The sequence below is a fragment of the Oceanobacillus luteolus genome, assembly GCF_042678205.1.
Classification (GTDB): Bacteria; Bacillota; Bacilli; order Bacillales; family Amphibacillaceae; genus Oceanobacillus; species Oceanobacillus luteolus.
Genome location: NZ_JBHUDE010000035.1, coordinates 1 through 57,671, shown reverse-complemented (window position 1 = coordinate 57,671; position 57,671 = coordinate 1). Strand labels below are relative to the sequence as shown.

Genomic DNA, 57,671 nt, shown 5'->3' with positions numbered 1-57,671 from the left:
AGGATCAGGTGTTGATTTTGACCTTTGATCCCGAGGCGATTGGCGGCTATTGGAATACGGATTACTTTCCGGAATTGATTGAAGTAGAGCGGGCACGTTTTCCGACCATTGATTATATCAGAAAATCGCTCGGAGGAAAAAGTGAGGTACAGGAAATTCCTTTACCTTTTGATTGTGTAGATGGTTTCCAAGAGGCTTTTTATGGCAGGCCGGAAGCATTTTTGAAAAAGGAAGTACGATTGTCACAGTCAGTCTGGGGAGTCTTGCCGGAAGGGATGGAGGAAAAATTAATACAGAGACTGGCAGATGATTTGAAATCAGGAGCATGGGATGAAAAACACGGACACTATAGACAGAAACCAACCTTTATAGGATCACTAAGGCTAATTATCGCAAGGCCATAGGAACCGTTTCTGAAAAAAGTAAATACCTAATAATTTGGTGTGAAAATGAATACGGGATGAATCAAATGTTTTATATCTAACAATTGATTCATCCCATATTATTTAAAGGGATTCTTCTCTCTATTCATCCTAATTGGATATCAATTAATGAAATACCATTAGCCTGTCCTAAGCCATTTATTAATGCTTGTTCAAAATCATTCTTTTGTTGGGGTCTAACTCCAGTTACTCCAAAACTTTCAGCCAACTGGACAAAGTCCGGATTCCCGAATCCCGTACCAAAACTACTGTTGAATTTCTCCTCCATCATTTGTTCCTCTAATTTTAACTTTGAGTTATTCAATACGATGACGATAAACGATAGGTTCAGCCGCTTGGCCGTCTCTAGTTCCGATATGTTCATCAAAGCTCCACCGTCCCCAGTAATACAAATCACCGGATCGTTCCGGCAAGCTAACTTGGCACCAATCGCTCCGGGCAAAGCAATTCCCATCGAAGCATAACCGTTGGAGATGATTAGCCTACCAGCCTGTTTCGATTGGTAGGTTCGGGCAATAGAGAGTTTGTGGGAACCCACATCAGAAATGACAATTGTATTTTCCGGAACAATATTTTCAATGCTCGCTAAGATATTTTCTATCGTGAGTGATTGGTTTACATTTGGATTTGAATCAATATGATAAGCCGATTTAATACGTTCTTTTAGATTACCAGCTGGCATCCATGGTTTAGACGGTATATTCCGTGCAGTAAGTTGCTGAAAAATCTCCTTCAAATCACCGACAAGTTCTTCTTTTACAGGGTAATGTTCATCCATCTCTGCAGGAAGTGTATCAATATGTAAAATAGGGTTCATCTTTGGATTCCAATTCTTTGGTGGACTTTCTACAAGATCAAATCCAACTGCAATGATCAAATCAGCCTGCTCAATTACTGGTAATGCTTCATCTTGTTTACTGAATCCGAACGTAAAATAATTTAAGGCATGATCTTTTGGTAATATCCCTTTTGCCATGAAACTGTGTATCACAGGTGCTTGCAATTTCTCCACAAAATGCAGAATGCCCTGTACAGCTTTTTGTCTGATTACTCCGTTTCCGAGCAGTACAACTGGTTTTTGACTCTGACTGATTGTTGTAAGAGCATTTTCTAAAGCTTGTGGAATTGGGATGCTTTTTGGTATGGGCAAAGCTGTTAATGGTTGATTTGGTACCATTTGTGGTGCGATATTCTCTGGTAATTCAATTAGAACAGCACCGGGCTTTTCCATTTGGGCTACTCTAAAAGCTTTACGAATGATTTTCGGTATCGTTTGAGCATCTTTAATTTGCACGCTCCACTTTGTAGCAGGTTCAAATACTTTAACGATATCGATGTACTGATGTGATTCTTCGTGTTGCTTGTCAAAGCCCGCTTGTCCTGTAATGGCGATAACGGGGGAGTGGTCTAAATTTGCACTTGCTATTCCAGTCAACAGATTAGTTGCGCCAGGTCCTAAAGTTGCCAAGCAAATCCCAGGCTTATTTGTAAGCCGTGCGTAAACATCTGCCATAAAAGCAGCACCTTGCTCATGACGGACGTTGATGAATTGTATGTTTGACTTGGACAAGGAGTCCATCAAGTCCAAGGTTTCCTTACCCATTATGCCAAATACATACTCAACCCCTTCATTTTCCAAACATTGAACTAGTAAATCTGTTGCTTTCCGCATCGTACGCACCTCTTTTTTTTTCATATTTTCTCCTTAATGTTATTTAAAATACCTTTTAGGAATAGGCGAAAAGCTATCAAGGCGAGATTTATGTTTTTACCCGAATATAGTGAAGCGAGATACGATTGGAGGCATGGCTATTAGAGGAAGAAATAAAGAAATTTGGGACGTAAGAAAGGAGTGCTCACGTGTCATGAGCACTCCAACTGTCGGCAGGTATTTTATTAATACTAATTTAGTTTCTCGAACTGTCCGAAGAATCCCCAACAAACCTCACCGTAGCCATATGTGTTCGAGCCAACTGAATAACCTCTTCAATAAATTCCTCTTGTGAAGCTTCAAATCCAGTGCTGATCCAATAAGATAGTAATCCATAGAAACCATATGCGGTGTAACGAGTGAAATAATTCATGTCTACAGGCAAATTGTTAATCGTTTCGAACTGGAATTTTTCTTGATATATTTTCAGAATCGTTTTAGGAAATCTGGTGTGCAACTCGGGAATCGTGTCCTCATAGTTTATCAGTTCAAAAAAGTCACGATGATCATAAATATAGGAAACGATATGAAAGGATTCGGCTGTTAACTGTTTCGTATTCACTTTGCGTCTGGATTGATAAGCTTTACCGACGGCATGCTCTAGTCCTTCCAGCATCGTAAAAAGCAAGTCCTCCGCCAGTTTATATTTATCTTGATAATGGGTGTAAAATGTACTTCGATTATATTTTGCAGTAGTAACAATGTCTTTGACGGTAGTGTCCTGGAAGCCCTTCTCTTTAATAAGAGAAATAAGAGCCAACTGGAAGTGTTCCTTTGTCCGATTTGTTCGTGGTGTGGAAACTGGTTCGATCATTTTACTACCTCCTGATGTGAGTAGATTAGACAAAAGTGTACAGAATGTCTATTTAATAGACATTTAGAGAAATATTGATGGTTGGATTGCCTATTTTCAGCTCGTATAATAAGGTTGTAAGCGTTGTTATAAAAGATTTAACTATATTTATTATAACAGGGGGTAATCGAATATGGGTAAATTACAAGATAAAGTAGCTGTTATTACTGGTGGGGTTTCCGGAATCGGAGCTGCAACAGCACGTCTATTTGCTTCTGAAGGCGCAAAACTAGTTTTAGTTGACTTCAATGAGGAAAAGGGCAGAGCATTTGAAGAGGAATTAAAAGCGGAAGGCATTGAAGCTGTTTTCGTTAAAGCGGACGTAACAAGTGAAGAGGATGTAAAGAATATTTATTCTACAACTCTATCAACTTTCGGTAAAGTAGATATTTTATTCAACAATGCTGGAATTGGTGCGGTGAAACCGACAGAAGAATTATCCTATGCCGAGTGGAGAAAAACAGTCGAGGTTGACCTTGATGGGGTATTCTTAGTTGCACAAGGTGCAATCCAAGAGTTCTTGAAAACAGGCGGTGGAGTAATCGTTAATACCGCTTCTATGTACGGGTTGGTAGGATCACCTGGAAGTGCTGCGTACAATGCGGCTAAAGCTGGGGTTGTGAACTTGACTCGTTCTCTAGGATTAGAGTACGCAGAGCGAAATATCCGCGTAAACGCACTTTGCCCAGGGTTTATCGAAACACCAATCCTAGGTGAAACAGACCGTGAATTCTTATCCAATGCAACACCGATGAAACGTCTAGGTAAACCAGAGGAAATGGCGAAAGCTGTACTGTTCATGGCAAGTGACGATTCCAGCTTCATGACTGGAAACGCCTTAGTCGTTGACGGTGGTTATACTGCACAATAATTGCTACATGTACAACAAAGGCAGGACCTATGAGGGTTCAGCCTTTATTTTTTCTACTTCTTAAACCTATTACCCGTATTCATATAAATCAACATAAACACAGTCAAACCAATAAATATAGCAATACCCACATACAGTAACCAATCGATACTATATACTTCACTAATTAACCAAAATACCATTATGAAAGCAAAAGCAAACATCATTTTCCCCATGAATTTGCAAAGGGCAACGGTGTCGTATTTAGCTTTTTCCTCTTCAGACATGGTATTGTAACCCGCAATTAAGAACGAACCTTTTCCATTGATTAGAAAAATACCCATTACGATGAAGAGTATAATTATAATAATCAGACCAATCATTTTTATCCCCCAGAAATAAAGTCTCTTTTTCTTATTGAAGTAGTCACTTAACCTAAGCGTACCATAGGTTTCGATAGTACCTCTAGTGATAACTTCTTATCTATGGGACTGGTTGGAATGGGATCCTTATTCTGACTGATTATCTTCATTTATTGCATAGGACAATATATCTTCTTCCTTATTCCAATCGACGAAAACTTCCACTTCGTCACCTTTGCTGTTCTTTACGACGAAGCTAGGATCGCCATTCTCACCAGCTTGATCTGCCTGCTCGTTAAACGCGCTACTGAGGTCTTCTTTAAATAAATCATTTACGAATTGTATGGCTTGTTCACGTGTTAGATTTTTCATTTGTAATTCTCCTATTTTTAACTATAGGATTTTCCAACTCATGTGTTTTCATTCATGAAAAAAGTGAATCAATTTGCATGTGCAAGCTAAAAGCAGCTATTGGAAAACTTAAAGTCTCCAAAACACCAAAATTATAGCACACCACCAAATTTCGGCAGTGTGCTTATTTTTAATATCGATATTTACTTCTATTATTTCTCGGATTCTTATCTCGTACATTGTGCAGCCATGCTTGGTCCTCATCCATCATTTTCTTGGCTGCATAGATCGTCAGGAATTGTAGGACGATAATCGGGATTCCCATGATTCCTGATAACACTTCCAGTGGAGCCAAACCGCCAATCCTCAATAATACGAGTGCAAGCAATGTGATGATTGCTGCAACGATTAAGCGTAGATGCTTGGAAGGTTCGACCTTGCTCATATTTTCCGTTCCTGCATACGAAGCAATCGTATACGTCGTTGAGTCCAGAGTTGTTATCATAAAAATCATTGCAATTACGATGAAGGCAACAAGGACGATTGTTGGTAACGGCAATGTTGTAAGGATTTCTGGAATCAATGCCATCGCGTCTTCCTGTACAATCGCAAGCGCATCAACTTGTCCTGTCACATAACGGTGAACCCCTAAGCCACCGAGAACCGCAGTCGCAATCCAAGATACGGCAAGTGGAGCAAGCATATAGGTGATAATCATCTCCCGAATGGTTCTCCCTCTGGAGACTTTTGCGGCGAATACACTGTGTAGCATGGCCCACGTGGCACTATATGCGAACCAAAATATCGTATTGCTTTCGATTCGGTTTTCCCCACCAATATTCAATGAATTGGTATGGAAAGACATATCCATATAATGAGAGAATAGAAAGCCGACCGTATCGGTAAAGAAGTTTAAGATGAAAATACCAGGTCCGATAAGAAGTACAAATATAGCAAATGCCCCGGCAAGATACATATTCAGCGTGCTTAGTCTTTTAATCCCTCTTTCGATTCCTAAATAGGCACTCATCGTAAAGAAAAACACCCAAATGATGGTAACCATCAGTGTCAGGCCAAACGTGATTTCTATATTAAATAATTCGGACAGGTTATAAGTAACAATTGGAGTTCCCAATCCTAATGTAACTGCCGCTCCTGCAAGAATACTAATTAAGAAAATAATATCCAAGATTTTACCGCCGATGCCATCGGTAAATTTATCCCCAAAGAGTACACGGAGCGCCTCGGAAATTCGCATAACAGGCCGCTTCCTAACATGTAAGATATATCCCATTGCAGGTGCTGCCATGACAAAAATCGCAAAGACTTGCACACTCCACATGAACATCCCATACGCATTTCCCCAAAGCAAGGCTTCAGGTGAACCAACTTCTACGCCAAAAGGAGGACTTACTGCCACTTCAGCCCATTCTGTCATCCCTGTCCGCATGATGGTGGAGCCTAATCCCATCGCAACTAAGATCGATGCGTATTCAAATAATGTAAAACGTGGTTTTTCCCCAGGTTCTCCAAGCACGACATTTCCATATTTAGAAAAGGATAACCAGATCCCGGCACCAACTAAAATAACAGCATACCAAATATAGCCCCATGAAAACATATCAACAATCATGGCAAAGATTCCGTTCAGTAATGCTGTGGATTCGTCCTCATAAAAGGCGAACGGAATCGAAATTGCGATAATAATTAAGATAGCAGGAAGAAAAATCTTATAATCTACTAATCGCTTTTTTCTTTTTCCTTGATATTCACTAGCCAAAAAATAACCCCCAAAAATGATATTTTCGTAAAACGAATTTGACTAATTTCTCTTTTTTAGTCATCCATATCTGTATTACCACTTTTTATGATTTTTAAGCATGTAGGTTTATGGGGAACTGAATGGAGTACGTACTTATTTTTTCATATCGCAATTTTAGACTCTACCCAATCTATCAACCTAGTAGGAAGCACCCATTCTATATTCAAAATAAGGTGTAGGACTGATTGTTTAATGGAGGCTCGATTATTATACTTATAGTCAACATGTTGGAAGCGCATACAAAGGTGGGGAGGTGGGATGTTTTTTGTAAAGTAATCAATCTCTTATGTCTATCAAACTATGAAAGGTAGCAAATTTAAGGAGGAGATTTTATTGAAGAAACATATCGTTGTTTTAGCTATAATCGCACTATTATTCTCCATGTTTCAAGTGCCAGCGGTTGCCGCAAAACCACAGAGTGATACGATTCATTCCGGATCCCCATTCGACAACAAAATTATCAAGAGATTTGATTCAAAAAGAGCGATGCAGCATATCAGTTATTTAAGTGAAGACATCGGACCAAGAGTTACAGGAACTGATCAGGAAAAGGAGGCAGCGCGCTATATCCAACAACAAATGGAACGTTATGGGTATGACGTCAGTACACAGGAGTTCGATATCGCCAATCGGATGCAGGGGCAGTTAGTTACATCTATGGACGATAATGAACTTGCTATTCGTATCGCGACTGGCTCTTCTTCCACGACTGAAGAGGGCGTATCTGGAGCTATATACCATGCTGGCTTAGGCGAACCAGGTGATTTTTCAGAAGAGGTAGTAGGGAACATTGCCCTTATTCAAAGGGGAGGTCTCTCTTTCTGGGAAAAGGTTGAACATGCTACAGAAGCTGGTGCTGCAGGGGTAATTATTTATGATAATGCCGATGGACTCGTACCTCCAACACCAAGCTTAGGTGACAACACAGCTTCTATCCCAGTAGTGGCGATTACTCAAGCAGATGGGGAAGCACTTTTAGAAGAAATTGAAGGTTCAGAGGTTACGGCTACAATCAAAATTAGTGAGATTACGAATCAGAAATCCCAAAATGTTATCGCAGTCAAAAAGCCGAAAGGAAAGCCTTCAGATAACCACGACATCGTTTATGTAACCGCACACTACGATAGTGTACCATATGCACCTGGAGCAAATGATAATGCTTCCGGAACATCTGTTGTTTTAGAATTGGCGAGAATTATGAAAGGATATCCAACTGACAAAGAAGTCCGGTTTGTTTTCTTTGGAGCGGAAGAAATTGGACTCGTTGGATCCAGATATTATGTGAGTCAGCTTTCCGACAATGAGTTGGCCAGAAGTACAGCAAACTTCAATTTAGACATGGTCGGAACGAATTGGGAAGAAGCGACAGCCATGTTTGTCAATGTGGTGGACGGTGCACCAAACCTCGTTTGGCAATCTGCTAATGACGCTGCAGAAAGATTAGGAAATGATTCACTCATTCTTTTTGAACGAGGTGCCTCTGACCACGTTGCATTTTATGAAGCAGGAATTGATGCCGCCAACTTTATTAGAAGAGAACCAGAAACGGCAGCATTAGAACCGTGGTATCATACTCCATTCGATACGATTGATAAAATCAGTCAAGATCGTATCCAAGAAGCAGGTGAACTGATTGGTTCTGCCATATATGATTTCGTACGCAAAGAAACACCTAGAGGTAAAAAGGGACAAGGTGTGAACAAGCGGGTAGGTAATTATTTATTGAATGAAGAACCTGTGAGGAATAGATAGAAAGTGTTATAAAATTAATCCCTCATGCTAAGCTGCATGAGGGATTAATTGTTTATTTTGCATTGTTTTAGCCGACCCTGAAACCATCAAAATTTAAAATACGTCAATCCTCCGACAGCGATGAGAGCAATAAAACTAACAATAAATCCTACTACTAAAAACCATAATAAAGTATTTAGAAATTTGTTCTTGTTCATTTTGCTCACCCCCATTTCATAGCTGAAACCGACATGTGCAATCCATCAATGGGCAAATTGTTGAATTCCCTTTCGGCTACAGTTCACGGAAGGCAATGACTTATATAATTGTTAGTAAAGAGAGGTGCTGAATGTACTTCTACGTCTAGTCGAATTTCAGCTTATTCTTTTCAAGTACTCTATTAAACGTGCTGTATCTACTAAAGAAAATAGGTAGAATGAAGTGGATAGGCATTTTCCCCTCTAAAAAAGCCTGGGAATAAACTGTTAAGCAGTTTCTCCAAGGCTGTTATCCTTCCGTAGTACAGCAAATGCTGTTGATTTCCTGTGGTCCAGAACCGATTGAAGTCGCAGAACCTTAGAAAATCCTTCTCTAATAAAATTTATTTCACTCTACATATAATTATACATTTAATTCAAAATAATTCAAAGAATCTGCTTGGAAATTACTCAGTTTAGTCTTGTAGAATCTTGATATGCGGGAAGGAATATGAACAAAAAATCCCTCCATGCGCAGCTTGCACGACACGAGGGATTTTTTATCTTGAGGATGGTTCTCTTTTTTTGAGTGTTTGTCAATTCTTGGAGCGTCAGACCTCCGAAGTTCTAGTAACAAACTCTTCTTGGATTTCATTCCTAAAAATTGAAATAGGTAAGACCTCCAACAGCAATGAGAGCAATAAAACCAACTATTCCTCCAACGATTAATACCCATAATAAAGAATCTAGAATCTTGTTCACTTTGCTCACCCCCATTTCATATCTAAAACCGAAATGTGAATGCAGAACGGATAAACTAGTAGAATTGATATGTATATCCCTTTGGAAAAGGGTTTTTGCATCACGCTCTTCTTTATGTAACATAAAGATCCTAGTATCGTGCTCACTCTCGGTTCCAGTTCACACGGAAGGTCAATGACTCTATTAGAATCATTTTGATAAAAAGGAAAGTCGATGTTTTGCTGAATCCAAGCTTGATCCTTCTAAATCAATCACCAACAAGGTTAAATGGAAAAAATAGCGACATCGTGTTTCCATACTCAGCATTGTTTTCCCCTCTAAAAACAGCCTAGGAATAAACTGTTAACAGTTTTTCCAAGGCTGTTATCCTTCCGTGGCTACAACAATGCTGCTTACCAATAATAACTATATTTAATAGAATTTACATATAATTATACATGGATTCCATATTAGTTCAAAGAATACGGCTCGTGTCCTCTTCGTTTACTCTCTTCTACTATTAAAATGCACACCCCGTATACTTTCTATCAATCATGTTAATAAATATTAATAACGTAATAGGTGAGGAGGGGCACAAGATGTTAGTTTTAGAGATAATCATCGGTTTAGGTTTACTTGCAGCATTTTTTCATTTCCATTACACAAAAAGGAAACATCAGCGGATAAACATGCTCATTGATCTTCATAACGAATCAAACGAAGAATGGAAGAGGACGCTCGCGATGGGGCTGTATTTAAGATTCAAAAATGAATCAGCAGAGAACCCGGTTAATTATTCTAGTATTTACCTCAAAGGTGATCCCATTTCCTTTGAATATTTCGTTGCGGATATTTTTCAAATAACTAGGGGCGGATTTACTTGGGTTTCTCCTCATAGTAATGATTACGGCGTGGATTTTGAACATACAACAGATGATGGTTTATATTTAGGCCAAGTAAAATGCTACCAAGGAGATTTGTCATTTGACCCGATTGCACTTATCCATTCGAATATGGTGAAGCGAGAAGCGGTCGGTGGTTATGTAATTACTACTGGATTTTTTACAGAAAATGCAAGAAGCTATGCACAAGGATTGAATATTGAACTGATCGATGGTGTGAAGCTTGTGGAAGAATGGTTGAAGAGCTTGGGGAAATCGGAGGAAGAAATTAAGGAATTTGATAGTTAGAATGTCTAAAGTTTCCTCCCTGTTGACATTGATTACAATAGGGAGGTTTTATATTAGTAACAAAATCTTCATCACTTAACATTCTCTTCGGAAGCCCATACATAACAACATACATTTTAAAGTGCGAGGAACTAGCGATTTTAAAGTATCTTAATCAAATGTCTATTACGGAGGTCAGAGGTCGATATAAACAAGTATAGTCATTAAGTTCTGTTTATTCACTTTATTCTTTATAATACATCGAGTATATAGTATGATTTATCTAAAAATGTGAGGGCAGGCCCAATCAGCAGCCTCTATTTCTTCCATAGGCTCTTCGTCTTTTGCCGCCTCTTCTGTATAGACAAGAATGCCATCTGTTTTGATTAAAAACTTACAATAGAGGCTCTCTCATGTCATGAATCACTTCGAATCCAATTAAAAACTTACAATAGAGGCTCTCTCATGTCATGAATCACTTCGAATCCAATTAAAAACTTACAATAGAGGCTCTCTCATGTCATGAATCACTTCGAATCCAATTAAAAACTTACAATAGAGGCTCTCTCATGTCATGAATCACTTCGAATCCAATTAAAAACTTACAATAGAGGCTCTCTCATGTCATGAATCACTTCGAATCCAATTAAAAACTTACAATAGAACCCCTCTCATGTCATGAATCCCCTTAAATTCAATATAAAACTGACAATAGAGCTGCCCTCATGTAATGAATCACTTCAATTCCAATTGAAAACTTACAATAGAACCATCTTCTTGTCACGAAACACTCCACCGCCGATTAAAATTCAACAATAGATCCATCAACTTACCAGAAATTCGCTTTCCCTCAATCACCAACACACCAATGCCACCTCTCACAAAATCTCCCTGACTATATTCCACACTTTAAGCAAACGCTAATACCATACCTAAGCCTTCATTCACTCACAGAAGGGAAGTTTCTCAAAATACCGATTATTTTCGTTTTCCCACAGTGCATTTTGCTAGTGCGTTTATACATTTGCCGTTACAATATAGTAATGATGTTTTACGACAATATTCGACATTGAGGTGATTGCTTGGCCTTTTTAAAACGTTCGGTGCTGCAAATTGTACCGACGCTATTTATATTAACGTTAATTGTTTTTGGTCTTGTTTATGTGGCCGGTGATCCGGTTTCGATGATGCTGCCTGAAAATGCGACAGCGGAAGACCGTGCTGTACTGGAAGAGGCGTTAGGATTGAACGACCCTTTCTTTGTGCAGTATTTGAATTATATTAAGGATTTAATCACGGGAGATTTCGGTAATTCACTACAATACCGGGAACCTGCCCTTCAACTTGTGATGGAGCGGCTTCCGGCGACGCTCACCCTCTCGCTGATGGCGATGGGGATTGCGATTATCATATCGATTCCACTCGGAATTTATGCTGCATTGAAACGGAATTCATTTCTTGATTTTATTATTTCAGGAGTTTCCATCCTTGGAAAGGCGATGCCGAACTATTGGATTGGGATCATGTTGATTCTATTTTTCGCAGTTATGCTTCCCATATTCCCGGTCTCAGGTGCCGAGACACCAATCCACTTTGTCTTGCCGTCCGTGACACTTGGCGTGGCACTTGCTGCGGAGATGACACGTCTTATACGTGGAAGTGTCTTGGAAGTTCTCGAACAGGAATTTGTCCAAACGGCACGGAGTAAAGGGCAAAAAGAATTCATTGTAGTTTTACGACATGTGTTTTTAAATTCGCTTATTCCCGTTGTTACGATTGTTGGGATTCAATTCCCACAATTAATTGGTGGAGCGATTGTCGTGGAAACTGTTTTCTCTTGGCCAGGTGTAGGTAGATTATTGCTTTCTTCCATTGGGGCAAGTGATATGGCGGTAGTGCAAGCAATCGTATTTGTCATCGCACTGATTACGATTGTCGCCAATTTAATAACAGATGCTGTTTATCGAATCCTCGATCCACAGATTAAATACAAGTAGTTTGGAGTGAGGTGTATTGAATACGAATAATCCATTAGCACGGATGGTTGCTAAAATACGTAATGATTCTTCGCCACTGGGGATGATTGGATTGGTCATTGTTGCCATCATCGTCCTATTGGCCATTTTTGCTCCGTGGATTGTCCCGCATAATCCATTTGCAATTGATGCAACAAAACGCCTGATTCCGCCATTTTGGGTGGAAGGTGGCTCGACGACCTATATTCTAGGAACGGACCATGTCGGGAGAGACATTTTAAGCAGGCTTATTTACGGTGGCCGTGTGTCCCTGCTCGTCGGATTGTTTGCTGTCATCATTTCAGGAGCGATTGGACTTTTACTAGGTTTACTATCAGGATATCTAGGCGGAACTTGGGTGGACCACGTAATGATGCGGGTTGTCGATGCGATTTTGGCGATTCCTACATTGCTGCTCGTTCTTGTTGCCGTCGTTGTGTTTGAACCTGGGCTGATGACGCTTATTCTTGTGATTGGTCTAACAAGCTGGCCGCAATATACACGGCTCGTCCGCGGGGAAGTGTTAAGTGTCAAAGAACGGGAATATGTCCAACTGGCACAGACGCTCGGGACATCACATACATACTTGTTATCCCGTCATATTTTGCCCAACGTCGTGTCATCCTTTATTGTCGTTGCGACCATCGGGATTGCCTCGGCTATTTTAACGGAATCGTCTCTGAGCTTTCTCGGACTCGGTGTCCAGCCACCGGATATTACATGGGGTGGCATGTTGAATGATGGTCGAAATTATATTGCGACGAGTTGGTGGATTGCCACATTCCCGGGACTTGCCATTACCATTACGGTATTAGCGATTACGTTTGTTGGGGATTGGCTCCGGGATGCACTCGATCCTAGACTAAAACGAGGAGGGGATGGAAATGACTGAACCACTATTAGCCGTGGATCATCTCCAAGTTCAATTTCCTTCACGGGATAAAAGGGAAATCACGGTAGTCGATGATGTGTCTTTCCACGTCAACAAAGGTGAAATCCTTGCCATTGTTGGGGAAAGCGGAAGTGGGAAAAGTATGACATCCCTTGCGATTATGGGACTGTTGAAAGGTGGCGGACAAGTTTCCAATGGGTCCATAACGTATCAGGGAAGGAACTTGCTCACCTTACCTAAAAAAGAACGTCGAAAAGTGAACGGCAGGGAAATGGCGATGATTTTCCAAGAACCGATGTCATCCTTGAATCCGATGCTGCGAATCAAGACACAGATTGCCGAGACGTTAAAAATTCACCACCCTGAGCTTTCCAAAAAAGCGATCCAGGAAAAAGTCGTGGATTTATTACGCCAAGTGGAGATTGCCGATGCCGAATCTGTCGCTAATCGTTTCCCCCATCAATTATCCGGGGGCATGCGGCAACGCGTCATGATTGCAATCGCCATCGCGAATGAACCGCAACTTTTAATTGCCGATGAACCAACAACTGCTTTAGATGTAACGATCCAAAAGCAAATCCTATCTTTATTGAAAGACTTGAACCGTAAAAACGGCATGGGGATTGTGTTCATTACGCATGATTTAAGTGTAGTGGCTGATATTGCGGATCGGGTCCTCGTCATGCGTAAAGGAAAAATCGTCGAGGAAGCGACTGTTTTTGAACTGTTTGACAATCCGCAACATCCGTACACGATCCGGTTATTGAAAGCCATGCCGACGCTGGATATGAAGACTGATACGAAAGATTTACTTCCAGAAGAGACTCATGAGCTGGATGAATTCGAGGATGCCCCTTTTGAACAACGAAGTGAAACCCATTTTGTACGTAGGAAGGAGGCTGCCCGGGATGAAAGCTGAAGAGAAACTGTTGGAAGTAAGTAATTTGAAAAAACATTACGCCAACCAGAAGAATGGTCCGGTTGTAAAAGCTGTAGACGGTGTGAATTTCCATGTGAATCGGGGAGAAACACTCGGTATCGTCGGTGAATCCGGTTCGGGAAAATCAACAGTTGCGAAAATGATTATGCAACTGGAAAAACCGACGAAAGGGGACATCCTTTTTCACGGTAAACCGATAACTAGCTTATCCCGTCCGGAGAAAAGGAAGCTGCAAATTATTTTCCAAGATCCTTATGGCTCACTCAACCCAAGGATGAGAGCAAAAGATATCGTCACCGAACCGCTCTTCATTCATGAAAAAATGCCGAAAAGGGAACGATACGAAAAGGCGCTCGACCTTCTAGAGGAAGTCGGACTTGGGAAAGAGCATCTCAACCGTTATCCTCATCAGTTCAGTGGAGGACAAAGGCAACGACTTAGTATTGCCCGGGCAATAGCATTAAAACCAGACCTAATTGTCTGTGATGAAGCTGTTTCCGCATTGGACGTATCGACGCAGGCGCAAATTTTACATTTACTTGATACGTTACAGAAGACATATGGGATTGCCTATATTTTCATCGCGCATGGATTGCCGGCTGTCCGGCTCATCAGCGACCGGATTGCCATCATGTATAAAGGGAAGATTGTCGAAACCGGTAGTCGTGATGAAATATTTGAAAACCCACAACATGATTACACGAAAACATTACTTAACGCAGTTCCACCATCTCATCCAAAATTTAGGGAAGAGATGAAATAATTGAAGGAGGAAATGACAACATGAAAAAGTTTAAAGCACTCAGCATGATGCTCATCATTACGATGTTGCTTGCCGCTTGTGGTTTTACTGATCCAGATGAAGAACCTAAAAATACAGAAGGAAGCGAAACAACAGATGGCTACTCTTTACTGACCATTGCCAATCCTGCAGATATTACGACGCTTGACCCGCAAAACAATAATGTCATCACAACGTCAGCAGTCCTTGTGAATATCTACAATAAATTGGTGAAGCGTGATGCTTCAGGGGAAATCGTTCCAGACCTTGCGACAGCTTGGGAACAAATTGATGATACAACTTGGGAGTTTACGTTGACAGAAGGAGTAACCTTCCATAATGGCGATGATTTCACTGCAGAAGATGTGAAATTTTCATTAGAACGGGTTGCGAATGACAACACATTACAGCAATACTCTGTATTCAATAAAATTGCCGAAGTGAAAGTGGTGGACGATCATACGGTACATATCGTTACAGAAGAAGCTGATCCACAATTATTAAGCAGACTATCAACCGTTGCAGCAAGCATTTTCCCTGCTGCTCATTTTGAAGAAGTGGGGGCGGAAGAATTTTTCCAACATCCTGTAGGAACAGGAGCTTATCAATTCTCTGATTGGAAAAAAGATAATTATGTAGAGCTGACGAGATTTGAAGATTATTTCGAAGGTGAGCCAAATTGGGAAAAAGTTCACTTCACCGTCGTTCCAGAAGACTCAACGAGAGTGGCGGAGCTATTGACGAATGAAGTGGATATTGCCTTTAATATTCCAACAGCAGATATTGATAGAATCAATGACAATGACGGAACGCACGTGAAATTAGAACCGATTCAACGTGTGATTCAGCTTTGGTTATCAACGGAAGAGGATGCACCTACTGCGGACCCACGAGTTCGTGAAGCGATTGATCTTGCCATCGATAACCAAGTGATCATTGATGAAATTTTATTAGGTGCAGCTACACCGACAAGAACGCATGTTACTCCAGGAAACTTCGGTGCCAATGAGTCCCTTTATGATACGTATGAGTACGACCCAGAGCGTGCCAAGGAATTATTGGCAGAAGCTGGATATGAAGACGGAATTACAGTTGATATCTCAGTAAACAACTATTACACAGAAATGGCTGAAGTCGTTGGTGGAATGCTTCAGGAAGTTGGAATTACTGCTAACCTAGAGCTATTGGAGCAAAGCCAATTTGCAAAACGTTTATTCGCTGAAGATTTAGCGGAAGGTGTTTTCGTCGGTTGGGGTAATGATATGTTTGACGGAAGTGTCCTCGAGCTATTTAGAGAAGACAACGTGACGAGTTATGCAAATGAAGAAGTGGATGAATTACTGAATGAAGCAGCCTATAATATGAATGAAGAAGAGCGTAGCGAACAGTACCAGCAAGTACAAGAAATCTTAGCGGAAGACAGAGGCGTTGTTTATCTGTTCCAATTGGAAGGACGCTATGGTGTGAGTGACCGGATTGATTATACACCAAGACTGGATGAATTGTACGTAGTGGATGAAATTACATTAAATGAATAGGGGGGAGAAATAATGGCAGCATCACTGACATTAATGGAAGCATATATGGTTGAAACCTTGCTTGCCGCTGGCATGACAGAGTCGGAATTAGTTCATGCGATCAAAACTGCTGACATCGATGCCATTTTGGAGAAAGATGATAGCTTCGATTATCTGAAGTTTGTCCACGAAGTAAAAGATGATCCAGAACGTATCGAACAAGCTATCCTTTCCGGCTATAGCATCAAATTTATGTCTGTTTACGGAATCGAACGTATCTTGAATATTAAATTCAATCTGGAATCAGGGAAAGATTATACATTAGAAGAACATCGATTTTTAGGAATCGAATTGAGTTCAGATGGATTTGCTTCTTTTGAAAACATGCTTTCTCCGAACTGGGTAATCACGAATAAAAAAGAAAATGATTCCAACATCACATTTGATATTGTCCATAAGACACAGTCTTAGACGCCAATAATCCCTCAGCGTAGTATTAGCTGAGGGATTATTTTTTTACTCACTAACCTTAACTTCAATCGGTTCAGAAACTAAGTTCCAATCTTCATCCAACATATGGAAGGTATGCATAGCAAAAACATCCGCTGTCCCTGGTGCGACTGCTGTGATGACATTTTCAGCGACATCGACATAACTTTGACCATCGTACACATAAAGTGAAGTTTCTGCGTTTTCTTTATGTTTTGTGCGATAGTTGACGAAGGTTTTCGCATTAATAGTTGCTGATTTTCCTACTTTTAGATTACGTTTTTTAATTGGTGTTTCAATATACGTTGGCCCATCCGTCAACCATTGGGTATAGTCTGTAATTGGTCCGATTAAGCCGCTTTTCAGTAAGTTTTTAAATGGCTCTTGATCACGGAATGTCCAGTGCATATTAATTAATCCGCGTTGTCTCATATAGGTGATCGATTCTTCGGAAAGGCTGCCATAGCTTGCGTTCAAACGAGCGCCAATGCTGGTTGCATAGTTTAACATTTGTTCAGCATCTTTAATCCGTTGTTCCGGTGAACCAGGCACCGATGCGGAATAAAGGAAACCGACACTGATATGTGGGGAGATTTCCCTGAATTTCTTAACGCTTTCGATATTAAAGCTCTGCAGGACGACTTTTTCTTCTACGCCGACTTCCATAATTTCTTGAAGTACTTGCTCTTCAATATCTGTTGCCTTTAGCTCAACGAGCAACACTACATCTTTATCCTTGAAGCCTTCCAGAAACTCACGAAACGTAGGAACTTTTTCACCGGCAAATTCTTCACCAAAATAGCTCCCGGCATCCAACTCGCGAATTTCTTCCAACGTTAAGTCCGCAACAGCCCCCGTGCCATCTGTTGTCCGATCGACTGTTGCATCATGCATGATAACGATATGTCCATCTTTTGTTTGTTGAATATCGGTTTCAATCAAATCTGCACCTAGTTCATAGGATAGATGGTAGCCTGCCATCGTATTTTCCGGTGCAAGTGAAGGGACGCCTCGGTGAGCGACGACGATTGGACGCTGGATGATCGTGTTTTCAGGGTACTCTCCAAATACTTCCACTGCTTCTTGTGGGTGATTGGTGACAATTCCATCGACCCCGGCATGGATTAAAGCATGAGCGTCATCGCTAATTCCCCAAACAGATATCGCCCGGTTATGGAAATAATAAACCGTATCAATCGAAACATGTCGCTCAGGTAAAACGACCGTGAAGGAGCGACTAATATTAGCATCCTCAACCAACTTTTTCATATCGTGTTTATTGAAATGATTTTTCTCATATAAGATGGCTCCTCGAGCTGTTGGGTACGCAGCTTTAATTTTTTCTAAAACATCAATTTGAGGAGATAAAATATGAACATCCCTTGTTGATGTGGACTCTAAAACTTCAATTACCCCGTCCGTTGCCTGCATATCATTCACTTGAATAATCGGGATGACTTCTCCTCTTATAGCGAGCAACCTATCCGCTAAAGTAGTATCCCCAACCATAACCTCGCCATCTTCATTTACTTCGACAGGAAGGATGACGGATGACACTCCTTCATACGCAGCGATATCATCAAATACTTCACTTGAAATGACCGTTGGTGCATTTACCATATTCGTTTCAGGTTCCACCGGCAAAAAGGCGTTGGAATCTTCAAGTGGTGGCAGGTCTTCTGTTCTTGTAGTGACTTTAACATTATCAAAAGCTACCGTTGCACCAGATACTTGGAATCCAAGATCTCCTTCCAAATACTGATCTGCCATATCCGTATCGATGACGAGCTGTCCATTGACAAATTGTTGGACACGTTCGCCTTTAGCGATGATTTTCATCCGATACGTTTCATCGTATCCAAAATCCTCAGGATAAAATGTCTTCATTGGAACGTTCCAACTGTTCGATTCCGTACGAATGGCGAATTCTAAGCCATTTAATGCAGATGTTCCTTTTCTGGCGGCAAATTGATAATATGGGTAGTCCTCATTTTGGATGCGAAACATTAAAGAAGCCCAGCGTGCATCATTTACTGCTGATTGGAACGTCACATCCGCTTCAAATACGAAATCTCCTATTCCATCTGCAACCGAAAAGATGACACGAGAGGGGGAGGAGATATCCGTTGATGTGAGTTCTAATGCTCCGTCCTTTACCGTTGCAGTACCTTCGATGACTTCAAAACCGTCTGGTAACACATCTGCTTCAAAGTCTTCTTCCAGTAATACATTTTCACTCGCTGAGATAGTCTGCTGACCTAGGAAGCTAGCACATAGAAAGGTGATTGCGAGAATTGGTAGAAACAATAATTTCTTCTTGTCCATGTTTATTCCTCCTTCAGATTAGTTTGTCTATGCTAAATCTATAGAGGTCCGGTTCTTCGTTTTTTTTGATCCCTCCTTTAATAGAAAAAATAATAAAAAAAGACACCAAAGTGTTCCCTGAATAAATCAGGGGTCCTTTAAGGCATCTTCTCTTAGACTCCTACCAAAATATTGATAAATTTACCATTATTATGATATGAAAATGCGGAATCGTCTATAGGAAGAATAGCTTATTATGAATAAATGGATAGGAACAATGCCCGAATTTTCTATCTAAACTATATTATTTAATAATTTAGTATTTACAATCAACCAATAATTTGCTAATATGGAAATCAATCGAATATTTCTCAGAGAGCGGAAGAGAAGAGATGAAATCGTACTCCTTTGGAGGAGTATATTTTTCAATCTCTTCTTTTATCATTTCTGAAGAATGTTCGTAAGTTCAAAGGGGGATTAAAATGAAAAGGTTTACAACTTTACTATTTTTGTTTGTTTTAGCCTTTGGAATGCTTGTTGCTTGTGCGGAGGATACGGATGGACAAGCTGGAAGTGGCGATGATTCTTCCGGAGGTGCAATTACGTTATATTCACCTGAAACACCTGATTTAACGAAAGAGCTCGCAGAAAAATATGAGGAATTGTATGGAGAGAAAGTGAATGTCCACTATGCAGGAACAAACGTATTAGTAAACCAGATGATGGCAGAAAAAGAAAATCCACAAGCGGATGTGTGGTATGGCGGTGGCGGTATTCTTCCATTTGAATCTGCAGTTGATAGAGGTATCATCACTCAGTATATTCCAGAGAGTGCAAAGGATTGGGAAGTTGTCGAAAACGGGATCAAGATGAAGCATGAAGATGGATATTATGTCGGTACAGAATTATTCGTGCTTGGATTTTCATACAATACAGAACTTGTTTCGGAAGAAGAAGCACCGAAAACATGGGAAGACTTACTCGATCCAAAATGGGAAGGAAAGATTCAGTTTCCTAACCCGGCAGCATCAGGTACGGCTACTTTGATGGTACTTAGTTATATGATGCAGCACGGCGAAGAAGAGGGTTGGGAGTATTTCAAACAGCTGGCTTCTCATGCAAATTCCGTTCCTGACTCAGGTTCTGCCCCGACAAAAGCAGTAGCGATGGGGGAAGCTCATATCGCTGTTGGGTTTGATTTTATGGCATATGAGCTCCAAGCAAACGGTGAAACAGTAGATTTCATCGTACCTGATAAAACTCCTATTCTTGTAAATCCAGCTACTCTAGTAGAAGGAGGCCCGAATCCTGAGGGAGGCAAGAAGTTCATGGACTTTTTATTGGAAGAGGAAGCACAGCAAATTTTAGCAGATTGGTACCATATTCCAATCAACCCAGAAGTAGAGTCGAAAACACCATTAAATGTGGAGAATTTAAAAGATAATGCAGTCGACTTGGATATTGACTGGGTGAATGAAAACTATGATCGTATCCGTAATGAATGGAACAGTAAAACTAATTAAAGGAAGTTGATAAGTATGGGATCAGTTGTTGTTGAACAACTTAGGAAGGAATTTTCAGGAGTTACAGTACTTCAAGATATAAATTTGGACATAAAAGAGGGCGAATTCTTTGCCCTCCTCGGTCCATCAGGATGTGGAAAAACAACAACGATGAGATGTATCGCAGGTTTTGAAGCGCCAACGAAAGGATCCATCAAGATTGGTGGGAAAGATATAGCCAACTTGGCTCCCAATGAGCGTAACTGTGGAATGGTTTTTCAAAGTTATGCCCTTTTTCCTCATATGAATGTGTTTGACAATGTTGCGTATAGCCTAAATATAAAGGAACTGAAGAAAAATAATCTGTTTAAAAAGATTGGCGTCTACACTCGGATGCTCAACAGCAAAATCGTAAAATATCCAAAGCATATTACGGAAAAGGTAATGGACATCTTGGAATACGTGGAATTAACGGATCATGCCAATAAGCTTACGAGTGAACTTTCCGGTGGTCAGCAACAGCGGGTTGCTCTTGCCAGGGCACTTGTGATGGAGCCTGAAGTGTTGTTGATGGATGAACCATTGTCCAATCTAGATTTAAAGCTTCGGCATACGATGCGTAATACAATCCGGCGCATTCAGCAGGATTTGAAAATCACTACGATATTCGTTACTCATGACCAGGAAGAAGCGATGAGCATGGCCGATCGAATCGCTGTCATGAAGGATGGGAAGATCTTGCAGATAGGAACACCTACAGATCTCTATAGTAAACCGAACACACCATTCATTGCTGACTTTGTCGGTACATCCAACATCCTGCCAGGTGAGGTAGTGGGGACTGAAAACGGACTTACAACCGTACAGATTGGCAATCAGCGCATCAAGTCTGCATCAACAACAGATAAAAAGCATGTAGATGTTGTCGTCAGGCCGGAAAATATACAAGTATTAAACGGTGCGACAGATCAGACAGGAAACACCTTTGAAGGGGAAATATTATTGGCCACGTATCTTGGATCGATTGTTCGTTATGATGTGAAAGTCGGAGAACATAACTTACTGGTGGATACTACATACGAGTCCGGAGACAGTATCAAAACAAATGGTTCTACGATTCGATTAAGTGTATCACCTGAAAGGGTGCTGCTCATATGAATAGAATCAAAAAACATTTTGTAGGAATTGGACTAATCAAGCTATTAATCTATGGATTTTTTCTGTTATTTTTAATCATTCCGCTATTATCTGTATTTCTAGTTGCATTTACAAATCAGCCGATCAATGTATTCGGTTCGCTTATTAGTATGGAACGGATGCAACAGACGATTGACCAGTTTAGAAATGCTTCACTAGATAACTTTAAATCTTTATTCACGTATGGTGGTTACCTTACCGGATTGATTAATAGTCTAAAGTTATCCTTTATCGTTTCATTATGGGTGCTTGTCATTTGTATTCCGATTGCTTATGGAATCGCACGGACGAAGATGCCATTTAAAAAGACGATAGGAGCCTTATGTACGATCCCACTTGTCATACCGACATTTATTTCTGCATATGCCTTTATCATTATGTTTGGGCGCTCAGGATGGGTCACCTATATTTACGAAAAATTCGGTGGCGAAGGAATGTTGCTCGATCCGTATACGATGACAGGGATCGCGATTGTACAGATTTTCTTCTTTTTCCCTTATGCACTTTGGCCAATGGTAGCAGCCTTTAAAGTGACGGGTGCTTCCTTAGAAGAGGCGTCACGGAATATGGGGGCAAAAGGCTGGCTGACGTTTATTACTGTAACATTTCCGCTTGCGTTACCAGGCATGCTCTCTACCATGCTCGTCATATTTGCTGTAAGTTTTTCCGATTTTGGGACACCGATTATTTTGGCACCGAACGATTTGAACTTAATTGTCGTGGACGCATATCGTGAAATATCCGGGTTCTTTAACTGGGGCGGAGCTGCCATCTTGACGGTTATTATGATTGCGGTTGCAGGAGTGGTGTATTGGCTGCAGAACTATCTCTTAAAAGGTAAGAACTATGACATTCTCTCCGGCAAGCCTAAAGAGATTAAATTAAATGATAATAAAGCATTAACGATACCCTTGGCGATATTTTCAAGTCTCGTAGTACTATTACCAATTCTTGCTTTGGCTACAATCATTTTACAGTCGCTGGCTACAACTTGGGGGAAAGATCCGTTACCGAGTGGATATACATTAGAACATTATCGCACCATCTTTACATCATCTTTGGGCAATATCCAAAACAGCTTAATTTTAGCTGGTGGAGCTTTGATTCTTAGCGTCATTATATCCGTGTTTGTTTCCTACTTTGTTGTACGCCATCGTTCCACTACGCTGGATTTTATGACAACTATCCCTTTAATCGTGCCGGGAATCGCATTTGGTATAGCATTAATTCAAACGTTCAATACTGCTCCACTACAACTGACAGGTACTGCGCTGATTTTAATCATCGCTTATAGTATCCGCAGATTGCCATATATGGTTCGTTCTACGGTTGGTACGATGCGGGCAATCAAGCAAGATATTGAAGAGGCGGCAGTCAGTCTTGGAGCGTCGACTTTAACCGCAGCAACTACAGTCGTTGGTCCCTTAATGCTTCCGGGTATTGCGGCTGGCTCGATTTTAGTGTTTGTTACGGTTATTAAAGAAACAAGTATTTCCATCTTGATGGCGCCGGCTAGTTGGGCACCGATGAGTTTAGCTATTTTCCAAAACGTATTAAGGGCAGAGTATTATTCTGCGGCAGCGATGTCTGTCATTCTCGTTGTGATGGTCCTTGTGTTACAAGCTCTCGCTAATAGACTATCAGGAGGAAATAAATCATAGTGCTCCTAAGGAGGGTTAGTTTGAAAAGAGGGTATATCTTTGATTTAGATGGAACGATTTATGTTGATGACCTGTTGATTGATGGCGCAATAGAGGCGATACAGGAATTAAGAAATGATGGTCATAAAATTGTGTTTTTGACGAATAAATCAATTGATACGATCGATAGCTATGTAAAAAAGTTACAAAGGCTTGGGATTGATGTTAGTCATGAACACGTAGTGAACTCGAACTATCTTACTGCCCGATATCTTAGCTCTAGAATGGGTCCAGATGAAAAAGTGATGGTCATCGGGGAACAGCCTTTATTGGATGAACTCGCCGATATGGGGATAGAGGTATCAGATAATGAAACGGAAGTCAGCTACGTTGTATTAGGCTGGGATAGGGACTTCACTTATGAAAAACTGAATCGTGCATTCCAAGCATGGAAAAACGGAGCGGTTGTCGTGGCAACGAATCCTGATCGTACCTGTCCTATTAAAGGAGGACAAATACCGGATTGTGGGGCAATGATCGGAGCGATGGAGGGGGCGACCGGAGAAAAAGTCGATATCATTCTAGGTAAGCCTTCTCCGCTTGCTGCTAGATTTATTGTCGATGACATATTGAAACTGCCGCCTGGTAATTGTTACATGGTGGGAGACCGGTTAGAGACTGATATTCGGATGGGAAATGACTATGGTGTAAACTCTGTTCTCGTGCTAACCGGTATTACAGAAAAAAGTATGGTAAGGCATGCAAAAGACCAACCAGATTTTATTATTGATAGTATTAAAGAATTGCCGAACTTAACTAGAGATTTAGATTCCAAAGCTGCGGATCACCTGCAGACATAGCTAGTGCACCTGCTTCCAGTCCGTCAATAATTTGCTGTTTTTCGCTGATTAACCCTCCTGCAATAATTGGTAGGCGAGTTAGTTTTGTTAAATTGTCAATGATGGATGGCATGATTCCGGGAAGGACTTCTATGGCATCAGGTCTGCTTGCATGGGAGATTTCGATGCCTTTTCTCATAGCGCTTCCATCGATGAGGAAAATACGCTGAATCGTCATGAGACCTTCTTCCTTTGCGAATTTGATTAGGTTGCTTTTCGTTGTAATGATTCCTTTTGGTTGCCAAACATTGGCTATGTATTCGATAGCACTTCTTGTATTGGATAAGCCATCAATAAAATCAACATGGATGAACGTTGTCTTATTATACTTTTTTAATTGATCGAGATATTTTTTAGTAGTTATGAGGTTTCCGGTTAATAGAAATACAATGTTAGCATTGGATTTAGCAGCTAATTCTAAATGATTTTTTTCATTTACAGATGCAATGACTTGAGATTCGACTAGATCGACAATATTATCCAAAAGAATGACCCCCTCATGGTGATTTCTACTATTATATCATAATAGTGATTATTTTAAGAATTTAAAATTCTTCAGTTCGAAGCATAGCATACAGCTATAAAATGGTAGTAACTCGAAAAAATTACTCTCCCTTAAATTGTCCATCTCATAGAGGCGGCAAGAGGGGAGTATTATTTTTATGTTCTATATTCTGTAAACCTGTAAACCTGTTCCTATCTTCCTGCCATGCATACTTCCAACTTTGCCCAAATATAATGAATCTGAACGTTTTTTTATATGAAGTATAAGGCCATACTTTTATATCAACAAAGAATGGGTGGGAAGGAAATGAACAATATGGTTCCAGACCCTTATGTGAATCAGCCGATGATTAGTGACTTTGATTATGAGCCGAGTCGTGATCAACTAAGTGTAGTTGTAAAATATATGGGAACGCCACGAATAGAGAAGTGGAATCTCGGTCAAAGAGGACCACAGCATCCGGCTTTAGAGTTAGATAGAATAACGTTCGCCAGATATGTTACGGGTACTTCGGATTTAATTATCGGCATGGATTTGACGGGGGATGAAAGGGAGCAATTATATCTACTTAAAGGAAATAAAAATCTTATCCCACTGACTGACTCTCCAGAACATGTTCATCGCTATGGAGGATGCTCCCCTGATGGAAAATGGATTGCCTGGTCCAGCAACCGTAGAGATCAAGCCTTTTTAGATATTTATCTCCAGTGTCTAGAAACATTTGAGATTCATTTATTGTTTGCTGAAGATGGGATATTTTCAGTGGCGAAATGGTTTCCGGATGGAAATGCATTATTAGTCAGAAGAGCGAATTCCCCAATGGACCATGATCTAGGAGTTTTATCGCTTGTAACTGGGGAAGTCGACTGGATTACTAATCATTCAGATGAAGCAAGTTACCGTGATGTCCATTTCAGTCCGTGTGGGGAAATGGTCTATTTATTATCCAACAAAGATAGTGAATTCTACGGACTGGCATGTGTCCATCTTTCTACGAAAAAGCTGACTTGGCTGCTGCGGGGAAATTGGGATTTCGAAGGATTGGCCTATCATAAGGAGACTGGCTTGTTTGCTTTTACCGAAAATCAAGGTGGAATCTCTAAAGGATATTTATTTGATTTGAAACAAGGGGCTCTTTATACATGGGACACCCCAATGGGTGTAATCACTAATCTCACTTTTTTACCACGACGAAAAATGCTGCTATTTCAATTGAATGGACCGGAACACCCCCAAGAATTATGGGTTCTTCATCTTCCAACCCTACAGACGCTACCCTTAATGAAGTTAAGCAAATCTTTTGTAGAAAGAAAACCAATCAAGCCTAGCTTACTATCCTATCGTTCATTTGACGGTCTTAACATCCCTTTCTTTTACTATAAGCCAAAGAAAACTTCCAAGAAACTTCCTGTTGTCATCTATCTTCATGGAGGACCGGAAAGTCAAAGCCGAGCTTCCTACCACCCACTCTTACAATTTTTACTAAGCAAAGGCTATGCTGTCGCAGTTCCTAATTTCCGCGGAAGTACAGGATACGGAAAGACATATACTCATTTGGATGATGGACGGAAACGGATGGATGCAGTAAAAGATGTCATATCCATGGTGGATTGGCTTAAACAAGATTCAAGCATTGATGAAGAGAAAATTGTTATTATCGGGGGAAGTTATGGCGGCTTTTTAACGCTGGCGGCGATTAGTCACTATCCCCAATTATGGGTGGCCGCGGTTGATATTGTAGGAATGTCGAGTCTGCGAACGTTCATCGAAACAACTAGTCCATGGAGGAAGTGGCAAAGAGAAATGGAATACGGTACGGTTGAAGAAGATGGGGATTTTTTTAATCAGATAGATCCTCTACATCATGCTGATGAAATTATAGCGCCTTTGCTTGTCATCCACGGTGTAAATGATCCGCGTGTCCCCATTGGCGAGTCGGAACAAATCGTCCATAAACTGAAGCAACGAGGGCACTCGGTTACATATCATCGGATGGAAGGGGAAGGGCATAAACTAGTGAGTCCAGAGAATGAAATTACTGTTTACTCGATGATAGCTGCTTTTCTGAAGCAGTGTATAGGAAAACTATAAAATATTTATCCAAGGCTCTCCATTGTAATGGGGGCTTTTTTTATGGAGAAAGAGTGATTGGTAAGAAAATTTTTTGTTCCGTAAAATAGGCTCCTGTATTAGGAACGATACCCATGTTTTGTACATAGTTTGTTGGTGAGTACTCTAAATATTCATGTCTTCTGGAATCAAACTTATTTGCTGTAACTGTGTTGTTTACATTTCAATTTCGGGAATAAATGATAGTTTAAATGGAGGGGAAAAGAAAGTGAGTAATTTCCATCATGATCTACAATCGTTAGATGTTGGTGATTTTCAAGCCAGTCAGCCAATACCATGGGAGCAGAATCAGTACGATGCGAATCAAGAGTTAATTGGTTTTGGATTAGGATTTGGCAGCTGCTTCTTCTTTAGCTGTTTTAACTGTGCTAACTGTTTTAATTGCTCTAACTGCTTTAGATGTAGTAACTGCTTCCGATGTAGTAATTGCTTTAATTGTGGTAATTGCTTCCGATGCGGTCGTTGTCACCGCGGAGAATGGTAAGCGGTTTAGTTGTTTCGTTTTCAACTTAGAAGGCCTCTGTATGTTGCAGAGGTCTTTCATTATAAATAGGACATATAGGACAAATTGCTGTACATACGATGATAAAGGCAGTCTTAATGAAACATACGAATGGGCTAAATAGGGATAAGGAGGATTGAGATGGGAAATCTGAAACCTTCTATGCGTCTGAAAGTGAAAAGGGACACGTTTTATCTACCGGAACCGGAAAGAGGGGTTTATTTTCGAAATAACGTAAATTCATTTCGCATGGAAGGCAGTGGGATCGATCAGTGGGTGGAAAAATTATTACCGATGTTCAATGGAGAATACACGTTGGAATATTTGACCAATGGCTTGCCGGACCCTTACCGAAAGCGGGTTTTTGAAATTGCGGAAGTACTTTATGAGAATGGGTATGTTCGTGATGTAAGTGAGGACCTCCCACATCAAGTATCGGATGCGCTCCATAAACAGTACGCATCGCAAATTGAATTTGTGGACAATTTAGTTGGCTCTGGGGCAGCCCGTTTTCAGGACTTCCGTCAGGCGAATGTGCTCGCAGTCGGTTCTGGTTCGATGCTGAACGCATTGGTTTCTTCGTTGGTTGAATCTGGTTTGGCTAAGGTCCGGGTGGCGATCACAGACGAAGCCCGGACCAACAGACAACGAATGAAAGAACACGTGGACCAAGCGCGAATAAAGGATCCAGAGGTTGAATTAAAGGAGGTTTCACGTGAGAAAGAGGAATGGCGGGACATCGTGGAACCCTTTGATGCGATTTTGTATGTAAGTGAGGAGGGAGAACTGGAGGAACTGAAGTCTCTGCATACCGTCTGCAGGGAAACTGGAAAAATGTTTCTCCCCGCCATATGCATGCAGCAGGTCGGTTTAGCAGGTCCTCTTGTACATCCAGATTCCGAGGTATGTTGGGAATCAGCCTGGCGCCGTTTACATGATGCAGCTTTATTTAAAGAAGAGCGAGAACTTGTTCATTCTGCTGTTCCAGGAGCTTTATTGGCTAATGTGATTGTATTTGAGCTGTTTAAAAAAGTTACAGGTATAACGGAGACGGAACAAAGTAATCGGTTTTTTCTACTAGATTTGGAAACCCTGGAGGGAAATTGGCATGCGTTTTTGCCTCATCCATTAGTAACGAGTAATGTATCTGCTGAATGGGTGGAAGATATTGAGAAGCGGATTCAAAACGATATAGAGAAAGTAGAGTCAGGAAAACTACTACTATTTTTCAACCAGTTGACCGCAGCGGAAGCAGGCATTTTTCATTCTTGGGAGGAGGGAGAGTTAAAGCAGCTTCCGTTATCTCAGTGCAGTGTGCAGGTAGTCGATCCGTTGTCAGAGGGACCGGCCCGGTTGATGCGAGAGAAAATTTGTTCAGCTATGACTCATGAGGAAGCAAGAAGAGAAGCAGGACTAATTGGAATTGAAACGTATGGATCACGAATGGCCAGTTTGGTCATTGATTCGCTGTCACTTGATAAAGGATTAGTAGAATCTGAAGGAATGGTCGGGATTGGAACTGGTACATCGTTTGTGGAAAGTGTTGGACGTGGATTGCGGAAGTGTTTGGCTGAGGAGCTTCGAAAGCAACAACGTAATCAGGAGTATGCTGTTTCTAAAGTACAGTTAAGTTCGGTAGAAGATGAGCGCTGTCGCTTTTATTTAGAGGCACTGACTACGATTCAGGGAGCACCAATGATTGGGATAGGAAAGGATGTATCCGGTTTGCCTGTCGTATGGGTAGGTACGGAAGATCGATGGTATGGCAGTGTGGATTTAAATAGAACAATGGCATTACGGAACGCGTTACAACAGGCAATCAGCAAAGAGCAAAACAAATCGGGTACTTCGAATGAATTCGTCTGTGAGGTCACGTCGGTTTATATGGAAGAGGATTCACCTGTCAGTCTTACCATTCCTGAATGCAAAGACAAGATACAAGCCGATGTCCTGCAGGGAGCCATGGATACGTTGAAACGGAATGGAAAACAGATTTTCGTATTCGAATTAGGGCTAGAACCTGTTTTTAAAGAAAGACTAGCCGGCGTATTTGGTGTTTTGTTGCGAGAGGAGGATTCATGATGAATTCCTTCGTGTTGATCGTCGGGGAAGGGGTGCTGGCTGAATCTGTAAGTAAAGAACTGGCGGCACATCATCTCGTTTTCCGTAAGTCGAATCTTGGAGAAAGTATTCCAAGTAATACAGATTTGGTGCTTATATTGGACGATGGTTGGAAACCTTCGACACATCAAAAAGCGGAAAAAGTATTACAAAAAACGGATACTCCTTGGCTCAGAGGCTTCATTTCATTTGGGGAAGGCGTAGTTGGTCCGTTTGTCCAACCTGGCAAGGCAGGTTGTTCTCAATGTGCGGATATGAGGCGTTTTATGGGCGGGCGTGATCGCACGGAAATGGTGGAAGTGCAGCAAAAGCTGGCTGCAGGTGGAGGTATTGGAAGTGACCCGTGGGCTTCAAGGAACGGACTTTTGCAAATGGCTCACCTGATAAACGTGGAGGTACAGAAAGTATTACGGGGTGACCAGGTAGATGCAGACGGAAAGGTTCTTCTCATTGATCTGAAAACACTGAGGACCTCGTCACATTATTTTCTGCCCAATCCGTTGTGTCCAGTCTGCGGTGGATTACCTGACGATACAGAGGAATTAGCCCGAATTCCACTAGAACCAAGTCCGAAAGTCAGTTCCGGCAGTTTCCGCAGCCGTTCATTGGATGAGATGAAAGAAGCTATTGTCAAAGACTATCTGGATAACCGTACGGGAGTTTTGAACAGTAAAATCTATGATCTCGTGACTCCATTTGCTGATGCGAGTGTTAATCTGCCGATGTTAGCCGGGGACGAGAGAACCGGTGGCCGAACCCATGTCTATGAAGAAAGTGTATTGACGGCAATCTTAGAAGGGTTGGAGCGATATTGTGGTTTAAAGCCACGTGGCAAACGGACGGTAACCCGTGATAGTTATCGTAATCTGGAAAATCAAGCACTCAATCCTTTGAGTGTCGGCGTGCACGCGAAGGAAAACTATGCGCAACCTGGTTTTCCATTTAAACCGTTTGACCCCGATCGTTCCATCGATTGGGTTTGGGGTTATTCATTGTTGGAGGAGCGTTCCATCCTAGTTCCTGAGCTCCTTGCTTATTACAGTATCGGACACGGAACAGAAGGTTTTGTCTATGAGACTTCTAACGGATGTGCACTTGGGGGAAGTTTAGAGGAAGCCATTTTCTATGGAATGATGGAAGTCATCGAACGTGATTCCTTCCTGATGACTTGGTATGCAAAGCTGAATCTTCCACGGCTCGATCCTTTATCAGCTGATGACGAAGAGTTGGAATTTATGGTCGAACGTATGCGGGCGGTTGCTGGCTATGATTTGTATTTGTATGATGCTACGATGGAACACGGTGTACCTAGTATTTTTGCAATAGCTAAAAACAGAGAGGAAAAGGGATTGAATCTCATCTGCGCAGCCGGCTCCCATCTCGATCCAGTACGGGCAGTGAAAGGCGCGATTCATGAGCTCGCAGGCATGATGCTGAACCTGGATGAAAAACTGGAAGCGAATAAAGAGGAATATGAAAAAATGCTACATGACTCTTCTTTGGTGAGACAAATGGAAGACCATGGCATGCTTTATGGTTTACCGCAAGCAGAAGAGCGTTTAAGTTTTTTGCTTAATAATGATGAGCCGATGAGGACGTTCAAAGAGTTCAAGTGGAAGTCGAATCATGCGGACCTTACCGAGGATTTGCAAGATATCCTGCGGGCGTTTCAAAAGTCTAACCTTGATGTTATTGTAGTGGACCAGTCGACACCGGAAACGTTACGAAACGGATTGTATTGTGTAAAAGTACTGATTCCAGGGATGCTGCCAATGACATTTGGGCAGCACCTTACTCGCCTCACAGGACTGGAGAGGGTACTCCGCGTCCCAATGGAGCTTGGGTATACGGAACAACCGTTGACACCAGAGCAACTGAATCCCTATCCGCACCCGTTTCCCTAAGGCTGATGAGGAGGTAGAAGATGAATCTGGAAGAGTTTTTACACAATCTACAGTTTGATATGGATAAGGCAAATCAGCCAAATGTGGAAGTGGATTGGGACGATGCACCACTAGCATATAAAATCTACCGTGGATTACCGACTGTTCCATTATCTTTGGAAGTGCCGTTGACGCTAACTGGAGGAGAACCTCCTGCCAAACCAAATCTTCATCGAGTCGGTCATTTTCTCTGGTATGTATTCGGTACGACGCAATGGAGCCAATCGGTCTTCCCAGCAGATTCCAAGGAGCAAGATTCCTATCCTATACAGTCTTATCGGCGGTTTGCTCCATCTGGTGGGGCGCTGTACCCTAACGAATTGTACGTGTATCTGAAAGTGGAGGAACTCCCTGATGGAGTCTACCATTATGATGCAGCACACCATCGGCTCGTATTATTGCGCGAAGGAGATTTTGATTCTTATTTATCCAAAGCCCTCGGCAATCGCTGCGACATCTCCTCGTGTTTTGGTACAGTTTTTGTATCAACCATGTTCTGGAAAAATTTCTTTAAATACAACAACTTTGCCTATCGACTTCAAGGGCTGGATGCTGGAGTGCTCATGGGACAATTACTGGAAGTAGCGAAAAGGTTTGGCTATGCCTCTGGTGTGTACTTTCAATTTCTTGATTCCGCAATCAATCATTTGTTGGGAATATCCGAACTGGAAGAGAGTGTATATAGTGCCATCCCATTATCAGTAGAAGTAACAAACTGGTCTGCTGATGGAAGGAGCCGTAATAAAAATATTACTTCGGAACAGTTAATACAGGAGCTGCCAGCAATTCAAACCGAACATTTGGAGCGGTCACAATGTGTCAAAGAATATCCGATGATCAGTGCGATGAACGAAGCTTCCAAACTGACTTCGACAGGCTCATTTTCGGTTTACAGAAGGGGAAAAGATATTGATATTGAACAGGCTGAGTGCACGGTGCCATTGCCTCCAGTAACATCTTTGTCTTATGATTTCGCCGAGGTTTGTAAAAAGCGATTTTCTCCAGACGGGGATTTTGTTTTAGGAAAAGTGAGCCAAGAACAGTTAGCAACACTTCTCGTAGAGGCAATGACTTCCTTTTCATACAGAAATGATTTGGATGAAGCGTATAGAAGGGAACCCCATGTATCTATTTACTGTTGTTTATATAATGTTGAGGGGATTCCAAATGGCGCGTACCAATATGACAGTACGGAACACCTATTAAGAGAAATACGCCCGGGAGATTATCGACTTCACCTGCAAACTGGAATGTCGATGGATAATGTGAATTTGCTTCAAGTACCAATCTGTCTGCATATAGCGGCTGATAAGGATTTTGATAAGGAAGAATTAGGTTATAGGGGTTACCGGATCAAACAAATGGAAGCTGGCATGCTCGTGCAACGATTGCTTTTGGCTGCATCGGCCCTCGGGATTGGAGGCCACCCGCTTCTTGGATTTGACTCGAATTTGACTGATGAACTATATAAACTAGATGAACAAGGTAAGACCAGTCTAATCCAAATCCCAATTGGTCCCTATCGTCCCAGACCTTGGTTGAAGGGGAGTTTGCGCAGTTGAGGGCAGGGGGTTAGACGCTTAATTGTATTTCCTCCTAGATGTAGAACCTACACCCTAGGAGGTTTTTTATTTTCCTGATAGGATAATTATTAATGACTAGAATTTATTCCCAACCAAAATCATTTACAGATACAATGATTTATACTAATTTAAAGATGGAAGAACAATAATGAAGATTTTTTTCGGATAAATAAGGAGCAATCATAATGAACATCGACGATATAATTACTGCTAGAGAAAAGATGATGGGAACTGTCCATCAAACGAATCTTGAGTACTCCAGTACGTTCAGCAAACTGACAAATAATGAAATCTATTTAAAACTAGAAAACCTGCAAAAAACGGGTTCTTTTAAAGTTAGAGGTGCTTTCAATAAAGTCCATTCCCTAACGGATGAGGAACTGAAAAGAGGGGTGATTGCGGCTTCTGCTGGTAACCATGCCCAGGGAGTTGCGTTTTCTGCAAGTGCATTGAACATTCCATGCACAATCGTCATGCCAAAAGGAGCACCGATCAGTAAAATTCAAGCGACGGAAAACTATGGAGCGAAAGTCGTTTTAGAAGGTGAAACATTTGATGACGCCAACAACTACGCGCGACATTTGCAACAGGAAACAGGTGCTACGTTTATCCACGCGTTCGATGATGAAGGTGTGATTGTTGGACAAGGCACGATCGGTTTGGAAATCCTAGAGCAGCTGCCTGATGTGGACGCTGTCGTTTGTCCGATTGGTGGCGGTGGTTTGATTGCAGGCATTGCCACAGCAATAAAAGAAATCAATCCGAACGTCAAAATATACGGAGTCCAAACAAGCGCAGTTCCAAGTATGAAGCGGTCTGTAGCTGAAAGGAATCCGATCATGGTCAATGCATTACCAACGATGGCAGACGGAATCGCGGTTAAAAAACCAGGCGATAAGACATTTGAAATCGTGCAAAACTACGTCGATGATATCGTACTTGTCGACGAAATGGAAATTGCCCGCACCATGCTTTTACTATTGGAGAGAAATAAACTGTTGGTGGAAGGATCGGGAGCGGCAGCACTAGCTTCACTAATCTATGGTAAACTTCCATTAGAGAATAAAAATGTCGTATGTTTGGTCAGTGGTGGAAATGTGGATGTCAATTTCATTTCTAAGATTATCGAGAGAGGCTTGGTGGAATCGGGAAGATACAGCACATTCAAAGTCATCTTAAACGATAAACCAGGTGAACTCGAACAATTACTGCATGAACTTGCCGTAACGGATGCGAATATCCGCCGAGTCATTCATCATCATGCTGGCAAAGATGTCCTTCCAGGCTACGTCCAAGTGGAAATATCCGTTGAAACGAGAAACAAAGCACATATCGAACAAATTGATTGGATGTTGAAAGAAAAATATATGCATGTAGAGTTTATTTAAAGCTCGATGGTGGGAAAAGATTGGGGGCGGCTTCTGAAGAGGTACGCCCTCTAAATATAAAGGGGTGTAATCAATGGAACTTCAATTTTCTATTGTTGATTCTCATGAAGAATGCACACATTTCTTAATTGAAGATGAAGATGCCGAGAGACTAAATGCCGTTGGAGTACAAAACGGAAAGCTTTATAATTTGTTTTATGACAAAAAGGCGGACGAACATTTTATCGTAAATGATGATGGAGTGAGCTGTGTAGATATTGAAATCTTGGTCCAAGTTAAAATGCTGCGTCAACATATTTAAGGTGATTTTGAAAAAGCTTCAATCATAATTCCTAGAGTTCCATATAAAAATAACAGACCCTGTACCAAAATTTCATTATCCTCCCTGTTGTAAGAGAATACAGCAGGGAGGTTTTCTATTATTCTACCTTACTCATATAATTTCAGAAATTTACATTTAATATTTGTAGAAAAATGGTATAATTTTCATGTAAATCTCACAAATGGAAATGAACTTGGAAATTACGATACTCTCGGGGGGAATGAAATGAATAAAAAATTGTTTCTGGTCTTTGCTATTATTCTTTTTATCGTCGGAGCCAATTATTTTATAGACCCAGTAGAAATGGAAGAATCTCTTCCAGAAGAATCAGAAGAAATGAAAAAGCTGCAGAAGGAGTACAATCAATTAAGTTTAGATTATATCAATTTGAAAGCGGAGAAGGAGGAGCTACAAAATCAAATGGAATCCATTCATGCAGATTATTTTGATAGGTATATTTACGCATTTGGTTATCAGGATGAATCTCTGGGTGAATCGAGTGAACCTCTTCATGAGGAATTTGGGGAGGATAAGTATGTATCCTTAATAGAGGATGATTTTGGATTTCAATTATTTGTATGGGTAAGAGGTCAGGAATATCCATTTTACATAGATTTCAGTACTTTAAATCAGGAAAACGAATTTGATGTTGGCCCCTTTGTAAGTGGTGAAGATGTGGCTGTTCTGGGTGGTATAGCAACAAATGATCAATTTGAAGATGTTTTTGTATTGCAAGATGATATGAAGCATGGAGCGGATGTAATTCAGATTGAAGATGACCTATTTGTCTGGTATAGCATCTTAGATTTTTGAGGAAGATGGATCGACTGATAGATTAGCAGGATTAAAGGTTGAGGCTCATGATGTGAATGGAATGGTTCTTTGGGAAAAATCATTTTATTGACCTTATAGAACTAACCCACCTAGATATAAAACAAAACATACATAAATATTTTTGTAACGGGTGCGGTCCTTCAAGGTGATATGCATCCTCTTTTGTTGACAGTAAATAAATGAATAATGAGGGAGAAAAAAATGAAACAATCACTAATCTTTGACATGGATGGAACACTTTTTCAAACAGATAAGATACTGGAATTATCACTGAATGATGCTTTTGACCGGTTACGGACATTAAATAAATGGGATAAGGAAACGCCTATTGATACATACCGTGAAATTATGGGCGTTCCATTACCAGAAGTATGGGAGACATTGCTGCCAGATCATTCCGTGGAGGATCGGGAAGAAACGGATGCCTATTTTCTTGAAAGACTCATTGAAAATATAAAAAGTGGAAAAGGTGCCTTATATCCGGACGTTAAAGAAGTCTTCCGTTATTTAAAGGAGAAGGACTGTTCCATTTACATAGCAAGTAATGGGCTAGTGGACTATTTACAAGCGATTGTCGGTCATTATGGTTTGGATGAATGGGTGACGGAGACATTCAGTATCCAACAAATAGAATCATTAAATAAATCGGATTTGGTTCAGAGCATTATCGAAAAATACAACATAACGAACGGCGCAGTGGTTGGTGACAGACTTTCAGATATAAACGCGGCGAAAGATAATGGTTTAGTTTCCGTTGGTTGCAATTTTGACTTTGCGCGAGAAGATGAGCTAGCTCAAGCGTATTTTGTAATAGATGATTTGAAAGAGCTACAGAGCCTATTACCTAACCTACGCAATGATAAACAGAATGAGGATACAAAAGAGAAGATTGCTAGTCATTCAAACGAGATATGAGGTGAATAACCGTGGAGATAGAAGAGATCCGACAATCCATTAATGAGCTAAGTGAAAGTGACTCAAAGAGTTTTTTATTAAACATCGTGTTACAAGTAAAAATGATGCAGAAATCAAAAGATTCCCCGGAAGAAATTCTAGAAAATTTGAATTCTGTGTTCGATAGATTGGACGAGGTGTCACAAAGTAAAGGACAGCTTGAGGAAAATTATACAACTGTTCACCTTGTCTGTGGAGAATCTCCTGCTGGTTCATTACGCTCAGGATTAGGGGGCAGGAACAAAATTATCGCATTCCCTGATTTCTTTGCGGTAGGACCAATTTGGCAACTTCATAAAGAGGTTGGTCGCAAGAATAGGCATGAATGGTTGAAGGATCATCTTAATTATTCCGATGACTATTTGGAGCGGGAATACGAAAATAAATTTTCCAAAACACTCACAGAAATAGAGCGCATAGGCGAAGATACCCCTATTGTTATTTGGACGGCTGAAAATGCAAACGAACAGACCGGATTATTGTATTTTCTATACTTGTTAAAAGAAAAAGCGAATGAGATTTTCGTGATTAATACTACACTTGCCTATCAAAAACTATTTAATATGTCTGATTCAGGAGTTTTAGATATTCATACAGGTGAGATCAGTGGTGAGCAATTAAGAAAGATATATGAAGAAAAATTATCAGCTCCTTTAACGGAAGCGGATAGGAAACGCTATGAGAGGGAATGGCTTGCATTGTCAGAATCAAGAGCTATCGTCCGGTTGTGGGAAGATAATAAAATCAACACGGTTACAGAAGACTACTTTGATGATTTCATTGTGAAAACTGCCCGAGATATACATAGTAAGCAAAAGGAAAAAGACTTTATCAAATCTGCCAGGTTGATCGGAGAAGTATACGGTACATTTAATCATATTGGTGATGCGTTTCTAGAATATAGAGTGAGAAGTCTGATCTATAAAGGTGTATTTGAAATAAAGGGGATTCCAAAAGCGATGAGATATTACAGTGTAAAGCTGAAGTAATGTCCGGATTCATCCATGTTACTTAAACAAGAATGACAGGAGAAAAGTAATGTTGATAATTGTAGTTCTTATAGGGGTTATGACTTTACTATCCATAGATGGAAATCTGAGAAAAGGATACAAGCAGCAACAAGAAATGCTCGAGTTGTTGAAGGAAATAAAAGAAAAGCAGTGATCTTTTTTAATGGAAGTGTGTAAAAGAAATTCCAAATTAAAAAGCTCAACTTCTCTACAAAACAAAATAGAGAAAGTGAGCTTTTCAGTTACTTCATTATTTATATTTGAACTAATATAAAACTCCTAAGTTGATTTTAGCTATTTATTGAATTCATTAACTGGAAGAAGTATTCAGGTTTATGAGTCTTATTCAGGTTATACCAAGATTGTAATGTATCTGGTGCAAATACATCTAATTTTTTCAGTACTTCAATCGCAAATTCCACAGGAGCTATTCCTGATGCAGTAACTAAATTCCCATCGGATACGGCAGGTCCCGCCTCATAGAACTTTTCTCCCTTATAATTTGGACTTACCATTTTAGTATATTCCAAGTTATTAGTTGTATGCTTTCTAGTATTCAAGTATCCCATATTAGCTAGGGGCTCGATTGCACCACAAATTGCAGCAACAATAGTACCGAGCTTCAAAGCTTGGCCAGTTCTCTCCAAGATAGGTTGATGAATTTCTTCATTCCAAGTAGTCCCACCTGGTAAAATTATAAGATCCGTACTTTCAAGAGTACATTCATCAAGGGAAATATCCGGTTTTATGCTCAGTCCTCCCATCGTAGTAATCATTTCTTTATTAGCTCCTACTGTAATTACCTTTAAAGGTGTTAAACCTTTTTTGAAATATCTTCCGGAGTTCAGTTCAGCAACTAAATAGCCACATTCCCAGTCTGACATCGTATGAAATACATAAAGAAAAACATTTTTTAATTGCATCCAATTACACCCCTATCCCATTTAATATGCCAAACATAACATAACTTCCCTGACACCTAGCGTCAGGGAAGTTATCAAATTTGATGAAATTCTATTAATTCCGATAGAACTTCAATTATTCTTTTCTTAAGACTGATTGGCTCAATAACTTTAATAGATTTATTGTACGGTAAAAGTAAATAAGGTACATATGTATGTAGTATATCTTCTTCAAGAAGAAATACTGCTTGATTTGAAGTCCGCTCTTTTAAATAATGTCCTAAAAACCAATGTTGGCAAATATCATCCAATGCACTTGTATTTCCATTAATAACTAAAGAAGTAATCCCCTCTTTTTCTTCTATAGGTGGAAGGAGGTTTTTCATAAAAAAGTCACGCGCTGAAAAATTTTCTGGCTGGTTAAACTTATTTTCTGTTAGCACTAGGCTCTCCATTCGATCTACTCTAAAACTACGGATATCATTCCTAAGATGACAAAATCCAATCATATACCACTTATTATTCCAATAAATAATCCTGTACGGATCGACCAATCTATCATTTAATTGCTTTTCACTACTTTTATGGTAAAGAATCTTTACCGAGTACCCGTCAGCTACAGCCTGCTCTAACTCCTTCAAAAAAGGTTCCAAAGTCAGGGAACTTAATCCATTTATTACTTCAAGACTAGTTAAATGTTGATTTATCTTCGTTTCCTGCTCTTGATTCGAATATTTTCTTAGCTTTGAAATTGCCCTATTTAGTGCTTCACCACCATAATACCCGGCTTCTTCTGCAAAAATAGCAGCATGGAATAGTGAGGTTTGCTCCTCAAAATCAAAAAACAGAGGAGCTTCGATAAAATTGTTCAATAAAGTGTATCCACCGTTATGTCCTGGTTCTGAAATTATTGGTACACCACTTATTGAAAGTGTATCAATATAACGATATACAGTTCTTATATTCATTTCTAGCTTTTCTGAAATTTGTTTTGCAGTAATTTTTTCATCTGAACGAAGCATCCATAGAATTGCTAGAACATTATCAATTTTAGCCACAGAATCCACCTTTATATGGAAATAAATTTATTTGAAAATAATACTAAATAAAATACCTATTCATTGAATTTCTGTTTAATTGTGTTGGGGCATTACGAAAGGACACCCGTTTGTTGAATAAAAATCATTCGACTTCTATAACAAAATTATAAAAAGCGTCACCATTGGATACGTTCTCTTCCTGTTCATCCATCCACCATACTCCATAAGAATAGTAATAAATCCCATTTTGTAAAGGAGCTGAGAAACTATTATCTTTAACACTCACTTCAGCTTCATCACTTTCACTGACCTGTAATACGTGGAACTCATTTGGCTTCGGTTCATAGTTCATCACAAAAGTTATTTTCTCTCCAGGTTTTACTTTGATTTGTTCTTTTCCTCTCAAAAGTTCTTTTGGCCAGCTGTATCAACACACGTTGATTGACCATTTCCACCCCAGCAATAAGAACCCAATATCGTTTCATATGATTGATTCCTTACTTCTACCATAGCTTCTGGGGGCTTTTCCCCAGTTATTTCATTATGCGCATCTGAACAGCTAGAAAGAGTAAAACAAGTTAATAACAACGAAGCAACTAACCATTTTTTCATTGATTTGCCTCCACTTTTTTGTAAACACTCTAATTCATACTCCACTTTTATGTCTCACATTAATATATTCAACAGAAAGAGCGTTAATCCTTCTGTGATTAACGCATCCTTTAGTTAAAGACTTTATTCTGTTAGGTTAATTGATAAGTAATCTGTTGAACAAATCAAAACAACCTTTTTACCATTTTTCTCATACATTGTTGCAGAACCTTCACGCCATTCAACCTCCCAGCCTTCCTTTTTCAATTCTTTCTGGTATCTTTTAGGAATGCCTTGTTCTTCGGAAGCCTTCGACCAATTATACTCAATAACATTTTCTTCTTCTTTGATGACTTCAGCATCTTTTGGAATAGGAAATCCACCATATCCTTGTATTTGAACAAACGAGATGTTAGCTATAACGAAATACCCAATTATAATAACTGTGATGATTCCAAGCAGTGCAATTAGTGGCTTTTTGACCATAGATGCATTCTCCCATCCAACTTTAAATTCTTAAATCATCTAAAGTTTCTACACTCAAATAATTAAGTGTTTGAGTGCCTTTCTTTACTTTCCACATTTAAAATAATCCTCTCATTTAGTAAATTAGACAGAAGAGAATATTTATCCTTTTTTGAAAAAGGATTCGTCTTTTTCACTTCTGATAGTTCTACAATGAAATGGAAAAAGAAGGTAAAGTCAACCTCTATGTCGAATTTATTCTATTGGTGTATTTTCTATCTATATAAAGGAGGGCTTTTGTGGTTGGATGGTTTAATCTTGTTGGCCTTGTGTTGGGAGAGATGGCTTGGATCCTTCCGGTTATCAGTATGTTGAAGTATGAAGACCATTTTAAAAGATGGGCTGCTTTTTCAATGATTAGTCTCATGGCTTGTTCTGCGGCTCTGTTTTTCCAGATTTTCAGTTTATATGAAAGAGTGAAAGCGGAGGATTGGGCTGCCCTTTTAGATACTATGAGCTTTATCGTATCTGTATCAGTAATACTTCTTATCGGGACCATTTTATTGAATGTAATTACGATTAATATGTACCGGAAAAAGCAGTTTCTTCCTAGTTATAACTCTAAAAATGAAAGAGGATAGATAAAATGATAAAACGAAATATGTTGTATTCCACACTAATATTATTTTTATTGCTAGTTGGTTGTGCATCTGAAACGAGTGATGCAGATGGTCTAAATTCTGCTGTTGAAAATAATGAAACGCGAGAAAGTAATTTAGAAGAAAAAGCAGATGAACCTAAATTCGAAACCAAGTCAGAACAACCGGTAGTTGATAAATCGACAGACGTTTCATCGGAAAATGAAGAAAATGAAGAGTCAAGTATAACGGAGGGAAAAGCATTATCTGCATACTCTTCTGCAGAAATTGAATATGCTCGTGTCTGGTTGGCACTCGGTCCAAATCAAGAAATTGACCAATTAAATGTTGTCCATATTCCTGCCGGTGAACCTATCAATCCCGATGATGAAACTAGTCTAAGTTATCCAGAAGATGTGATTCAGTTATCAGGTTCACGATTAGTCGATGGATCTATCGTATATAGCGGGAATGGAGATGGGACGGTAAACGTTTATCGTGTTCCGTTGCGCTGGGATGGTGAATACCCGGCAGGTGAGGAATTTTATCAGGAGATTATTGATACTACAGAGTTAGAATACATAGATCCAGGTAATGATGTAGAAATTCTCGAATTAATAGAACGGTTAAATATCCAATCTTAAAGCGAGGTGATTGGGATAACCAATCTGGAAAAGGGATGATTGAATGTTTGTAACGGAGAGGTGTTATCTGAGGACCTTTAATCATGCGGATATAACCGATGTGAAAAATTTGTTTGTCAACCCGGACGTAAGAAAATACCTTGGTGGTATACGAGATGAAGCATCCATTGGCGAAGTAATGCAAAGTATGCTAGCTCCGTCTGATACTGATTTCTATTGGGCGGTTAGAGAGAGGCACACAGATAGTTTTATAGGGTTAATTTCTCTGAATCCTCACCATGATGGGCTTTTTCTTGAAGTTTCTTATCAATTACACCCTACTTGGTGGGGAAAAGGTTATGGAACAGAGGTTGTTCAACCAATCATAGGTTACGCTTTTAATGAATTGAATCAAGAAAAGTTAATTGCTGAAACACAAACTGCCAATAAGGCTTCTCGTAGACTCCTGGAAAAGGTAGGGATGCAGTTGGAAAGCAAGGTTATCCGATTTGGTGCGGAACAAGCTATTTATTCTATGGAACGTTACTAGAATCTGGTATGGTGATTAAATTGGTGAGGAGTGACCTTAGATGCAAATACAGCCAAATGGTCAATTAAATACTAGAACGATAGAGGTTCGAGGTCTAACCAAGTCGCAGCTTATTGATATTATGCATCAACAATCTATAGCAATGAATGAGTATGCAAAGAAATTATTTTCTGATGATAGATTCATTACTTCTCACGCAAAATATAGACTAAAGATTTTTGACGTAACTGTTGAGGACCTTGGCTTTACTAATGGAGCAACTTTGCCGCAAATCTTCAAAAAGGCGATTAAACTTGGATTGGAATTGTGTCCACTAGAGCTGGGTCCTCATCTCAGGTTAGAGTATGTGGATCAGCCTGAAGGTTATTTAGGTAACCCCTCAAAAAATCAAGCTCCATCTGGCTCGATTACAATCGCCTCCGAAATTATAAGCGAAGACGATGATTTCCCGAAAGGCTTCTATCTAAGAAAAATTGAGGGCGTGTTATGGCTACGTGGGTACATCGCAGATCATTTGCATGTCTGGAATCCGGATGATCACTTTGTTTTTTGCCAAAGATTATAACTGAAAGAAAGGTGTACAAGAATCTAAGCTGAATAAACCAATTAGTGAAGGTAAATGGACCATTCGAGAAATTGTAGGACATTTATATTATTGGGATAAATATAATCTTGAGATAATGGTTCCCAAAATGGCTAACGGAGTAAACCTCCCGCCGTTTCCAGACCATGACCAACATAATAAGGAAGCTATATCATACTTGAGAGACAATACTGTAGAATCCATTATTGATGCATTCATAGAAACACGGAAGGAACTTATTAAGCGTATTTCAGAAATAGAAGAAGATGCTAGATTTACAATAGGAGAAGGAAAAAGGCAGTTCTCATGTGAAAGTTATAAATATATTTGTAAAACACGACATTCATCATTTGCAACGAATACATGCAAAATTAAATAATTAGATTACTATGTTTTAATAAATTCTTACAACAATAGGGCAATGTACGTATTAAAATATAGGGGAGGGAAGGTAAAGCATGAAATATATCATTCAATACTTATCAGCGCTGATCCTATTTATTTTTTCAACATTTGCTGCATGGTATGAGGGAAGCGCGATCAGAGAAAACCCATGGGAGTGGAAATACACCGCATTTTTCTCCAATATAAATAATGCATGGATTATAGATGGTTCAGATATATCCCAATTAGACCATTTCATATACGCTGCTAAATTTTATCCGATCTTCCCTATATTGATGGTATTAAGCTTCTCCTATCTAGTAATCTTAAGTGGATATCTACTATTTAAATATGACACAAAAAAGCTCAATATTTTCTTGTCTTCTTTCGGGTTGATTCAGATTTTACTTGGAATAATGGTTTCCGACTCGCCGACAATTGGTGGAAAAACTTTTACGGTTACTTTTCTAATGATTGGTATGTTCAGTTCAGCTCTATCCTTTTTAAGAATGAAGAAGCTATATAAAGAGGCTTTATAAAACCCAATACTCAAGGTGCCAGGAGCGTTGATCCAATAGTTGGGCCATCGCTTTTTTATATAAGCTATTACACCGCGTAGCAAAAGAGTTGAAGTTTTATGAAACTAATTTATTAATTAGTACGTCATTATACTAAGTTACTTTTTTGGGGTGGGAATTTAAATCTATATAGGAAAGGGGTTTTCAGATGATAGATTCCACGGAGCTAACTGAATGTCCAAAATGTGGTGGAAATGAATTAGGAAGAGGAAAACATAGTGGATATTCAGTTATAAGTCCATTTAAAAAGATGCGGTTAGGTTCAAATGTTACATATATTATTTGTACTGATTGTGGATATATAATAGAAGGCTACGTAACAAATCCAGAGCGATTTAAAGGTACATTTTAGATACTGCTACTGTCCAAACGAATGCGTTAATCCAATAAAGGGATTAGCGCTTTTTTTAATGGATTGTACAGTGGATAAGATAATGCTTTGTTAAAAGAGATTCCACTAGGTCGCATTTTTTATTTCCTTTCATCAAATTTTCACATTACATGGTTAAGATAAAATTGGACAGTAGATTGGAAGTGAGGAACTACGATGGCAGTAGTAAGCAAGTTGACGACAATTGGTATCATGGTATTTAGTTTAGGAATAGGATTTTTAACGTTCTATTTATTAAGTAACCTGACAAAGGAACAAAGGAAAAAACATCTGGAGGAGTTGATATCTCAATTCATCAACTTTGTCATCTTCATCTGGTTAGGGAAGATTATGTTGAATTTATCCATTTTCGTAACCGATCCATTATCCATCCTGGCATACCCGAGCAATTCAAAAGCTTTTTATTTTGCGGTTGTATCCACAGCTTTATTACTCCTCTATAAATCAAAACGGAAAAACCTGCACGTACGTTCATTGCTGGGAAGCTTTGTGCCCGTATTTCTCATCGGTTCCTTTACATATGAATTTATACAAGTAGTTTGGAACGATGATAGATATGCTTTGGGGTATCTGCTTCTACTTGGGATTTTGATCGGTTTATTCTTTTTCTTCCGGGAACGTACAACAAGTACCGTGTTATTCATGATTGTAATAACGGTTTGGTCTGGCGGATTGATAAGTTTGTTAAGGTTACAACCTTTTGTGACGGTATTTGGGTATATCATGGATCCATGGTTTATTGGCGTGTTTTTCGTGATGAGTATGGGTGGCTTAATTTATAAATTAAGAAAGGGAGATACATAATGGGAATGATTGAATCCGATACGATACTTTTAGCAGGAATGCTTATTGCGATGGGAGCAGGTGCGTTATCTTTTCTATCACCTTGTGTCTTACCTATTTTTCCAGCTTATATGTCGTATATAACTGGAATAAGTGTGAAGGAATTACAGGGTAGTAAAAGCAGTGGGATGGCACGTCGATTATTGATTCATTCCATTTTCTTTCTGTTCGGTATCTCAATCGTATTATTAAGCTTAGGAGCAAGTGCTACGTTTATAGGACAGTGGGCGCAACAACTTCTGATTGGTGATTCCGGTTTATTCATTCAACGGATAGCCGGAGTGTTTATTATCGTGATGGGTTTATTTATAGGCGGCTGGATTAATCTGCCCTCGTTAATGAAAGAGAGACGCTTTACCTATTCGAAAAAACCAGCAGGTTATGCAGGAACATTCTTTATTGGTTTGGGATTTGCAGCAGGATGGACACCCTGTATTGGACCAATCTTTGGTTCAATCTTATTTCTCGCAGTAAGCAATCCTGGGCAAGGTATATTTTACACCCTGATGTATGTTATCGGTTTCGCATTACCGTTCCTCCTATTGACATTTTTTATAGGGAAAACAAGATGGATTGTACGATATAGCGGGGTCATTATGAAAATGGGTGCAGTATTGATGATTGTGATGGGAATTGTTCTATTCTTTGGATTAATGCCACGTATATCAGGATTTCTTCTCGATTTAATTCAAGATACATGGTTAGTGAGATTAGGATAAAAGGAGGTTTTTATATTGAAAAAATGGATTCTGATCATGGTAGTACTAGGGATGTTAGGTTGGGCGGTATTTGACTTTATCAATTCAGAAAATCCATCTCCGAATCAAATGACGGATGCAGAAGAAGTGCAAGAAACTGAAGGTGACGAGCGACAGGAAGCGACGGAAAAAGAAATTCCTGTTGGCCTGGAGGTCGGTAACAGGGCACCGGACTTTCAGCTACAAACGTTGGCTGGAGAAAGTGTGAAGCTATCAGATTTCCGTGGGAGCCGTGTGATGATTAATTTTTGGGCGACATGGTGTCCGCCTTGTCGTGCAGAAATGCCGGATATGGAGAAGTTTTACCAAGATAAAGACATCGTTGTACTAGCTGTCAATTTAACAGATACGGAAAACAGCTTGGAGGATGTAAAAGAATTCTCGGATGAGTATGGGTTAACATTCCCTATATTACTGGATACGGATCTAGAAACAGCTTCTCTATATTCAATCCAGCCATTACCAACTTCATACATGGTGGATTCCAATGGAATCATTAGGAATATGGCATTTGGTGCACTGAACTATGACTTAATGGTTCAGGAGTTCGAGAGGATGCAGTAAATGACAGATGCAGTATAATGGGCATGAGGTGAGAGGATGGAACAAACCATATTGGTTGTGGAAGACGATAAAATGATACGGGAACTGATTCGAATCTATCTGGAGAAAGCAGGCTATGAAGTAGTCGAAGCTGCAGATGGAGAGGAAGCAAAAGAGGTATTTTTAACGAGACATCCTTGCCTGATTGTACTGGATTTAATGCTTCCTAAACTTAGTGGAGAAGAATTTTGTACTTGGGTTCGAGCGCAAGAACGGAATGAAGTATCGATTATTATGCTATCTGCAAAATCACGTACCGAGGATAAAATAAATGGATTAAAAATGGGTGCAGACCATTATGTGGTTAAACCATTCGAGCCGGAGGAACTGCTCGCCCATATCGAAGCGGTACTGCGTCGTACGGGACAATTTTGTCAAAAAATCGCCCATAATGGATTATGTATTAAACCTCGAAAAGGTGAAGTGGTACTCTTTGATCAAGATATTAAATTAACGAAACATGAGTTCAATCTTTTATATCATTTTATGGAGAATCCGAATAAAGTGATCTCTCGAGAAAGTCTCATGGAGCAACTTTACCCTTATGCTGAAAAAATCGTGTCAGATCGTACAATCGATGCTCATATAAAGAAACTACGGAAGAAAATCGAAGAAAATCCTGCAGAACCACAAAGGATTATTACGGTTCGAGGAATGGGGTATAAATTTGTTGCGGAATAAATTTATCAATGCACTAGTACCTAAACAATTTCTATTTCGATTAACTTTTATCAATATATTGGTCATTACCGTTTTCGTAGGATTGAGTAGCTGGGCAATCTATAACACTGCATGTATGTTGGCAGATGGGCTAGTCTCAATGAGTGATCAAAAGCAGGCCCAGTTTGAGGCAACACTGTTCCAATATTTATGGATTTTCAGTATATCTATGATACTAATCGGCAGCCTTATCCATTTTTATTTAACGAAAAGGTTAATTCACCCTTTGAGGGAACTTATTCGGTCTACGAAACAGGTGAAGCTTGGTGATTACCCGAAACCGATTGAGGTAAAGCCTGAAGGGGAAATTGGTGAGCTCATTGGACATTTTAATGATTTAGTCCATCAACTGCAGGAAAATGAGTTGCAACGAAAAAAAATAATTTCCGATTTATCCCATGAATTCCGTACGCCTTTAGCCAACTTGAACGGCTATCTACACGCATTAGAAAAAGGGGTAATCGAAGGGGAACCAAAATTATACCATTCCTTGAAAGAGGAAGCGAAACGTCTCATTTGTTTGGTGGAGCAGATGGAGCAACTGAAAGAGTGGGATTACGTTTCCAACCAGGACTTTTTAGAAAAATCACCAGTTGATATGGTGAAAATGGTGGAGCAAACTGTCGCAATGTTTCGCTGGGCCTTAAGACAGTCACACATAAAAGTTCATGTAGACGTCCAATCGAATGTCTTTAAACTGAATGGGCCTGCTATCACACAAGTCATCAGTAACCTGCTTGATAACGCCATTCGTTACTATGATGGCACTGGTCCGATCATCATTGAGGGATATGAACTTCAGACGGAATATAAACTTTGTATAACTGGTCCTGGGAAACCAATAACACCCGATGCCCAAGGACAAATTTTTGATCGATTTTATCGTACCGAACCTTCCAGGTCACGTGAATTAGGTGGATCTGGTTTAGGGCTTGCAATATCAAAAGAGATTATCGAACAACATCAAGGAACGATAGGGGTTACTTCTGAAGGAAATGTTCACACGTTTTGGTTCAAGCTTCCACGGGGATGAGTATAACACTGGAAGCTTTAAAAGAGGGAAAAGAGGAGAGGATGGAATGAATTTCAATTTAACAGAAACAGGGGCGTTTGAGGCGGAATTCGAGTTTGGGAAAATCGATATTTCAAGCAATACGGATATTGGATTTCGTCCCGTGCAATTATTGGTTTCATCGCTTGCAGGATGTAGTGGAGGGTTATTGAAGAAGATATTAGAAAAGAAACGAATTGTGTTTGATACGATCACTATCGCAGCGGATATTGAACGAGATGAAACGGAAGCAAATAAAGTTACAAGAATAGCACTTCATTATACGGTATACGGTACAAATTTGAGTATGTCTCAGGTTCAAAAATCACTTGATCTTGCAGTGAAAAACTGTGGAATGATTCAGTCTGTAAATGGTTCGATTGAAATTGTGGAGACGATAGAAGTTCAAAATCATTAATGTCAAAGGAAGAAAAATTTGACAGGTCTATCAATCAGTAATATAATATTTAGAAATTTCTATACAAAAAGCGAGGATGAGAAGAGTAGTTAAGAAGTGGATATTTACAGAGAGCTCCTATTTGGTGGAAAGGAGTAATATTCATCTTAATGAATAAAGCCTCGGAGCTGCGCACGGATCTAAGAATCTCTTAGTGATACTGCGACGGGATCTCCCGTTATAGAGATAGGGTATGAATTGAATGTACCTGAAGAGGTTGATATGGTGACGTATCAACAAACTGAGGTGGTACCACGAAGTTACAACTCTCGTCCTCAAGAATTAGTTCTTGGGGGTGAGAGTTTTTTAATGCATTAATTTCTAGTATTTATATCAATATCAAAGAAAGGGGTATTATTTAACCATGAATCCTTTATTGTTTGAAGTTCCTTTACAAATAGAAACAGAAAGACTCATCCTCCGAGCACCGCATAAAGTTGGAGACGGTGAAATTGTTAACCAAGCTATTATAGATTCTCTTTACGAGTTAAAGCCATGGTTGCTATTTGCTCAAGAGCTTCCTACTGTTGAAGAAACAGAGATCAATTTAAGAGAGGCATATATTAACTTTTTAAAAAGAGAAAGTTTCCGTTTCCTTATATTCGATAAAGATAGCAATGATTTTATTGGAGTAACAAGCTTTGACAATATTGACTGGGACATTCCAAAATCTGAAATTGGATACTGGATTAATACAAGTTATAGCGGAAAAGGTTATATGACAGAAGCAGTAAAAGAGTTGGTTGATTATGGATTAGATAGCCTAAACTTTAGAAGAATTGAAATACGATGCGAATCGACGAACTATAAAAGTCGTGCCATTCCCGAAAGACTTGGGTTTGTATTAGAAGGTACGTTAAGAAATGAGGATTTATCTGCAGATCGCAGAGAGCTGACAGATACTTGTGTTTACTCTGTAGTGAGATAGCGATGTATATTACACAAAGGGATCATTATTTGATCTCTTTTTCAGTTGAGAAAACGTGGTATTGTTATCTTAATATTGTGATATTATTAAAGCAGATTGATTTTAGGTACGAATATTCATTTAACTGAAGTTGAAACTGGGGGATCCATAATGAAAAATTGCTTCCTACTTTTCGCATTATTACTTAATTTGTTTATTGCAGGCTGTAGTTCCCCAGAAAATATTAATAGTAATGAATTGAAAAAGTTGGAGATGAAAAAGACAACTGATCAAACGATTGAGGATGACTTTATATTCCGCCTTGTGAGCGAAAAGGCAGAGTATCAAGAGGGGGAAGAAGTAAATCTCTATGGAGAAATATTATACATAGGGAAAAAAGATGAGGTCATTATCCATCATTCTGCATCAGTCATTTCTTTTAGTGCGCGAGAAGAGATAAGAGGATATGATATTGATTATGCCGTAAGTGAAATTGGAGCATCCACAACGCTTAAAAAATTGGGATACCCATACCGATCAGGATATGATAAAGGTTCTGTAATTAAAAGTCCTTTTGATGATAACACGGAGGATTACGAGAAGTTTATAGAGGAGTTATTAGAAGGTGATGGCTTCCCCCTTGGTTATTATACGGTGAAGGGGATTGCCGACTTCTCTGCAGAAACTGAAGGAGATGCGGAAAAAGGGGCATATAAAATGGAGGCCACTATAGAGTTTAAAGTTGTTGACTAGAATCATCTTATTCTACTGAACGGATGCGTACTTCAAATTATATTAACACATTTTTCAGCGGAGTTAGTACAGTAGTCAATAGGGAGATTAGCGAAACCTTAGGAACGTTATTATGGACGTATCCTTCTAAATTATTGCCTTGGAAATAATTTCATTTGGGTTAACTTATGGTAGAACATGTTAATGTTTGAAAAAACTGAAACCTTCCTTTCACCTTTTCGTATTAAATAGTAAGGATAAATTATTAGACAAACTAGAAAACGGAAAGGGAGATGCTAATGCTACGGATGAGTATAGCTGCAATTGTTATATTAGGGTTCTTAACAGGATTTATAAACGCCAATTCATCAACAGAATCTGTTGTATGGCTAGTGCTTGGATGTACAGGTTTGTTGGGAGCTGTTACTTGGGGGTATAGCAGTAGGCAAATTATACAAGCAATAAAAAATAGCTCTGACTTCTGATTTCTATATAGTTTATCATAAAGTAACGAACGGAATATTTGAAGAAGGTGATCCATAATGGTCACCTTTTGTTTTGACTTTAAAGTAATCCTATGCCGAAGAGCTTAGAGGAGGGAACTTTTTTGAACCAGCATCGTAAAATAGTATTGAGAAATAAATATGGTTTCAGGAGGTTTAGATATGGAAACCGGATTTTTAATTATTGGGATTGCTCTTTTACTTATATCCTATTTGTTAGCTGTAAAAAAGCAAACATGGTTATTAGCTGGCTTTAATGAGAAAAATATTAAAAATAAATCGTTATTAGGTAAAATTACAGGAGGAATATTTTTTCTCCCATTAGGCTTGTTAGCAGTGATTCATAGTTTTGTTGATTATCCATATGAGGAAACAGTTCTTGGAATAGCGATGCTGCTACTCTTAACCATTACGTATCTACTGATCAATCGCAAGCGAGTATTATAACGTGGGCCATGAGTAAGATGCACTTAAGTATAATAGTTTTTATTATCATAGAGAAATGGAGGATGAAAGTGTACCAACAGACATTGTGCTTTATTCGTAGAAACGATGAATTACTTATGTTAAATAGAGAATACAAACCAACACAGGGATTATGGAATGGTGTCGGAGGTAAGATCGAAGGTAATGAATCACCTTTAGAGTGTGTAATTCGAGAAGTGAAAGAAGAGACTGATATTGATATTGCTAGGTATCCAATTACAGATAAAGGAGTTATTACCTGGAAAGTGGATGACTCCTCTACTGGTGGGATGTACGTTTATTTAGTGAACGTTGATGAAGATTTTGACTATAAAACTCCAAGAAAAATTGATGAAGGAATCCTAGATTGGAAGAAAATATCTTGGCTACTTGAAGATAATAACTTTGGCGTCGGGGAGATGATACCCCACTACTTACCAAACATTATAAACGTTGAAGGTAGATATAATCACTTTTGTGTAATTAAGGATGCAAAATTAACTGATTATAAGTTTGAAGAGTTGCTACCTAACAAAGAAAAATGGACGAATAAAAAATACAGCTCGACTATGGGTTGAGCTGTAAGTTGTTTATTTAGTTATCTTAGCTTCATCGCTTAGACCACTTACATCGAAAGCCTCCTGTTTGTTATCATACCTTGCTAGAAAAGTTACATTCTGGTCAACAATTTTAAATACTGTAAATACAATACCTTGGCCCTTTATGGAGTCATCTGGATTTAACCATGTTCCTTGTTGTTCTAACACAATAAAGTGGTCTTTTGCATACCGGTTTATTGTAACTAACTTTAATTTTGCACGTTTCAGCCATTCTCCTAATTCTTTATGATCAATAACACCGGTCCCTTTTGGACCGACAATTTCTAATTCGTTAGCAGTCACCTTTGATAATCCTTCCAAATCACCTTCATTCGATAGTTCTACCCACATATCTGCTGTTTCAATTGTATTCATCGTTGTCTTATTCAATTACTGTTCATCCTTCCTTAGAATTTAAAAAGTGTCCAGTGGTGAATCTAATAAAATCTTCATGTCTCATATCTCCCCTAATAACCAGTTGATTATAAATAAGTGGATCTATGAGTTGCATAAGTTGAAGAGCTGAAAACTCTGCAGGAATATCTTCATTCAGGGGTACCGTCAGGAAAATGCGGATTTACAACGCTAAGCACATTTTCGAGACGATTCCCCCATTTTTAACAACGTTAAGAAAATTTCAATGGTCTTAAAGAATCTAACGAGACCATTTTCTCGGAATTAAAATGGTATTCTCCTAGCAAATTAATATGTTCCCAACCTAGAGGCGACATATGGTGCAATAATTCTTCATTAAAACTACCAGACTGTTTTTGATATTCAACTGCTTTTGTTAGATGTAAGGTGTTCCAGATACTAATGGCATTAATGATTATGTTTAAGGCACTGGCCCTTTGCAATTGATGCTGTATGGTTCGCTCCCTAAGCTCACCTTGTTTTCCAAAGAAAATAGCTCTTGCCAATCCATTCATGGCTTCTCCTTTATTCAATCCTCTTTGTATTTTTCTTCTTAATGATTCATCCGATATGTAATTCAAAATAAAGATCGTTTTTTCTATTCGGCCCATCTCACGTAAGGCCGTAGCCAAGCTGTTTTGTCTTGAATAGGAACCTAGTTTTCCCATAATAAGGGATGCTGAAACTGTTCCCTCTCTTATAGAATGAGCTAATCGCAGAACATCCTCATAATTTTCTTTAATGACCTTTGTATTTATTTGTCCACGTAAAATGGCTTCTAATTTTGGATATTCACTTGCTTTATCTATTGTAAATAATTTTGAGTCTGATAAATCTCTTATTCTTGGAGCAAATTTAAATCCTAATAAATGAGTCAGTCCGAATATTTGGTCTGTGTAACCAGCAGTGTCTGTGTAATGTTCTTCTATATTTAGATCCGTCTCATGGTGCAACAATCCATCCAAAACATGAATCGCATCCCTTGAATTTGTATGAATAATCTTTGTGTAGTAAGAAGAGAATTGGTCACTAGTAAAACGGTAGATGGTGGCTCCTTTTCCAGTCCCGTAATGTGGGTTTGCATCTGCATGTAGTGATGAAACACCTAGCTGCATTCTCATACCATCTGACGAGGATGTTGTACCGTCGCCCCAATAGGAGGACAACTGTAATTTATGATGGAAATTTACTAATATGGCTTGGGCTTTATTCATTGCATCTTCATACATGCGCCATTGGGATACATTGGCTAGTTGCTTATATGTAAGTCCGGGTGTGGCTTCGGCCATCTTGCTCAAGCCAATATTCATTCCCATTCCTAAAAGGGCAGCCATGATAATGATTGTTTCTTCCTTATCTGGTTTTCGATTATTGGAAGCATGAGTGAATTGCTCATGAAATCCTGTTATATGAGCCACATCCATGAGTAAATCAGTTAATTTTATTCTTGGTAGCATCTGATAAAGGCTTGCGCTAAATTTTTTTGCTTCTTCTGGAACATCTTTTTCTAAGCGTGCAAGTGACAGTTTTCCTTTATCAAGAGAAACCACATCTAGCTTGTTGGAATTGGCAGCTAACCACTTTAACCTTTCATTAAGGCTGCTAGTTCTCTCCGTTATATAGTCTTCGAATGATAAACTTACTGATAATCTCGTATTCCCCTTCGATCGATTCCATGTATCTTCCGAAAACAAATATTCCTCAAAATCCCTATATTGTCTGCTGCCAACAATGGAAACATCTCCTGCCCGAACATGCTCCCGAAGTTCTGTTAAAACAGCCATTTCATAGTAATGACGATTAATTGTTGTACCATCATCCTCGTATAAATGCTTTTTCCATCGCTTTGAAATAAAATCCACAGGTGAGTCATCAAGCACTTTTCGCTTCCCGGATTCGTTCATTCCTCGGATAATCTCAACAGCCTGTAAAAGTGGCTCATTTGCCTTGGTAGAATGAAATTCCAGTACCCTTAATAACGTTGGCGTATATTTTCTAAGAGAATAAAATCGTTTTTGCAGTAAGTCTAAATAATCATAATCAGCAGGGCGTGCAAGCTCCTGAGCCTCTTCCACCGAAGAAACAAAAGAATTCCATTCAATAACGGATTCTAAAACCTCAAAAACGTCTAATTTTTCCTGTTTTGCTTTGATCAAAGCTTGTCCGATGTTCGTAAAGTGTATAACTTTCTCATTCAGCTTTTTACCGTTTTGTTTCTGAATTGCCTCTTGAGCTTTACGACCTTTTGATAACAGACTGAGTATTTGTCTGTCATGAATTTCAAAAGCTTTATCCGTTAACTCCTGAGTAAGATTTAATAAATAGACGGTTAATATCGAATATCGTTTATTTTCTTGAAAGTCACGAAATGCATAAGGCTCATATCTAGAACCTAAGCGAGACAACTGTAACAGGCGATTGCGATGCAAATGACTAATTTGCACTGTTTCTAATTTCATTCCTCGTATGTATTCGAGTCGTTCTATTACCTTTAGAAAAGTTTCGGGTGAAGGATGACCCGGTGGCTCTTTTAACCAACCCAATATCGTTTTATTGGATTCGGATGGATTCTGTGAGGAAATAATCTCTTCAAGTTTTTCTTTTTGCTTAATTGTTAGAGATTGATTAACCGTGTTGAATAACTTCTTTTCAGCCATTGCCCTTGCTTCCCACACCATTCTTTCAAGTGTAGTGGTAGCAGGTAGTATGATTTTATTTCTTCTTAGAAAATCTACACATTCACGTAGTAAATGAATGGCATCACCATTTTCCAAAGCTAACTGATGAAGGTGCTTAAAATCTGTTGTAAGTAATTCTCTACCTCTCGCAACTTTCATATAGTATCATCTCATTTCTGTATTTATTCAGTTAATTAGTTCAATTATATATCAATAGAGTGTACTCTATTGATACAAGTGTAGTAGACTGATAAAATCATAGTTAAGAGTGTCTCATAAGACTTGTCTCAAAAATGAGGTGATAGTTTGCGAAAAATCGGCTATATACGTGTCAGTTCAACTAGCCAAAATCCTTCAAGGCAATTTCAGCAATTAAACGAAATCGGAATGGATATTATTTTTGAAGAAAAAGTTTCTGGAGCAACAAAGGACCGTGAGCAACTTCAAAAAATGTTAGAGGATATACAGGAAGGTGACATTATTTATGTTACAGATTTAACTCGAATCACTCGAAGTACTCAGGATTTGTTTGAATTAATAGATTTAATACGAAGTAAAAATGCCAGCTTAAAGTCCCTAAAGGATACATGGCTAGATTTATCAGAAGATAATCCCTACAGCCAATTCTTAATTACGGTAATGGCTGGTGTTAACCAATTAGAGCGAGACCTTATTCGAATGCGACAACGTGAAGGGATTGAGCTGGCTAAGAAAGAGGGGAAGTTTAAAGGCCGATTAAAGAAGTATCATAAAAATCATGCAGGAATGAATTATGCAGTTAAGCTATATAAAGAAGGAAATATGACTGTAAATCAAATTTGTGAAATTACAAATGTGTCTAGAGCTTCATTATATAGAAAGCTATCAGAAGGGAACGAATAATCCTTCTTCATCCCAGAAAAGGGCCAAAAATGATAAATATTAATTTAATAATGTTGTTTTAGGCTTCAACCATCTTAGCGGAAGCTACTATATCGAAATCAAGTAGAAGGGGATTACTGCCCCATATCTACTTGATTTTTTTCGCATATGGGAACAAAATATGACTTTCTATAATGGTTTCATATTATGGAAATCTTACAAACTAGAAAAGGAGTTTTATAGTTTTTTAATTTTAAATATTTATATTTTACATACCTTCAATTCAAAAGGAGATATTAAAACTATCTATTAAAACTGGAGGATGAATTATGGAGGTTACAAAAAATACCCAATTACTTTCTACAGAAGATGCATTACTAATCAAAGGCTTTTATGCTCATTTGCTCAATCTTCCTAATCCTGAAAACAATAACACTTATGTAGAAAGAAATGTTCATTTATGAAAGCTAAACAAAATAATGAATATAAGTCACCTGTTGCCGCATTATTATGGTCAGTAACAATGGTGGGGTTTGGTCAATTTTATAATGGCCAATATATTTTTGGGTTTATGCTTTTAGTAAGCGAATTTGCGGTTAATATATTATCAAATTTGAACCTATCTATTCATCATTCTTTCCACGGAGACCTTATAACCGCACATGATATCGTAAATTACCAATGGGGATTATTCTATCCCTCTCTCTATGGCTTTTCCATTTGGCAAGCCTATAACAAGGCGTTAGTAATGAACTACCAGCGAAAGGAAAAAGAACCTCCTGAAAAAGTGTACCTGACAGGTTTTTGTATTGGTTTAGTTGTTGGAATGAATTTTGGAGTTTATTGGCACCATCATTTCCTTGATAATATCCCATTTTTTAAAGCGTTATCCAGCCCTGTATTTAACGGCCTTCTAATAGGAATAATCCTTGGATTTGTTGGTCATTTGATAGAAAAACAAAAAACTAAAGGATGATAAATATGCAGGATAAAATTGAAGAAATGGAAAAACTGGAAATTTTAATAAATCAATTTCAGGATCTTCATGAAGAGTACACAGGAGTATGGCTTGATGAGGTGTTTTTACATTGGGATTGGTGGATATCCTTAATTATATCAGTGGGTACTTGGATATTTTGGATTTTTTATCGAAAAAAAGAAAGTACTCATCGTCTTTTACATGCAGGTATTTTCGCTATGTTGATATCTATTATCCTTTGTTATATTGGTTCTGCGTTTGGTTTATGGTATTATACGGGTAAATTAACACCAACCTATCCTGCATGGTTCCCCTACAACTTGAGTTTGTTACCAGTAACTATTATGTTTTTAATTCAAACAAAGCCACATATAGCTTCATGGAAAAAAGGGATATTTTATGGTTTATTAACTGCATTTGTAGGCGAGCCTATTTTTGTATGGGCTGGTTTTTATGTTATGACGGGATGGGAGTATATTTACTCTGTTCCTATTTATGCTATTATTTTTATAGTTTGCGATTGGTTAACAAAAAGAGATACTTTTGAAAAAGTTTGATGCTAGTATAGTTTCATGGACACATCTAAGTTAAATTTATACAATGAATTTCAAGGAGGATGTGTCCGATGAATACAAGAAATAACGGTAAACGATATAAT

General features: G+C 39.2%; 59 protein-coding genes, 1 pseudogene and 1 other annotated feature (1 of these 61 running past the window's edge). Of the genes and pseudogenes, 46 read left to right on the top strand and 14 right to left on the bottom strand.

Features of this window, described 5'->3' with window-relative positions; translation table 11 throughout:
- Positions 1–404: the 3' portion of a class I SAM-dependent methyltransferase gene (locus ACFSBH_RS07235; protein WP_379596808.1), read on the top strand. Its footprint begins 355 nt before the window's first position; only the last 404 of its 759 coding nucleotides appear in the window; its start codon lies beyond the left edge, outside the window; its stop codon occupies positions 402–404.
- 124 nt (positions 405–528) lie between these two features.
- Here ACFSBH_RS07235 and ACFSBH_RS07230 read toward each other — a convergent pair whose 3' ends face one another.
- On the bottom strand, positions 529–2,139 hold the full coding sequence (locus tag ACFSBH_RS07230; protein ID WP_379596806.1) for an acetolactate synthase large subunit: 1,611 nt from the start codon (positions 2,137–2,139) through the stop codon (positions 529–531).
- 211 nt (positions 2,140–2,350) lie between these two features.
- Positions 2,351–2,968 carry a TetR/AcrR family transcriptional regulator gene (locus tag ACFSBH_RS07225; RefSeq protein WP_379596804.1) on the bottom strand — a complete coding sequence of 206 codons (618 nt, stop codon included), beginning with the start codon at positions 2,966–2,968 and terminating at the stop codon, positions 2,351–2,353.
- Between the two features lie 172 nt (positions 2,969–3,140).
- Here ACFSBH_RS07225 and ACFSBH_RS07220 point away from each other — a divergent pair, with 172 nt between their 5' ends.
- Positions 3,141–3,878: an SDR family NAD(P)-dependent oxidoreductase gene (locus tag ACFSBH_RS07220; protein WP_251513320.1), complete on the top strand. Its 738-nt coding sequence runs from the start codon at positions 3,141–3,143 to the stop codon at positions 3,876–3,878.
- Positions 3,879–3,931: 53 nt separating this feature from the next.
- Here the strand turns inward: ACFSBH_RS07220 and ACFSBH_RS07215 are convergent, their stop codons facing one another.
- From ACFSBH_RS07215 to ACFSBH_RS07205, 3 genes are all read right to left on the bottom strand, one after another.
- Positions 3,932–4,240 (bottom strand): DUF3784 domain-containing protein, encoded by a 309-nt coding sequence (locus tag ACFSBH_RS07215; RefSeq protein ID WP_379596801.1) that lies wholly within the window; start codon positions 4,238–4,240, stop codon positions 3,932–3,934.
- Positions 4,241–4,366: 126 nt separating this feature from the next.
- Positions 4,367–4,591 (bottom strand): hypothetical protein, encoded by a 225-nt coding sequence (locus ACFSBH_RS07210; protein WP_379596799.1) that lies wholly within the window; start codon positions 4,589–4,591, stop codon positions 4,367–4,369.
- A 169-nt stretch (positions 4,592–4,760) separates the two neighbouring features.
- Positions 4,761–6,350 carry a BCCT family transporter gene (locus ACFSBH_RS07205; protein ID WP_379596797.1) on the bottom strand — a complete coding sequence of 530 codons (1,590 nt, stop codon included), beginning with the start codon at positions 6,348–6,350 and terminating at the stop codon, positions 4,761–4,763.
- Positions 6,351–6,725: 375 nt separating this feature from the next.
- Here ACFSBH_RS07205 and ACFSBH_RS07200 point away from each other — a divergent pair, with 375 nt between their 5' ends.
- The 8 genes from ACFSBH_RS07200 to ACFSBH_RS07165 all read left to right on the top strand — a co-directional run bounded on the left by ACFSBH_RS07200 (position 6,726) and on the right by ACFSBH_RS07165 (position 16,846).
- Positions 6,726–8,144, top strand: a complete 1,419-nt coding sequence (locus ACFSBH_RS07200; RefSeq protein WP_379596795.1) for a M20/M25/M40 family metallo-hydrolase — start codon at positions 6,726–6,728, stop codon at positions 8,142–8,144.
- A 1,516-nt stretch (positions 8,145–9,660) separates the two neighbouring features.
- Positions 9,661–10,251: a restriction endonuclease gene (locus tag ACFSBH_RS07195; protein WP_379596793.1), complete on the top strand. Its 591-nt coding sequence runs from the start codon at positions 9,661–9,663 to the stop codon at positions 10,249–10,251.
- 1,061 nt (positions 10,252–11,312) lie between these two features.
- The gene (locus ACFSBH_RS07190) at positions 11,313–12,227 is read left to right on the top strand and encodes an ABC transporter permease (protein WP_379596791.1); all 915 of its coding nucleotides are present in this window, start codon (positions 11,313–11,315) and stop codon (positions 12,225–12,227) included.
- A gap of 16 nt (positions 12,228–12,243) precedes the next feature.
- Entirely contained in the window at positions 12,244–13,137 is an 894-nt protein-coding gene (locus ACFSBH_RS07185; RefSeq protein WP_379596789.1) for an ABC transporter permease, read from the top strand.
- A complete protein-coding gene (locus tag ACFSBH_RS07180; protein ID WP_379596787.1) occupies positions 13,130–14,056 on the top strand; it encodes an ABC transporter ATP-binding protein in 927 nt (308 codons plus the stop codon). The genes ACFSBH_RS07185 and ACFSBH_RS07180 overlap by 8 nt, the downstream gene beginning before the upstream one ends.
- Complete coding sequence (locus ACFSBH_RS07175) at positions 14,046–14,840, top strand: ABC transporter ATP-binding protein (RefSeq protein WP_379596785.1); 795 nt, start codon at positions 14,046–14,048, stop codon at positions 14,838–14,840. Before ACFSBH_RS07180 ends, ACFSBH_RS07175 begins: the two co-directional genes overlap by 11 nt.
- 20 nt (positions 14,841–14,860) lie before the next feature.
- Positions 14,861–16,396 (top strand): ABC transporter substrate-binding protein, encoded by a 1,536-nt coding sequence (locus ACFSBH_RS07170; protein WP_379596783.1) that lies wholly within the window; start codon positions 14,861–14,863, stop codon positions 16,394–16,396.
- Between the two features lie 12 nt (positions 16,397–16,408).
- Positions 16,409–16,846: a hypothetical protein gene (locus tag ACFSBH_RS07165; protein ID WP_379596781.1), complete on the top strand. Its 438-nt coding sequence runs from the start codon at positions 16,409–16,411 to the stop codon at positions 16,844–16,846.
- 45 nt (positions 16,847–16,891) lie between these two features.
- Here ACFSBH_RS07165 and ACFSBH_RS07160 read toward each other — a convergent pair whose 3' ends face one another.
- Positions 16,892–19,189 carry a glycerophosphodiester phosphodiesterase family protein gene (locus ACFSBH_RS07160; protein ID WP_379596779.1) on the bottom strand — a complete coding sequence of 766 codons (2,298 nt, stop codon included), beginning with the start codon at positions 19,187–19,189 and terminating at the stop codon, positions 16,892–16,894.
- Between the two features lie 461 nt (positions 19,190–19,650).
- On the opposite strand from ACFSBH_RS07160, the gene ACFSBH_RS07155 reads away from it, so the two are divergent.
- Genes ACFSBH_RS07155 through ACFSBH_RS07140 form a run of 4 tightly spaced genes read left to right on the top strand, consistent with a single transcriptional unit; the run spans position 19,651 to position 24,367 of the window.
- Positions 19,651–20,691, top strand: coding sequence for an ABC transporter substrate-binding protein (locus tag ACFSBH_RS07155; protein ID WP_379596777.1), 1,041 nt, complete (start codon positions 19,651–19,653; stop codon positions 20,689–20,691).
- Between the two features lie 15 nt (positions 20,692–20,706).
- Positions 20,707–21,828, top strand: a complete 1,122-nt coding sequence (locus ACFSBH_RS07150) for an ABC transporter ATP-binding protein (RefSeq protein WP_379596775.1) — start codon at positions 20,707–20,709, stop codon at positions 21,826–21,828.
- Entirely contained in the window at positions 21,825–23,528 is a 1,704-nt protein-coding gene (locus ACFSBH_RS07145) for an ABC transporter permease (RefSeq protein WP_379596773.1), read from the top strand. The genes ACFSBH_RS07150 and ACFSBH_RS07145 overlap by 4 nt, the downstream gene beginning before the upstream one ends.
- Before the next feature lie 20 nt (positions 23,529–23,548).
- On the top strand, positions 23,549–24,367 hold the full coding sequence (locus tag ACFSBH_RS07140; protein ID WP_251513267.1) for an HAD-IIA family hydrolase: 819 nt from the start codon (positions 23,549–23,551) through the stop codon (positions 24,365–24,367).
- On the opposite strand, the gene ACFSBH_RS07135 is transcribed toward ACFSBH_RS07140, so the two are convergent.
- On the bottom strand, positions 24,324–24,890 hold the full coding sequence (locus tag ACFSBH_RS07135) for a glycerol-3-phosphate responsive antiterminator (protein ID WP_251513263.1): 567 nt from the start codon (positions 24,888–24,890) through the stop codon (positions 24,324–24,326). The two genes, ACFSBH_RS07140 and ACFSBH_RS07135, sit on opposite strands and share 44 nt — an antisense overlap.
- A gap of 327 nt (positions 24,891–25,217) precedes the next feature.
- On the opposite strand from ACFSBH_RS07135, the gene ACFSBH_RS07130 reads away from it, so the two are divergent.
- The 11 genes from ACFSBH_RS07130 to ACFSBH_RS07080 all read left to right on the top strand — a co-directional run bounded on the left by ACFSBH_RS07130 (position 25,218) and on the right by ACFSBH_RS07080 (position 37,852).
- Positions 25,218–27,002, top strand: coding sequence for a S9 family peptidase (locus tag ACFSBH_RS07130; protein WP_379596771.1), 1,785 nt, complete (start codon positions 25,218–25,220; stop codon positions 27,000–27,002).
- Between the two features lie 154 nt (positions 27,003–27,156).
- Positions 27,157–27,525, top strand: a complete 369-nt coding sequence (locus ACFSBH_RS07125; protein ID WP_379596769.1) for a heterocycloanthracin/sonorensin family bacteriocin — start codon at positions 27,157–27,159, stop codon at positions 27,523–27,525.
- A 159-nt stretch (positions 27,526–27,684) separates the two neighbouring features.
- A complete protein-coding gene (locus ACFSBH_RS07120) occupies positions 27,685–29,625 on the top strand; it encodes a putative thiazole-containing bacteriocin maturation protein (RefSeq protein WP_379596767.1) in 1,941 nt (646 codons plus the stop codon).
- Positions 29,625–31,568: a TOMM precursor leader peptide-binding protein gene (locus ACFSBH_RS07115; protein ID WP_379596765.1), complete on the top strand. Its 1,944-nt coding sequence runs from the start codon at positions 29,625–29,627 to the stop codon at positions 31,566–31,568. The genes ACFSBH_RS07120 and ACFSBH_RS07115 overlap by 1 nt, the downstream gene beginning before the upstream one ends.
- A gap of 20 nt (positions 31,569–31,588) precedes the next feature.
- Positions 31,589–33,169 carry a SagB family peptide dehydrogenase gene (locus ACFSBH_RS07110; RefSeq protein WP_379596763.1) on the top strand — a complete coding sequence of 527 codons (1,581 nt, stop codon included), beginning with the start codon at positions 31,589–31,591 and terminating at the stop codon, positions 33,167–33,169.
- A gap of 203 nt (positions 33,170–33,372) precedes the next feature.
- The gene (ilvA, locus tag ACFSBH_RS07105) at positions 33,373–34,578 is read left to right on the top strand and encodes a threonine ammonia-lyase (protein WP_379596842.1); all 1,206 of its coding nucleotides are present in this window, start codon (positions 33,373–33,375) and stop codon (positions 34,576–34,578) included.
- A gap of 73 nt (positions 34,579–34,651) precedes the next feature.
- Positions 34,652–34,879 carry a hypothetical protein gene (locus ACFSBH_RS07100; protein WP_379596761.1) on the top strand — a complete coding sequence of 76 codons (228 nt, stop codon included), beginning with the start codon at positions 34,652–34,654 and terminating at the stop codon, positions 34,877–34,879.
- A 246-nt stretch (positions 34,880–35,125) separates the two neighbouring features.
- The gene (locus ACFSBH_RS07095; protein WP_379596759.1) at positions 35,126–35,713 is read left to right on the top strand and encodes a hypothetical protein; all 588 of its coding nucleotides are present in this window, start codon (positions 35,126–35,128) and stop codon (positions 35,711–35,713) included.
- 222 nt (positions 35,714–35,935) lie between these two features.
- A complete protein-coding gene (locus ACFSBH_RS07090; protein ID WP_379596757.1) occupies positions 35,936–36,649 on the top strand; it encodes an HAD family hydrolase in 714 nt (237 codons plus the stop codon).
- Between the two features lie 11 nt (positions 36,650–36,660).
- Complete coding sequence (locus ACFSBH_RS07085) at positions 36,661–37,677, top strand: DUF1835 domain-containing protein (RefSeq protein ID WP_379596755.1); 1,017 nt, start codon at positions 36,661–36,663, stop codon at positions 37,675–37,677.
- Positions 37,678–37,726: 49 nt separating this feature from the next.
- Positions 37,727–37,852: a YrzO family protein gene (locus tag ACFSBH_RS07080; protein ID WP_379596753.1), complete on the top strand. Its 126-nt coding sequence runs from the start codon at positions 37,727–37,729 to the stop codon at positions 37,850–37,852.
- A 136-nt stretch (positions 37,853–37,988) separates the two neighbouring features.
- Here the strand turns inward: ACFSBH_RS07080 and ACFSBH_RS07075 are convergent, their stop codons facing one another.
- From ACFSBH_RS07075 to ACFSBH_RS07055, 5 genes are all read right to left on the bottom strand, one after another.
- Positions 37,989–38,621: a type 1 glutamine amidotransferase family protein gene (locus ACFSBH_RS07075; protein WP_379596751.1), complete on the bottom strand. Its 633-nt coding sequence runs from the start codon at positions 38,619–38,621 to the stop codon at positions 37,989–37,991.
- Between the two features lie 74 nt (positions 38,622–38,695).
- Positions 38,696–39,658, bottom strand: a complete 963-nt coding sequence (locus ACFSBH_RS07070) for a helix-turn-helix transcriptional regulator (protein ID WP_379596749.1) — start codon at positions 39,656–39,658, stop codon at positions 38,696–38,698.
- A 124-nt stretch (positions 39,659–39,782) separates the two neighbouring features.
- On the bottom strand, positions 39,783–40,046 hold the full coding sequence (locus ACFSBH_RS07065; RefSeq protein ID WP_379596747.1) for a hypothetical protein: 264 nt from the start codon (positions 40,044–40,046) through the stop codon (positions 39,783–39,785).
- A complete protein-coding gene (locus ACFSBH_RS07060) occupies positions 40,043–40,252 on the bottom strand; it encodes a hypothetical protein (protein WP_379596745.1) in 210 nt (69 codons plus the stop codon). Before ACFSBH_RS07060 ends, ACFSBH_RS07065 begins: the two co-directional genes overlap by 4 nt.
- Before the next feature lie 123 nt (positions 40,253–40,375).
- Complete coding sequence (locus ACFSBH_RS07055; protein WP_379596743.1) at positions 40,376–40,717, bottom strand: hypothetical protein; 342 nt, start codon at positions 40,715–40,717, stop codon at positions 40,376–40,378.
- A 278-nt stretch (positions 40,718–40,995) separates the two neighbouring features.
- Between ACFSBH_RS07055 and ACFSBH_RS07050 the strand changes: the two genes are divergently transcribed.
- From ACFSBH_RS07050 to ACFSBH_RS06970, 17 genes are all read left to right on the top strand, one after another.
- Positions 40,996–41,337, top strand: a complete 342-nt coding sequence (locus ACFSBH_RS07050; RefSeq protein WP_379596741.1) for a hypothetical protein — start codon at positions 40,996–40,998, stop codon at positions 41,335–41,337.
- A gap of 5 nt (positions 41,338–41,342) precedes the next feature.
- Complete coding sequence (locus ACFSBH_RS07045; protein WP_379596739.1) at positions 41,343–41,978, top strand: hypothetical protein; 636 nt, start codon at positions 41,343–41,345, stop codon at positions 41,976–41,978.
- Positions 41,979–42,021: 43 nt separating this feature from the next.
- A complete protein-coding gene (locus tag ACFSBH_RS07040) occupies positions 42,022–42,507 on the top strand; it encodes a GNAT family N-acetyltransferase (protein WP_379596737.1) in 486 nt (161 codons plus the stop codon).
- Positions 42,508–42,547: 40 nt separating this feature from the next.
- Positions 42,548–43,072, top strand: coding sequence for a helicase (locus ACFSBH_RS07035; RefSeq protein WP_379596735.1), 525 nt, complete (start codon positions 42,548–42,550; stop codon positions 43,070–43,072).
- A 28-nt stretch (positions 43,073–43,100) separates the two neighbouring features.
- Entirely contained in the window at positions 43,101–43,469 is a 369-nt protein-coding gene (locus ACFSBH_RS07030) for a DinB family protein (RefSeq protein WP_379596840.1), read from the top strand.
- Between the two features lie 79 nt (positions 43,470–43,548).
- The gene (locus tag ACFSBH_RS07025; RefSeq protein WP_379596733.1) at positions 43,549–44,013 is read left to right on the top strand and encodes a YjdJ family protein; all 465 of its coding nucleotides are present in this window, start codon (positions 43,549–43,551) and stop codon (positions 44,011–44,013) included.
- Positions 44,014–44,599: 586 nt separating this feature from the next.
- The gene (locus ACFSBH_RS07020) at positions 44,600–45,247 is read left to right on the top strand and encodes a hypothetical protein (RefSeq protein ID WP_379596731.1); all 648 of its coding nucleotides are present in this window, start codon (positions 44,600–44,602) and stop codon (positions 45,245–45,247) included.
- Positions 45,247–46,005: a cytochrome c biogenesis CcdA family protein gene (locus ACFSBH_RS07015; RefSeq protein ID WP_379596729.1), complete on the top strand. Its 759-nt coding sequence runs from the start codon at positions 45,247–45,249 to the stop codon at positions 46,003–46,005. Before ACFSBH_RS07020 ends, ACFSBH_RS07015 begins: the two co-directional genes overlap by 1 nt.
- 15 nt (positions 46,006–46,020) lie before the next feature.
- Complete coding sequence (locus ACFSBH_RS07010; RefSeq protein WP_379596727.1) at positions 46,021–46,608, top strand: peroxiredoxin family protein; 588 nt, start codon at positions 46,021–46,023, stop codon at positions 46,606–46,608.
- Between the two features lie 36 nt (positions 46,609–46,644).
- Positions 46,645–47,328: a response regulator transcription factor gene (locus ACFSBH_RS07005; RefSeq protein WP_379596725.1), complete on the top strand. Its 684-nt coding sequence runs from the start codon at positions 46,645–46,647 to the stop codon at positions 47,326–47,328.
- Entirely contained in the window at positions 47,318–48,400 is a 1,083-nt protein-coding gene (locus tag ACFSBH_RS07000; RefSeq protein ID WP_379596723.1) for a sensor histidine kinase, read from the top strand. The genes ACFSBH_RS07005 and ACFSBH_RS07000 overlap by 11 nt, the downstream gene beginning before the upstream one ends.
- A 46-nt stretch (positions 48,401–48,446) precedes the next feature.
- Positions 48,447–48,836, top strand: coding sequence for an OsmC family protein (locus ACFSBH_RS06995; RefSeq protein WP_379596721.1), 390 nt, complete (start codon positions 48,447–48,449; stop codon positions 48,834–48,836).
- A 64-nt stretch (positions 48,837–48,900) separates the two neighbouring features.
- Positions 48,901–49,155, top strand: a binding site (T-box leader).
- A gap of 84 nt (positions 49,156–49,239) precedes the next feature.
- Positions 49,240–49,803: a GNAT family N-acetyltransferase gene (locus ACFSBH_RS06990; RefSeq protein ID WP_379596719.1), complete on the top strand. Its 564-nt coding sequence runs from the start codon at positions 49,240–49,242 to the stop codon at positions 49,801–49,803.
- Positions 49,804–49,953: 150 nt separating this feature from the next.
- Positions 49,954–50,535 (top strand): hypothetical protein, encoded by a 582-nt coding sequence (locus ACFSBH_RS06985; protein ID WP_379596717.1) that lies wholly within the window; start codon positions 49,954–49,956, stop codon positions 50,533–50,535.
- Positions 50,536–50,813: 278 nt separating this feature from the next.
- Positions 50,814–50,999 carry a hypothetical protein gene (locus ACFSBH_RS06980; protein ID WP_379596715.1) on the top strand — a complete coding sequence of 62 codons (186 nt, stop codon included), beginning with the start codon at positions 50,814–50,816 and terminating at the stop codon, positions 50,997–50,999.
- Positions 51,000–51,179: 180 nt separating this feature from the next.
- Positions 51,180–51,464, top strand: coding sequence for a DUF3784 domain-containing protein (locus ACFSBH_RS06975; protein WP_379596713.1), 285 nt, complete (start codon positions 51,180–51,182; stop codon positions 51,462–51,464).
- A gap of 68 nt (positions 51,465–51,532) precedes the next feature.
- A complete protein-coding gene (locus tag ACFSBH_RS06970; RefSeq protein WP_379596711.1) occupies positions 51,533–52,060 on the top strand; it encodes an NUDIX hydrolase in 528 nt (175 codons plus the stop codon).
- Between the two features lie 12 nt (positions 52,061–52,072).
- Here ACFSBH_RS06970 and ACFSBH_RS06965 read toward each other — a convergent pair whose 3' ends face one another.
- Positions 52,073–52,456: a hypothetical protein gene (locus ACFSBH_RS06965; RefSeq protein WP_379596709.1), complete on the bottom strand. Its 384-nt coding sequence runs from the start codon at positions 52,454–52,456 to the stop codon at positions 52,073–52,075.
- Between the two features lie 251 nt (positions 52,457–52,707).
- Positions 52,708–55,293, bottom strand: a pseudogene (locus ACFSBH_RS06960) (Tn3 family transposase); the annotation flags it as partial.
- Between the two features lie 186 nt (positions 55,294–55,479).
- Between ACFSBH_RS06960 and ACFSBH_RS06955 the strand changes: the two are divergent.
- The 4 genes from ACFSBH_RS06955 to ACFSBH_RS06940 all read left to right on the top strand — a co-directional run bounded on the left by ACFSBH_RS06955 (position 55,480) and on the right by ACFSBH_RS06940 (position 57,570).
- The gene (locus ACFSBH_RS06955) at positions 55,480–56,055 is read left to right on the top strand and encodes a recombinase family protein (protein WP_379596707.1); all 576 of its coding nucleotides are present in this window, start codon (positions 55,480–55,482) and stop codon (positions 56,053–56,055) included.
- A gap of 308 nt (positions 56,056–56,363) precedes the next feature.
- Entirely contained in the window at positions 56,364–56,498 is a 135-nt protein-coding gene (locus tag ACFSBH_RS06950; protein WP_379596705.1) for a hypothetical protein, read from the top strand.
- Positions 56,495–57,010: a hypothetical protein gene (locus ACFSBH_RS06945; RefSeq protein ID WP_379596703.1), complete on the top strand. Its 516-nt coding sequence runs from the start codon at positions 56,495–56,497 to the stop codon at positions 57,008–57,010. The genes ACFSBH_RS06950 and ACFSBH_RS06945 overlap by 4 nt, the downstream gene beginning before the upstream one ends.
- Positions 57,011–57,015: 5 nt before the next feature.
- On the top strand, positions 57,016–57,570 hold the full coding sequence (locus ACFSBH_RS06940; protein ID WP_379596701.1) for a CBO0543 family protein: 555 nt from the start codon (positions 57,016–57,018) through the stop codon (positions 57,568–57,570).
- Positions 57,571–57,671: the final 101 nt, after the last annotated feature.

Bases quoted from the DNA above. Each gene is read 5' to 3' on its own strand.
- ACFSBH_RS07145 (WP_379596773.1), top strand. From the start codon at position 21,825: ATGAATAGAATCAAAAAACATTTTGTAGGAATTGGACTAATCAAGCTA.
- ACFSBH_RS06990 (WP_379596719.1), top strand. From the start codon at position 49,240: ATGAATCCTTTATTGTTTGAAGTTCCTTTACAAATAGAAACAGAAAGA.
- ACFSBH_RS07035 (WP_379596735.1), top strand. From the start codon at position 42,548: ATGCAAATACAGCCAAATGGTCAATTAAATACTAGAACGATAGAGGTT.
- ACFSBH_RS07115 (WP_379596765.1), top strand. From the start codon at position 29,625: ATGAATTCCTTCGTGTTGATCGTCGGGGAAGGGGTGCTGGCTGAATCT.
- ACFSBH_RS07215 (WP_379596801.1), bottom strand. From the start codon at position 4,240: ATGATTGGTCTGATTATTATAATTATACTCTTCATCGTAATGGGTATT.
- ACFSBH_RS07020 (WP_379596731.1), top strand. From the start codon at position 44,600: ATGGCAGTAGTAAGCAAGTTGACGACAATTGGTATCATGGTATTTAGT.
- ACFSBH_RS07110 (WP_379596763.1), top strand. From the start codon at position 31,589: ATGAATCTGGAAGAGTTTTTACACAATCTACAGTTTGATATGGATAAG.
- ACFSBH_RS07025 (WP_379596733.1), top strand. From the start codon at position 43,549: ATGAAATATATCATTCAATACTTATCAGCGCTGATCCTATTTATTTTT.
- ACFSBH_RS07125 (WP_379596769.1), top strand. From the start codon at position 27,157: ATGTCTTCTGGAATCAAACTTATTTGCTGTAACTGTGTTGTTTACATT.
- ACFSBH_RS07015 (WP_379596729.1), top strand. From the start codon at position 45,247: ATGGGAATGATTGAATCCGATACGATACTTTTAGCAGGAATGCTTATT.
- ACFSBH_RS07220 (WP_251513320.1), top strand. From the start codon at position 3,141: ATGGGTAAATTACAAGATAAAGTAGCTGTTATTACTGGTGGGGTTTCC.
- ACFSBH_RS07055 (WP_379596743.1), bottom strand. From the start codon at position 40,717: ATGGTCAAAAAGCCACTAATTGCACTGCTTGGAATCATCACAGTTATT.
- ACFSBH_RS07120 (WP_379596767.1), top strand. From the start codon at position 27,685: ATGGGAAATCTGAAACCTTCTATGCGTCTGAAAGTGAAAAGGGACACG.
- ACFSBH_RS07045 (WP_379596739.1), top strand. From the start codon at position 41,343: ATGATAAAACGAAATATGTTGTATTCCACACTAATATTATTTTTATTG.
- ACFSBH_RS07210 (WP_379596799.1), bottom strand. From the start codon at position 4,591: ATGAAAAATCTAACACGTGAACAAGCCATACAATTCGTAAATGATTTA.
- ACFSBH_RS07130 (WP_379596771.1), top strand. From the start codon at position 25,218: ATGAACAATATGGTTCCAGACCCTTATGTGAATCAGCCGATGATTAGT.
- ACFSBH_RS06945 (WP_379596703.1), top strand. From the start codon at position 56,495: ATGAAAGCTAAACAAAATAATGAATATAAGTCACCTGTTGCCGCATTA.
- ACFSBH_RS07150 (WP_379596775.1), top strand. From the start codon at position 20,707: ATGGGATCAGTTGTTGTTGAACAACTTAGGAAGGAATTTTCAGGAGTT.
- ACFSBH_RS07180 (WP_379596787.1), top strand. From the start codon at position 13,130: ATGACTGAACCACTATTAGCCGTGGATCATCTCCAAGTTCAATTTCCT.
- ACFSBH_RS06965 (WP_379596709.1), bottom strand. From the start codon at position 52,456: ATGAATACAATTGAAACAGCAGATATGTGGGTAGAACTATCGAATGAA.
- ACFSBH_RS06980 (WP_379596715.1), top strand. From the start codon at position 50,814: ATGCTACGGATGAGTATAGCTGCAATTGTTATATTAGGGTTCTTAACA.
- ACFSBH_RS06950 (WP_379596705.1), top strand. From the start codon at position 56,364: ATGGAGGTTACAAAAAATACCCAATTACTTTCTACAGAAGATGCATTA.
- ACFSBH_RS07155 (WP_379596777.1), top strand. From the start codon at position 19,651: ATGAAAAGGTTTACAACTTTACTATTTTTGTTTGTTTTAGCCTTTGGA.
- ACFSBH_RS06985 (WP_379596717.1), top strand. From the start codon at position 49,954: ATGAAAAATTGCTTCCTACTTTTCGCATTATTACTTAATTTGTTTATT.
- ACFSBH_RS07040 (WP_379596737.1), top strand. From the start codon at position 42,022: ATGTTTGTAACGGAGAGGTGTTATCTGAGGACCTTTAATCATGCGGAT.
- ACFSBH_RS07060 (WP_379596745.1), bottom strand. From the start codon at position 40,252: ATGAAAAAATGGTTAGTTGCTTCGTTGTTATTAACTTGTTTTACTCTT.
- ACFSBH_RS07080 (WP_379596753.1), top strand. From the start codon at position 37,727: ATGTTGATAATTGTAGTTCTTATAGGGGTTATGACTTTACTATCCATA.
- ACFSBH_RS07160 (WP_379596779.1), bottom strand. From the start codon at position 19,189: ATGGACAAGAAGAAATTATTGTTTCTACCAATTCTCGCAATCACCTTT.
- ACFSBH_RS07165 (WP_379596781.1), top strand. From the start codon at position 16,409: ATGGCAGCATCACTGACATTAATGGAAGCATATATGGTTGAAACCTTG.
- ACFSBH_RS07075 (WP_379596751.1), bottom strand. From the start codon at position 38,621: ATGCAATTAAAAAATGTTTTTCTTTATGTATTTCATACGATGTCAGAC.
- ACFSBH_RS07195 (WP_379596793.1), top strand. From the start codon at position 9,661: ATGTTAGTTTTAGAGATAATCATCGGTTTAGGTTTACTTGCAGCATTT.
- ACFSBH_RS07225 (WP_379596804.1), bottom strand. From the start codon at position 2,968: ATGATCGAACCAGTTTCCACACCACGAACAAATCGGACAAAGGAACAC.
- ACFSBH_RS06995 (WP_379596721.1), top strand. From the start codon at position 48,447: ATGAATTTCAATTTAACAGAAACAGGGGCGTTTGAGGCGGAATTCGAG.
- ACFSBH_RS06975 (WP_379596713.1), top strand. From the start codon at position 51,180: ATGGAAACCGGATTTTTAATTATTGGGATTGCTCTTTTACTTATATCC.
- ACFSBH_RS07005 (WP_379596725.1), top strand. From the start codon at position 46,645: ATGGAACAAACCATATTGGTTGTGGAAGACGATAAAATGATACGGGAA.
- ACFSBH_RS07090 (WP_379596757.1), top strand. From the start codon at position 35,936: ATGAAACAATCACTAATCTTTGACATGGATGGAACACTTTTTCAAACA.
- ACFSBH_RS07170 (WP_379596783.1), top strand. From the start codon at position 14,861: ATGAAAAAGTTTAAAGCACTCAGCATGATGCTCATCATTACGATGTTG.
- ACFSBH_RS07100 (WP_379596761.1), top strand. From the start codon at position 34,652: ATGGAACTTCAATTTTCTATTGTTGATTCTCATGAAGAATGCACACAT.
- ACFSBH_RS07095 (WP_379596759.1), top strand. From the start codon at position 35,126: ATGAATAAAAAATTGTTTCTGGTCTTTGCTATTATTCTTTTTATCGTC.
- ACFSBH_RS07175 (WP_379596785.1), top strand. From the start codon at position 14,046: ATGAAAGCTGAAGAGAAACTGTTGGAAGTAAGTAATTTGAAAAAACAT.
- ACFSBH_RS06940 (WP_379596701.1), top strand. From the start codon at position 57,016: ATGCAGGATAAAATTGAAGAAATGGAAAAACTGGAAATTTTAATAAAT.
- ACFSBH_RS07230 (WP_379596806.1), bottom strand. From the start codon at position 2,139: ATGAAAAAAAAAGAGGTGCGTACGATGCGGAAAGCAACAGATTTACTA.